The sequence below is a fragment of the Thiohalomonas denitrificans genome (assembly GCF_016841685.1).
GTDB lineage: Bacteria > Pseudomonadota > Gammaproteobacteria > Thiohalomonadales > Thiohalomonadaceae > Thiohalomonas > Thiohalomonas denitrificans_A.
Genome location: NZ_JAENYR010000022.1, coordinates 1 through 47675 on the forward strand (window position 1 = coordinate 1; position 47675 = coordinate 47675).

At 58.6% G+C, this 47675-nt stretch carries 42 protein-coding genes and 2 tRNA genes; 3 read left to right on the forward strand and 41 right to left on the reverse strand.

Translation table 11 applies throughout. From position 1 onward, the window contains the following. The coding region (locus Q7L05_RS06675) for a hypothetical protein (RefSeq protein WP_303903794.1) at positions 1 to 192 on the forward strand (192 nt) is incomplete at its 5' end. A 369-nt stretch (positions 193 to 561) separates the two neighbouring features. Here the strand turns inward: Q7L05_RS06675 and Q7L05_RS06680 are convergent. The 31 genes from Q7L05_RS06680 to rlmE all read right to left on the reverse strand — a co-directional run bounded on the left by Q7L05_RS06680 (position 562) and on the right by rlmE (position 32695). Further along, a complete protein-coding gene (locus Q7L05_RS06680) occupies positions 562 to 1125 on the reverse strand; it encodes a hypothetical protein (RefSeq protein WP_303903797.1) in 564 nt (187 codons plus the stop codon). Positions 1126 to 1259: 134 nt separating this feature from the next. Then, positions 1260 to 3353, reverse strand: a complete 2094-nt coding sequence (gene pnp / locus Q7L05_RS06685) for a polyribonucleotide nucleotidyltransferase (RefSeq protein ID WP_303903800.1) — start codon at positions 3351 to 3353, stop codon at positions 1260 to 1262. A gap of 34 nt (positions 3354 to 3387) precedes the next feature. Further along, positions 3388 to 3657, reverse strand: a complete 270-nt coding sequence (gene rpsO / locus Q7L05_RS06690) for a 30S ribosomal protein S15 (protein ID WP_092991605.1) — start codon at positions 3655 to 3657, stop codon at positions 3388 to 3390. A 248-nt stretch (positions 3658 to 3905) separates the two neighbouring features. Further along, a complete protein-coding gene (gene truB, locus Q7L05_RS06695; RefSeq protein WP_303903806.1) occupies positions 3906 to 4826 on the reverse strand; it encodes a tRNA pseudouridine(55) synthase TruB in 921 nt (306 codons plus the stop codon). A gap of 65 nt (positions 4827 to 4891) precedes the next feature. Continuing rightward, a complete protein-coding gene (gene rbfA / locus Q7L05_RS06700) occupies positions 4892 to 5269 on the reverse strand; it encodes a 30S ribosome-binding factor RbfA (RefSeq protein WP_303903808.1) in 378 nt (125 codons plus the stop codon). Positions 5270 to 5299: 30 nt separating this feature from the next. After that, a complete protein-coding gene (gene infB / locus Q7L05_RS06705; protein ID WP_303903811.1) occupies positions 5300 to 7849 on the reverse strand; it encodes a translation initiation factor IF-2 in 2550 nt (849 codons plus the stop codon). A 5-nt stretch (positions 7850 to 7854) separates the two neighbouring features. Beyond that, the gene (nusA, locus tag Q7L05_RS06710; protein WP_303903813.1) at positions 7855 to 9369 is read right to left on the reverse strand and encodes a transcription termination factor NusA; all 1515 of its coding nucleotides are present in this window, start codon (positions 9367 to 9369) and stop codon (positions 7855 to 7857) included. Positions 9370 to 9431: 62 nt separating this feature from the next. Beyond that, positions 9432 to 9887, reverse strand: coding sequence for a ribosome maturation factor RimP (gene rimP / locus Q7L05_RS06715; RefSeq protein ID WP_303903815.1), 456 nt, complete (start codon positions 9885 to 9887; stop codon positions 9432 to 9434). Between the two features lie 183 nt (positions 9888 to 10070). Then, positions 10071 to 10147, reverse strand: a tRNA-Met gene (locus Q7L05_RS06720). 66 nt (positions 10148 to 10213) lie between these two features. Next, on the reverse strand, positions 10214 to 10537 hold the full coding sequence (locus Q7L05_RS06725; RefSeq protein ID WP_303903818.1) for a DUF2818 family protein: 324 nt from the start codon (positions 10535 to 10537) through the stop codon (positions 10214 to 10216). 186 nt (positions 10538 to 10723) lie between these two features. After that, positions 10724 to 12160, reverse strand: a complete 1437-nt coding sequence (nuoN, locus tag Q7L05_RS06730; protein WP_303903821.1) for an NADH-quinone oxidoreductase subunit NuoN — start codon at positions 12158 to 12160, stop codon at positions 10724 to 10726. A 193-nt stretch (positions 12161 to 12353) separates the two neighbouring features. Continuing rightward, positions 12354 to 13874 (reverse strand): NADH-quinone oxidoreductase subunit M, encoded by a 1521-nt coding sequence (locus Q7L05_RS06735; protein ID WP_303903824.1) that lies wholly within the window; start codon positions 13872 to 13874, stop codon positions 12354 to 12356. Between the two features lie 142 nt (positions 13875 to 14016). Next, on the reverse strand, positions 14017 to 16011 hold the full coding sequence (gene nuoL / locus Q7L05_RS06740; RefSeq protein ID WP_303903827.1) for an NADH-quinone oxidoreductase subunit L: 1995 nt from the start codon (positions 16009 to 16011) through the stop codon (positions 14017 to 14019). A gap of 4 nt (positions 16012 to 16015) precedes the next feature. Next, positions 16016 to 16321, reverse strand: coding sequence for an NADH-quinone oxidoreductase subunit NuoK (nuoK, locus tag Q7L05_RS06745; RefSeq protein WP_303903830.1), 306 nt, complete (start codon positions 16319 to 16321; stop codon positions 16016 to 16018). 234 nt (positions 16322 to 16555) lie between these two features. Further along, positions 16556 to 17158 (reverse strand): NADH-quinone oxidoreductase subunit J, encoded by a 603-nt coding sequence (locus tag Q7L05_RS06750; protein ID WP_303903834.1) that lies wholly within the window; start codon positions 17156 to 17158, stop codon positions 16556 to 16558. A gap of 27 nt (positions 17159 to 17185) precedes the next feature. Continuing rightward, entirely contained in the window at positions 17186 to 17671 is a 486-nt protein-coding gene (gene nuoI / locus Q7L05_RS06755; protein WP_303903837.1) for an NADH-quinone oxidoreductase subunit NuoI, read from the reverse strand. Between the two features lie 18 nt (positions 17672 to 17689). Continuing rightward, positions 17690 to 18757, reverse strand: a complete 1068-nt coding sequence (nuoH, locus tag Q7L05_RS06760; protein ID WP_303903840.1) for an NADH-quinone oxidoreductase subunit NuoH — start codon at positions 18755 to 18757, stop codon at positions 17690 to 17692. Positions 18758 to 19000: 243 nt separating this feature from the next. Further along, a complete protein-coding gene (nuoG, locus tag Q7L05_RS06765) occupies positions 19001 to 21358 on the reverse strand; it encodes an NADH-quinone oxidoreductase subunit NuoG (protein WP_303903843.1) in 2358 nt (785 codons plus the stop codon). Between the two features lie 38 nt (positions 21359 to 21396). Further along, positions 21397 to 22659 carry an NADH-quinone oxidoreductase subunit NuoF gene (nuoF, locus tag Q7L05_RS06770; protein WP_303903845.1) on the reverse strand — a complete coding sequence of 421 codons (1263 nt, stop codon included), beginning with the start codon at positions 22657 to 22659 and terminating at the stop codon, positions 21397 to 21399. A gap of 116 nt (positions 22660 to 22775) precedes the next feature. Beyond that, positions 22776 to 23273, reverse strand: coding sequence for an NADH-quinone oxidoreductase subunit NuoE (gene nuoE / locus Q7L05_RS06775; RefSeq protein ID WP_303903848.1), 498 nt, complete (start codon positions 23271 to 23273; stop codon positions 22776 to 22778). Further along, complete coding sequence (locus Q7L05_RS06780; protein ID WP_303903851.1) at positions 23273 to 24526, reverse strand: NADH-quinone oxidoreductase subunit D; 1254 nt, start codon at positions 24524 to 24526, stop codon at positions 23273 to 23275. The genes nuoE and Q7L05_RS06780 overlap by 1 nt, the downstream gene beginning before the upstream one ends. Then, entirely contained in the window at positions 24519 to 25211 is a 693-nt protein-coding gene (locus Q7L05_RS06785) for an NADH-quinone oxidoreductase subunit C (RefSeq protein ID WP_303903854.1), read from the reverse strand. Before Q7L05_RS06785 ends, Q7L05_RS06780 begins: the two co-directional genes overlap by 8 nt. A 15-nt stretch (positions 25212 to 25226) precedes the next feature. After that, the gene (locus tag Q7L05_RS06790; RefSeq protein WP_303903857.1) at positions 25227 to 25703 is read right to left on the reverse strand and encodes a NuoB/complex I 20 kDa subunit family protein; all 477 of its coding nucleotides are present in this window, start codon (positions 25701 to 25703) and stop codon (positions 25227 to 25229) included. Next, positions 25694 to 26050 carry an NADH-quinone oxidoreductase subunit A gene (locus Q7L05_RS06795; protein ID WP_303903860.1) on the reverse strand — a complete coding sequence of 119 codons (357 nt, stop codon included), beginning with the start codon at positions 26048 to 26050 and terminating at the stop codon, positions 25694 to 25696. The genes Q7L05_RS06790 and Q7L05_RS06795 overlap by 10 nt, the downstream gene beginning before the upstream one ends. Before the next feature lie 350 nt (positions 26051 to 26400). Next, positions 26401 to 26485: transfer RNA gene (locus Q7L05_RS06800), tRNA-Leu, on the reverse strand. An 8-nt stretch (positions 26486 to 26493) separates the two neighbouring features. Next, complete coding sequence (secG, locus tag Q7L05_RS06805; protein WP_303903862.1) at positions 26494 to 26871, reverse strand: preprotein translocase subunit SecG; 378 nt, start codon at positions 26869 to 26871, stop codon at positions 26494 to 26496. A gap of 23 nt (positions 26872 to 26894) precedes the next feature. Then, on the reverse strand, positions 26895 to 27647 hold the full coding sequence (tpiA, locus tag Q7L05_RS06810) for a triose-phosphate isomerase (protein ID WP_303903866.1): 753 nt from the start codon (positions 27645 to 27647) through the stop codon (positions 26895 to 26897). Between the two features lie 35 nt (positions 27648 to 27682). Further along, the gene (gene glmM, locus Q7L05_RS06815) at positions 27683 to 29068 is read right to left on the reverse strand and encodes a phosphoglucosamine mutase (RefSeq protein WP_303903869.1); all 1386 of its coding nucleotides are present in this window, start codon (positions 29066 to 29068) and stop codon (positions 27683 to 27685) included. 78 nt (positions 29069 to 29146) lie between these two features. Next, positions 29147 to 30004 (reverse strand): dihydropteroate synthase, encoded by an 858-nt coding sequence (folP, locus tag Q7L05_RS06820; protein ID WP_303903872.1) that lies wholly within the window; start codon positions 30002 to 30004, stop codon positions 29147 to 29149. Positions 30005 to 30079: 75 nt separating this feature from the next. Continuing rightward, positions 30080 to 32002, reverse strand: coding sequence for an ATP-dependent zinc metalloprotease FtsH (gene ftsH / locus Q7L05_RS06825; protein ID WP_317623104.1), 1923 nt, complete (start codon positions 32000 to 32002; stop codon positions 30080 to 30082). A gap of 75 nt (positions 32003 to 32077) precedes the next feature. Beyond that, the gene (rlmE, locus tag Q7L05_RS06830) at positions 32078 to 32695 is read right to left on the reverse strand and encodes a 23S rRNA (uridine(2552)-2'-O)-methyltransferase RlmE (protein WP_303903875.1); all 618 of its coding nucleotides are present in this window, start codon (positions 32693 to 32695) and stop codon (positions 32078 to 32080) included. A gap of 466 nt (positions 32696 to 33161) precedes the next feature. Here rlmE and yhbY point away from each other — a divergent pair, with 466 nt between their 5' ends. After that, on the forward strand, positions 33162 to 33455 hold the full coding sequence (yhbY, locus tag Q7L05_RS06835) for a ribosome assembly RNA-binding protein YhbY (RefSeq protein ID WP_303903877.1): 294 nt from the start codon (positions 33162 to 33164) through the stop codon (positions 33453 to 33455). An 88-nt stretch (positions 33456 to 33543) separates the two neighbouring features. Here yhbY and Q7L05_RS06840 read toward each other — a convergent pair whose 3' ends face one another. From Q7L05_RS06840 to hrcA, 10 genes are all read right to left on the reverse strand, one after another. After that, positions 33544 to 34011, reverse strand: a complete 468-nt coding sequence (locus tag Q7L05_RS06840; protein ID WP_303903880.1) for a DUF4149 domain-containing protein — start codon at positions 34009 to 34011, stop codon at positions 33544 to 33546. Positions 34012 to 34038: 27 nt separating this feature from the next. Then, positions 34039 to 34515: a transcription elongation factor GreA gene (gene greA, locus Q7L05_RS06845; protein WP_303903883.1), complete on the reverse strand. Its 477-nt coding sequence runs from the start codon at positions 34513 to 34515 to the stop codon at positions 34039 to 34041. Next, positions 34515 to 37733 (reverse strand): carbamoyl-phosphate synthase large subunit, encoded by a 3219-nt coding sequence (carB, locus tag Q7L05_RS06850; protein WP_303903886.1) that lies wholly within the window; start codon positions 37731 to 37733, stop codon positions 34515 to 34517. Before carB ends, greA begins: the two co-directional genes overlap by 1 nt. A gap of 95 nt (positions 37734 to 37828) precedes the next feature. After that, positions 37829 to 38974, reverse strand: coding sequence for a glutamine-hydrolyzing carbamoyl-phosphate synthase small subunit (gene carA / locus Q7L05_RS06855; RefSeq protein WP_303903889.1), 1146 nt, complete (start codon positions 38972 to 38974; stop codon positions 37829 to 37831). A gap of 385 nt (positions 38975 to 39359) precedes the next feature. Then, positions 39360 to 40166 carry a 4-hydroxy-tetrahydrodipicolinate reductase gene (dapB, locus tag Q7L05_RS06860; RefSeq protein ID WP_303903891.1) on the reverse strand — a complete coding sequence of 269 codons (807 nt, stop codon included), beginning with the start codon at positions 40164 to 40166 and terminating at the stop codon, positions 39360 to 39362. Positions 40167 to 40452: 286 nt separating this feature from the next. After that, entirely contained in the window at positions 40453 to 40977 is a 525-nt protein-coding gene (locus Q7L05_RS06865; protein ID WP_303903894.1) for a DsrE family protein, read from the reverse strand. A gap of 580 nt (positions 40978 to 41557) precedes the next feature. After that, positions 41558 to 42700, reverse strand: coding sequence for a molecular chaperone DnaJ (gene dnaJ, locus Q7L05_RS06870; protein ID WP_303903897.1), 1143 nt, complete (start codon positions 42698 to 42700; stop codon positions 41558 to 41560). A 121-nt stretch (positions 42701 to 42821) separates the two neighbouring features. Further along, positions 42822 to 44756 (reverse strand): molecular chaperone DnaK, encoded by a 1935-nt coding sequence (gene dnaK / locus Q7L05_RS06875; RefSeq protein ID WP_303903900.1) that lies wholly within the window; start codon positions 44754 to 44756, stop codon positions 42822 to 42824. An 85-nt stretch (positions 44757 to 44841) separates the two neighbouring features. After that, entirely contained in the window at positions 44842 to 45408 is a 567-nt protein-coding gene (gene grpE / locus Q7L05_RS06880) for a nucleotide exchange factor GrpE (RefSeq protein WP_303903903.1), read from the reverse strand. Positions 45409 to 45490: 82 nt separating this feature from the next. After that, entirely contained in the window at positions 45491 to 46531 is a 1041-nt protein-coding gene (gene hrcA / locus Q7L05_RS06885) for a heat-inducible transcriptional repressor HrcA (RefSeq protein ID WP_303903912.1), read from the reverse strand. 215 nt (positions 46532 to 46746) lie between these two features. Between hrcA and Q7L05_RS06890 the strand changes: the two genes are divergently transcribed. Beyond that, positions 46747 to 47616: an NAD(+) kinase gene (locus Q7L05_RS06890; RefSeq protein WP_303903906.1), complete on the forward strand. Its 870-nt coding sequence runs from the start codon at positions 46747 to 46749 to the stop codon at positions 47614 to 47616. Positions 47617 to 47675: the final 59 nt, after the last annotated feature.

A 47675-nucleotide genomic window follows, 5' to 3' on the forward strand; every position in this document is an offset into this window, starting at 1 on the left:
AAATGGATCCCCGCCTGCGCGGGGATGACGGTTCGCCTGCGCGGGGATGACGAATATCCTATGCCGCGCACGATCAATCGGGGCGAACAGTTACGAATTATCACCGCAAAGCCGCTACGCCTGCAAAGACCATTGTTGGCCCAAAGCTGGTCCCCTCCATTCAAAGTAGAAAATGTCTCTTTGACCGGTTAAATGAAGGAACGGTGTGGACAGAGGGGATTTGTACGTTGAGTCATCGCCTGTGCCGCGGCGTTTTATGCGGGGGCTCCGCTAACCTGCAAATCCGATGGTAGACCCCCGGTTTCCCGGTTTTCGGGCGGATGCCAACAGGTACAACCGTTTCCTCACCAGCTTTCTAGCCGATTTCACCCGTCGCTTTGCGATCAATCCAAAGCACCCTCAAGACGCTCACCGGGCGGTGCACCAGAGCCCCGAGCAACTCAATCGGATCCTGTGCCTGCACCATGCCCGGGAAGCCCACAAAGACATTATGTCCAGGGATGGACAATATGCTGCGAGGACAAGGGAGGTCCAGGAGCCGCGATGTCCAGGGATGGATTGTCAGCGACCGGCGACAATCCGTCGGGACAGCTCACCAACAAGCCTGCTGATTTGCGGATGTGTCGAAAGCGCAGCGGCCATCTTTCCGTGTGTAGCAGCTTCATCCGGCTGACCATTTTGAAAAGCGGTCTCCGCCAGAAGGCACTGGACCAACGCCCTATCATTCTCTGTCTTGAGCGACCCGGCAGCCGCCACCAGCAAGTGCACCCGGGCGGCTGCATAGCGACCATCAGCAGCATCTACCGCGCCACGCAGCCAATGGTAATAGCTGCGACTCACCGGCGACAGTAAGTTGGACCAGCGAATCTGGTTCACCTCCTGCCGTACGACTTCGATTCGCCCCTCCCGAAATGCACGGAATGCACTCCAGACGCCTGCATTGCGAAAGAAATCCCACACCAAGTAGATCGCCCCCAAAGTGAGTGGCCATATCCAGACGATGCCTCGGGCCATCATGTAAATCGCCACCAACAGACCAGCGAGTCCCATGGTCAGCCGGAGATATGGATCCAGCAGGTCGGGAAGTCGCCGGAACGCATGAACAGGATGTCGGATTCCTGGCATTTCGTACCCTACCCGGCTATCACACCAGCGAAACTTGTGTCGCCGGATGCCGTGAATTCATGGAAATCGGGAGAATGCAATTCAAACACAAAAAAGGGACCGAAACGGTCCCTTTTTACTTGAAGCGCGGCACCTTAGTCTTCGGGACCAATGGCTTTCATACTGAGGCGGATTCGGCCCTGTTTATCGATCTCCAGGACCTTCACCTTGACCAGATCCCCCTCGTTGAGCTTGTCAGAGACTTTCTCCACCCGCTCATCGGAAATCTGGGAGATGTGCACCAGACCGTCCTTACCGGGAAGGATGGTCACGAAGGCGCCAAAGTCCATCAGTTTGGCCACCCGGCCCTCGTATACCGTTCCTACTTCGACATCAGCGGTTAGCTGATCAATACGGGAACGTGCCTCCTGTCCAGCAGCGTTGTCGATCGACGCGATCTTGATGGTGCCATCATCGCTTATGTCGATACTGGTACCGGTCTCTTCCGTGATCTGGCGAATCGTGGCGCCGCCTTTCCCGATCACATCACGAATCCGCTCCGGATTGATCTTGAAGGTGATGTAACGCGGTGCATATTCCGACATCTCTTCGCGCGGGGTGGCAATGGCGGCACTCATCTTCTCCAGGATATGGAGTCGGGCACCCTTGGCCTGCTCCAGGGCAATCTCCATGATCTCGCGAGTAATGCCCTCAATCTTGATATCCATCTGTAGCGCGGTGATGCCATCCGCGGAGCCGGCCACCTTGAAGTCCATGTCGCCGAGGTGATCCTCGTCACCCATGATATCGGTCAGAACCGCAAACTGGTCTTGCTCTTTGATGAGGCCCATGGCCACACCGGCCACCGGCGCTTTCATCGGCACGCCGGCATCCATCAGGGCGAGTGAAGAGCCGCAGACGCTGGCCATGGAGCTGGAGCCATTGGATTCGGTGATCTCCGAAACCACCCGTACGGAATACGGGAAGCCGTCAAAGTCGGGCATCATCGCCTGAACACCGCGTTTGGCAAGGCGACCGTGACCAATCTCACGCCGTTTAGGACTACCGACAAAGCCGGTCTCCCCCACGCAGTACGGCGGGAAGTTGTAATGGAACATGAACGGTTCTTTACGCTCACCTTCGATGGCATCGATTACCTGCGCATCGCGAGCGGTACCCAGCGTCGTGACAACCAGCGCCTGGGTTTCGCCGCGGGTAAACAGGGCAGAGCCGTGGGTACGTGGCAGCACGCCGACTTCAACATCGATAGCCCGAACTGTCTTGGTGTCCCGACCGTCGATACGCGGCTCACCGGTCAGAATACGGCTACGGACGACCTGCTTCTCCAGTTTGGAGACCGCCTTGGCGATATCGCCGGCTTCCCAGCTGTTCTCAGCTTCGGGACTGGCCAGCTTCTCGATGATGTCGCTGCGAATCGCACTCAGGCGATCGTAACGATCGAGCTTTTCCTTGATCTGATAAGCGTCATTGATAGCGGATTGGCCGGCTTCTTCGACTGCCATCTTGAGGGCGCTATCTTCCTTCTGTGCCTGCCAGTCCCATTTCGGGCTACCCGCTTCAGCGACCAATTCATTGATGGTCTTGATCACCGTCTGCATCTGTTCGTGGCCGTAAAGCACAGCACCCAACATCTGCTCTTCGGTCAAACCGTTGGCTTCGGACTCCACCATCAGCACGGCAGACCCGGTTCCGGCCACCACCAGGTTCAGGTCCAAATCAGGCAGACTGGACAGACTCGGATTGAGCAGGTATTCGCCATCCTTGAAGCCCACGCGGGCGCCGCCAATCGGGCCGTTGAACGGCGCAGGGGACAGGGCCAATGCGGCCGAGGCTCCGATCATGGCGGGGATATCGGGATCAATTTCCGGGTCAAGGGAAATGACGGTAGCGATAACCTGAACTTCGTTTTTAAACCCATCGGGGAACAGCGGGCGAAGGGGACGATCGATAAGGCGGGAGGTGAGCGTCTCTTTCTCGGTCGGCCGGCCTTCACGGCGGAAGAACCCACCGGGGATTTTACCCGCAGCGTAGGTTCTTTCCTGGTAATTGACCGTCAACGGAAAAAAGTCCCGACCTTCGATCGCTTCCTTGATGGCAACCGCGGTGACCAGCACCACGGTATCCCCCATACTGCACTTCACAGCCCCGGAAGCCTGGCGGGCAATGGCTCCGGTCTCAAGAGTTACCGTATGGTCGCCGTATTGAAACTGTTTCTTGATGGGCGTCACTGTTACTTCCTTTATGGGCCTTGAGCGGGTGTGCTTACTTGCGCAGTCCGAGACGGCTAAGGACCGTACGGTAGCGCTCGAGATCTTTTCGCTTGAGATAATCCAGCAGCTTGCGACGCTGACTCACCATCCGCAGCAGACCACGACGGGAGTGATGGTCGTGAATATGCTCTTTGAAGTGGCCCGACAGCTGCTCAATATTGGCAGACAGGAGGGCGATCTGCACCTCGGGCGAACCGGTGTCGCTGCCGGCCTTACCGTACTCACTGACGATCGCGGCTTTCTGCTCGTTGTTCAGGGACATCGCTGTAAACTGCTCCTAGCTGGTTGTCAAACGTACATTGTAACCGCCAATCCGCTCTTTGAACAAGGAATTCGGGTCCGTGCCGGCCGGGCACAATTTCAAGTGGCGCCACGGCGGGCAAGCACCTGAGAGGTCAAATGAACTAACATGCGCGCGGCGTTGAGCAGGTGAAGACAGGGTTGTCCTGCTTCGGCTGAGTGCTTTGGGCCTGCAAATAGCCGGAAATGCCACTCCAGGGAAAATTGCGGTCAACTGCCCCTGACAAGCCGTTTCGGGGCGATCCGACCATCATCCAGCACGCGGCCGACGCCCAGAAACTCCTGTTCCGGACCAAACAACCGCACCCATCCACCGGTTGGCGCCTGCGGCACGAGAACAGGCTGTCCCTGGCGCACATAAAAAGTGCTGGTATCGGTCAGCGCTACTGCCGGCCACCCGGAGAGCGCCTCCTCCATGGGCAGCAATACGTCATCCAGGCGCCCGAGCCCCTGCGCTGCCCTTTCCTCCAGTGCCTCCATGGTGACCATCCCCTCTTCGGTGAAGGGGCCGACAGCGGTGCGGCGCAGTTGAGATAGATGGGCGCCACAATTTAGCGCTTCGCCGATATCTTCAGCCAGCGTGCGGATGTAGGTGCCTTTGGAGCAATGGACATAAATCTCCAGCTCATCGCCTTCCAGCCGCAGCATCCGCAGTTCATAGATATGAACCGAACGGGGCTCCCGCTCCACCTCGATCCCCTGGTGTGCAAGCTTGTACAGCGGCTGTCCCTGGCGCTTGATGGCCGAATGCATGGGCGGAATCTGCTGAATGGCTCCACGAAGACTCTCCAGAACCTCCTCCACCCGCGCCATCGTCACGCCATCGGTGGGACGGCGCTCGAAGACCTCTGCCTCGGCATCACCACTGGCAGTACGTTCGCCGAGCTTACACACCCCTACATAAATCTTGTCGGAATCCAGCAGGAAAGCGGAGAGTTTGGTCGCTTCCCCGAAGCAGACGGGCAGCAGCCCACTGGCGAGCGGATCCAGATTGCCGGTATGGCCCGCTTTCTCGGCCTTGTACAGGCGCTTTACCTCCTGAAGCGCGGCATTGGATGTCAATCCGACCGGCTTGTCGAGGAGGAGGATACCGCTGATCTTGCGGCCCCTGCGTTTTTGTCGACGTGCCACTTTCTGCCCTATAAAAAACAATGGCGCTGCCGGACGAACCGGCAGCGCCATGCGTTGGATGGTAATTATTCGTCCCGGTCCCGCCTTTCCCGATCCCGGCGCACCGCTTCGTCAATCAACGAACTGAGTCGGCTCCCTTCCTGAATCGAGGTATCGAGCACGAATCGCAGGCGTGGCACCGTGCGGGTACTCATCCGCCGCCCGAGCTCGCGACGGAGAAAACCCGCCGCATGTGTCAGTGCCTGCAGGCTCTGCTCCGCATCGCCCTGTTGGTCCAGTAACGAAACAAACACCTTGGCGTGCTCCAGATCGCGCGATACCTCGACGCCCGAAATAGTAACAAAGCCGACCCGCGGATCGTTGAGCTCACGCTGGATCAGCTCTGCCAGGTCCCGCTGCATCTGCTCGCCGACCCGACGTGCACGACTGTATTCCTTCGCCACGCTGTTTACCTGTGCTCGGGAGCGGTACCGCTAGAGCTTACGCTCAACCTGGACCCGTTCGTAGACTTCGATCTGGTCGCCCGCCTTGACGTCATTGTAATTCTTTACGCCAATACCGCATTCCAGACCCGATTTGACTTCGTTCACGTCATCTTTATAACGCCGCAGCGATTCCAGCTCACCTTCGTAAACAACGACATTCTCACGCAGGACACGAATCGGACTATGGCGTTTGACTACCCCGTCCACGACCATGCAGCCGGCCACCTGCCCCAGCTTCGGCGAACGGAAAACCTCCCGAACCTCGGCCAGCCCGATGATCTGCTCCTTGAACTCCGGTGCCAGCATGCCCGTCATCGCCCGCTTCACTTCGTCGATGAGGTCATAAATGACGCTGTAGTAATGCAGATCGACGTCCTGCTCTTCGATAAGACGTTTGGCCGCCGTATCGGCACGCACATTGAAGCCGATGACAATGGCGTTAGAGGCAACCGCCAGGTTGACATCCGACTCGTTGATGCCCCCGACGCCGCTGGCGACGATCTTGACCCGGACTTCGTCCGTGGAAAGTTTCTCCAGTGCATCGCTGATCGCACCTACCGAACCTTGGACATCCGCCTTCAAGAGGATGTTGAGGGTACTGACCTTTCCCTCTTTCATGTCGGCGAACATATTGTCCAGCTTCGCCTGCTGCTGACGGGCGAGCTTGACGTCACGGTATCTCCCCTGACGGAAATTCGCCACTTCGCGGGCTTTGCGCTCGTCCGGTACCACCAGCGCTTCGTCACCGGCGACCGGCGTACCCGACAGGCCCAGGATCTCCACCGGGATGGAGGGTCCCGCTTCGGTGACCGGCGCTCCGGCCTCATTCAGCATTGCCCGAACTCGGCCATATTCGTGGCCGGCCAGAACGATATCGCCCTTGCGAAGGGTCCCGCTCTGGACCAGTATCGTAGCCACCGGACCGCGGCCCTTATCGAGACGGGACTCGACCACAATGCCCTTGGCCGGCCCATCGGCTACCGCTTTCAGTTCAAGCAGTTCCGCCTGCAGAAGAACGGCATCCAGCAGGTTATCAATACCCTGTCCGGTCTTGGCCGAGACCGGCACGAACATCACATCACCACCCCACTCTTCCGGAATGACCTCTAGCTGCACGAGTTCCTGTTTAACGCGCTCGGGGTCGGCCGCCTCTTTGTCAATCTTGTTGACCGCAACGACGATAGGCACTCCGGCTGCCCGTGCATGCTGCACCGCCTCCTTGGTCTGGGGCATGACGCCGTCGTCGGCTGCCACCACCAGAATCACGATATCGGTGACCTGGGCACCGCGTGCACGCATGGATGTGAATGCTGCGTGCCCCGGTGTATCGAGGAAGGAGACCATCCCGCGGTCGGTTTCCACGTGGTATGCCCCGATATGCTGGGTAATGCCCCCCGCCTCGCCGGCGGCGACACGAGTACGTCGAATGTGGTCAAGCAGCGATGTTTTACCGTGATCGACATGACCCATGATGGTAACCACCGGCGCACGGTCGACGGCCTCGCCCGACACTTCGGCCTGGGCAAGCACCTCTTCTTCGAGGGCATTTTCCTTGAGCATGACGGGCCTGTGGCCCATCTCCTCGACCACGATGGAGGCCGTATCCTGATCAATCACCTGATTAATGGTGACCATCGTACCCATCTTCATCATGGTCTTGATGACTTCGGCCGCTTTCACGGCCATTCGGTCTGCCAGTTCACCCACCGTGATCGTTTCGGGGAGATTGACCTCCCGAACTACCGGCGCTGTGGGCTTCTCGAAGCCATGCCGGGTGCTGGTGACGATCGGTTTCTTACCTTTTTTCTTGCGACGGCCGGACTTATCGGCAGAGACGTGCAGTTTTCCAACTTCTGCTTCATCCCGACGCGCAGGTCCTTTGCGTTTTTTGGGTTTTCCCCGTTCCGGCTTCGTCTCTTTCCCGGTCTCGCGACGCGGCGCCTGCGCGACCTGCTCTTCCGCCTTGCGGCGGGCCTCGGCGTCGGCCTTCTCTTTTTCGGCCGATTCACGCTGCTTTCGGAGGGCCTCTTCTTCGGCCTGTTTTTTCTCTTCTTCCTTGCGACGCACTTCCTCTTCGGCGTGTTTCTTCTCTTCCTCGGCCTTTCGGATCGCCTCCTCTTCGGCCCGGCGAACCGCATCCTCGGCAATCTCTTTCTCGAGCCGTTCGGCCACTTCCTGGTCGAGCTTCTTGTTCTCTTCGGCCGCTACCACGCTGCGCTTGACATAGGTGCGTTTCTTACGCACCTCCACGGTCACCGTCTTGCCTTTGGTGCCGGCGGATTTCTGTCGAAGTTCGCTGGTGGAACGCCGTTTGAGCGTCACCTTCCGTGGTGTCGCATCCTCTTCTTCATTTGCCTTCGCCGGTACGGTGGTCCCGTGCCTGCCGCGCAGGTAGTCCAGCAGCCGGACCTTGTCATCATCACCGATGAGCGCGTCGCCGCCATCGGCGGAAACCCCCGCATCAGCCAATTGACTCAGCAGGCGCTCGAACGGGATCCCGATCGTCTCGGCAAACTGTTTGACGGTAACCTCTGCCATGTACACTACTCTCCTGCTTCGTCTGACTGGTCACTTTCGAACCAGGGCTTACGCGCTTCCATAATGAGTTTGGCGGCACGCTCTTCATCCATTCCTTCGATATCCATCAAATCGTCAACGGCGAGTTCTGCCAGGTCGTCCATCGATTTGATATCGCGGCCAGCCAGGATTTCCAAAAGTTCCGCGTCCATGCCCTCCATGCTTGCCAAAGTCTGAACCGTGCCGGTGTCGCTGCGTTCCTCGTTGCTGATCTCTCGGGTCAGCAGGACATCCTTGGCGCGGGAGCGGAGTTCATTGACGATGTCTTCATCGAACTCTTCGATTTCAAGCATTTCGACCACCGGAACATAGGCGACCTCTTCGATGCTCGAAAAGCCTTCCTGAGCGAGGATGGTGCCGACTTCCTCGTCGACATTGAGTTCGTCGGTGAATAACCGGATAAGGGATTCGGCTTCGGCTTCGCTTTTTTCCTCGGCCTGCTCCTCGGTCATGACATTGAGTTCCCAGCCCGTCAGTTCCGATGCAAGCCGTACATTCTGCCCATTGCGGCCGATTGCCTGCGACAGCTGATCCTCGCTTACCGCAAGATCCATGCTGTGCGAGTCTTCATCCACTACAATGGAGATCACCTCGGCCGGTGACATTGCATTTATGACAAACTGTGCCGCATTTTCGTTCCATAAAACGATATCAACCCGCTCACCGTTAATCTCGTTAGTTACGGATTGTACACGCGACCCGCGCATTCCCACACAGGCTCCCACCGGGTCGATACGCGAGTCGTTGGAGTGGACAGCAATTTTTGCACGCAATCCGGGATCACGGGCTGCGGCCTTGATATCGATCAGCCCTTCGCCCACCTCTGGGACTTCAAGCTTGAACAGCTCAATGAGGAACTCGGGTATGGTACGGCTCACGAAAAGCTGAGGTCCCCGAGGCTCGGCGCGCACATCATAAAGATAACCACGGATCCGATCGCCGGGCCGAACCGGTTCCCGGGGGATGACGTGTTCGCGGGGCACCACCGCTTCGATATTGTTGCCGAGGTCGAGGATGATGCTGCCGCGTTCCAGTCGCTTGACGATACCGTTGATCAGTTCGCCCTTGCGATCGGTATACTGCTCAACGACACGGGCACGCTCTGCCTCCCGGACCTTCTGGACGATGACCTGCTTGGCGGTCTGCGCCGCGATGCGGCCAAAGGAGACGGACTCGATTTCCTCTTCGACGAAATCCCCCGGCTGAACACCCTCTTCGTACTCGCGCGCAGCCCCCAGCGTGATCTCCCGTCCGGGATGCTCAAGCTGCTGGACCTCACTGTCGTCCATCACTTCCCAGCGACGGAACGTTTCATAGTCACCGGTTTCACGGTCGATAGCGACACGGATGTCCACATCACCGCCATGGCGCTTTTTGGTCGCGGTGGCAAGTGCAGCCTCAATGGCTTCAAAAATGATTTCCTTATCGACGCCCTTTTCGTTGGAAACCGCGTCTACAACCAGAAGGATTTCTTTGTTCATATCCAGCCTTTACTTGCCTAAAACCGGATCCCGTGGGGCCGCATCGCGACGGCGCGATGCGCCTACCACTCGGGGACCAATTGCGCTTTTTCAATATCCTGCAGGGCAAATAGCCATTCCCTGTCTTCGCTTTCAAGGGTGACTTCGGTGCCGTTGATGCCGATCAGATGTCCCTTGAAGTTACGACGCCCCTCCAGCGGAACCTTGAGCTTTAACTTGACCCGGTTTCCGGCGAAGCGTTCGTAGTCTTTCGCCTTGAAGAGCGGCCGATCTGCGCCCGGAGAGGACACTTCCAGGGTGTACTGGCCCCGGATTGGATCTTCTACATCCAGAACCGCACTGATCTGGCGACTCACCCGTGCACAGTCGTCAACGGTTATCCCGTCTTCGCTGTCTATGTATACCCGCAAGAGCGAATGCAGGCCCTGCGCCAGATACTCGACGCCGACCAACTCATATCCTAATACTGCCACCGACGGCTCCAGGAGCTCGTCGAGGCGCTGACTCATCTGGTCCATTGCGACCCCGGAAACAAAAAATGGGCACTGGGCCGGACCTTTACCCATAAAGGACCTTCAGCCCCTTATGGGTAAAGGCCAAGCCTTGGCCCATAATCCAAGCGGCGGGGACTCCTCCCCCGACGACCGACCCCATGAGCCGGTTACGAAAAAGCCCCGTGAACGGGGCTTTTTCGCGAAAGATGGTAGCGGGGGTAGGATTTGAACCTACGACCTTCGGGTTATGAGCCCGACGAGCTACCGTACTGCTCCACCCCGCAACTGATTAAGGCATTCTACTCACCACCAATGCGTATTTCAAGGCCGGAAACCACGAATTCGTTGCTTCAGGCCTGGCGGCGGCGCAAATGTTGCTTCAAATCATGCCGGTAGATGAATCCGGGCAACGCAAAGACCAGGAACAGGCAAGCGGTCACCGCGAAGAACTCCCAATCCTGCGGGTAGAGCGTGCCGTTCAGCTTGTTCTCCACCCCCAGGGCCAGGGCACCGGCAACCAAATAGAGCGCCAGCCATTCGGCCCAACGCCACCATGCGCCTTTGCCTTTCTCCCCGGCCGAAAACAGAAAAAAAATCCGCTCACTCAGCCAAGGCAGGTTGGCGGCTACGAAGGCCAGCCCGATCACGATCCAAACGGCTGCAGTGGTATTCATTTCAGAGCCTTGATTCCGTGGGCGCGTCACCCTAAACCGGTCAGTAGTCACGCAAATTATTGGACGGGCAGCCCGGTTGAAAGTTCCGATAGGAGCGGCGGAAGCCGCGATGTCCGGGCCTTGTCACCGTGTCTTTCCCCGGCTGCCGCCGCTCCTACTGTTCGCTCCGCAGGGAGGAGAGTCCAGCTATCCAATCGCGCTGGCGCAAAGGGCCAGCAGGCTCCCGGGAAAGATCCCCAGGCCGAGGACCGCCAAGCCGTTAGCCGAGAGGAGAAACCGCAGATCCGAACCGGCGACCAGCGAATGTTCATCTTCCGGCTTGTCGAAATACATGTATTTCACGACTCGCAGATAATAGAAGGCGCCGATAACCGAAAATACCACCGCGACCACGGCTACCCATATCAGGTCGATTGAAACCACGGCCTCGAGTACGGCCAATTTGGCCCAGAAACCGAGAAACGGCGGCACACCCGCCATGGAGAACATCAGGATGAGCATCATCAGGGCGAACCACGGACTGCGTTCGTTAAGCCCCTTGTAGTCCTCCAGGCGATCGGCTTCGAAACCGGCCCGGCTCATCAAAATCACCATTCCGAAGCCGCCCAGGGTCATAATCACGTAGGCAATCGCGTAATACATGCCCGCTGCATAACCCTCCGGCGTTCCCGCCAGCACCCCCATCAACAAAAAACCGACATGGGAGATGCCCGAGTAGGCAAGCAGCCGCTTGATATTGGCCTGTGCGATGGCCAGCACGTTACCAAGCGCCACCGACAGCACTGCCAGGAGAATGAGCATGTCCTGCCAGTGTCCGTGCAACCCAGGCAACCCATCGACCAGGAGGCGCATCAGCATGGCAAAGGCCGCCAGCTTGGGCGCCGAACTGACGAACAGCGTCACCGCGGTGGGGGCACCATGGTACACATCGGGAACCCACATATGAAACGGCACCGCACCCAACTTGAAGGCGATACCCACGATCAGGAACACCAGGCCGAACACCAGCACCAGACTGGAGGGGCCTGCACCCTGCACACGAGCGCCCAACTCGCCCAAGTCAAGCGTCCCGGTCGCCCCGTAGAGCATCGACATGCCGTACAGAAGCATCGCAGAGGCCATCGCGCCCAGTATGAAATACTTCATGGCGGCCTCAGAGGCGGTAGCGGAATTCCGCTGCAGAGCCACCATCGCATAGAGGGAAAGCGACATCAGCTCCAACCCAAGATAGACGGTCAGCATGCTGTGAGCCGAGATCAACACCATCATGCCGAGCACCGCGAACAGGCCCAGCAGAAAGAACTCCCCTTTAAAGAGACTGCGGGCGCGCAGGTAGTCCTTCGCATAGAGAAAGGCGACAAAGGAGGCGATATAGACCACCGACTTGAGCAGCGTCGCCATGGGATCGAGCACGAACGTGCCGTTCATCGTCACCTGTGCAATCGGACTGGAAAGCCCCAAAGTCACCACCAGAGCTCCGACCAGGGTCGCCTGTGACATCAGGTACGTCACCACCCGGCTGCGGTCGCTGAGAAACAGGTCCACGACCAGAATAAGACAGGCCATCCCCAGCACAAACAGTTCGGGCACAACCGGCAAAAAGTCAGGCGTTTCGAAATTCATAGTCTTGAGTCACTGGTTAATGGTCGCTGGCCGGACGCAGTGCCCAACCACAATCTTCTTGCTGGCTTTAATCTTCTTGCTGGCTTTCGGTGCATTCGGTCCAGGTTTTTTAAAGACAGCCACAGCGGCCACCGAGTACACAGAAAAACAGCTAGGTTATATCCTCTGTGCCCTCTGTGGTTAAACCTCTCTGCTAAAGCTTGGAAACCGCTATATGCTCAACCAGGTTTGCCACTGTCGGCCCCATGACTTCCAGCAGCGGCGCTGGCCACAGGCCAAGGGCGAGGACGGCTACCGCCAAAACGCCGAGAAAGAGGAATTCCCGCGCGTTGATGTCTTTCAAAGTGGCCACTCCTTCATGCACCACCTTTCCGTAGATAACGCGCTTGACCATCCACAGGGTGTAGGCCGCCCCGAGAATCAGCGTGGTGGCCGCCAGGAAGGCATACCAGAAGTTGGCCTTGAAGGCGCTCAGAATCACCATGAACTCCCCGACAAACCCTGCGGTGCCGGGTAGGCCGGCATTGGCCATGGCGAACAGCACCATGAATCCGGCGAACAGCGGCATAGTGTTCACGACGCCGCCGTAGTCAGCGATTTGGCGGCTGTGCAGACGGTCATAGAGAACACCGACGCAAAGGAACATGGCCCCCGAGACGAAGCCGTGGGAGATCATCTGGACCATCCCCCCTTCAATCCCCATGGCAACACCGCGCCAACTGCCGGTGTTCTCGAAGATGCTGAAGGCGACAAAAAAGCCCAGCGTCACAAAGCCCATGTGAGAGATGGACGAGTAGGCAATGAGCTTTTTCATATCTTGCTGAATCAGTGCGACAAAGCCGATATAGACCACCGCCACCAGCGACAGCAGGATCATCAGCCAATCCAGAGAGTGGCTGGCATCCGGTGTTATCGGCAATGAAAAGCGCAGGAAGCCATAGGCGCCCAGCTTGAGCATGATGGCAGCCAGTATTACCGAACCGCCGGTGGGTGCCTCCACGTGGGCATCGGGCAGCCAGGTGTGCACCGGCCACATGGGTACCTTTACTGCGAAGGCAACCAGGAAGGCCAGGAACAGCCAAATCTGGGCGGTCAGCCCGATCTGGACTGCGTGGAAATCGCCGATCTCGAAGGTTCCGGTCTGAAAATAGAGATAAATGAGCGCGACCAGCATGAAGACCGAACCCAGAAAGGTATACAGAAAGAACTTGAGGGTCGCATAAACCCGGTTCGGGCCACCCCAGATGCCGATAATAATGAACATGGGAATCAGCAGGGCTTCCCAGAACACGTAAAAGAGCATGGCGTCCAACGACGCGAAGGCGCCGTTCATGAGTCCCTCGAGGATCAGGAAAGCCGCCATATACTGCGCCGGTTTGGTCTTGATGACTTCCCAGCCGGCAATCACCACCAGCGCGGTAGTGAACGTGGTAAGGACGATAAGCGGCATTGAAATGCCATCCACGCCCAGGTGGTAATAGACATTGAATGTCGCGATCCAGGGTTGTAGCTCGGTGAACTGCATCTCCGCGGTCGTGGTGTCGAAGCCGGTGAAAAGCAGCACGGAGAGTGCAAAAGTCAACAGCGAGACCAGCAGCGTCAGGACCTTTGCCTGCAGGCCGCCACGGCGGTGGCTGCCCGTGGCCAGGACCAGCAGGCCGCCCAAAATGGGGGTCCAGATCACCAGACTCAAAAGCGGCAGTTCGGAAAACATGCACTCAACCCTGTTTAATTTTTGATGATCCGCAAAACGGCTAAAAAGGCCCGGTTAAGCTTCTCAAGCTGAAATGACTTTGATGTGCTATTCAAATCGCTTGCTGTGTTGGCGCCCTTGCGCCTCTGCAGTAACGTTTTGTTTAAATGACGAACAGACCGAACAGCGCCAGCAGGCCCAGTATCATCGCGAAAGCGTAGTGATACAGATAGCCGGACTGCACATAGCGCATCACCGACGCAAACCAGCCCACCGCGAGAGCTGAACCGTTGATCATCAGCCCGTCAATCAGCTTCACATCGCCGAACCGCCACAACGCGTTGCCGATGCCCCGGCTGCCACCGGCAAAGAACCACTCATAAAAATCATCGAAGCCGTACTTGCGGTCCAGAATGGCGTAAAGCCAGCCAAACTTCTCCTTCAGCATCGTGGGCACGTGGGTGAATTTCATGTACAGCAGATAAGCGGTTGCCACGCCGGCTGCCGCCAGCCAGAACGGTGCGGTGACAAAACCGTGCAGCCCGAAGGTGAACCAGCCATGGAAGTCGCCCGCCAGCGCCCCGAGCGTGTCATGAGCGGGGGCCACGACAATGGCCTCCCGGAAGAAGTCGCCGAACGCCATGCTGTCCACAAACAGGGCGCCTGCAAAGACGGAGGGAATGGCGAGCAGGATCAGTGGCCACGTCACCACCCGGGGCGTCTCGTGCAGATGTTCGCGAGTGTGCTCATCCATACGCGCCTTGCCGTGAAAGACCAGAAAATACATACGGAAGGAATACAGCGCCGTCACGAATACACCGAGCAGGACCGCGATATACGCGATATCGGAACCCGGCAGTTGCGAATGACCCACTGCCTCGATAATGGAGTCTTTGGAGTAGAAGCCGGAAAAGAAGGGAGCACCAATCAAGGCCAGCGATCCGATCAGGGTCGTAATCCAGGTAATCGGCATGTACTTGCGCAGGCCGCCCATGTTGCGCATGTCCTGGTCGTGGTGCATGGCGATAATTACCGAGCCCGCTCCGAGGAACAGCAGTGCCTTGAAGAAGGCATGGGTCATCAGATGGAACATGCCCGCTGCGTAGGCCGACGCGCCCAGGGCGACGGTCATGTAACCGAGCTGGGAGAGCGTGGAGTAGGCGACCACCCGTTTGATGTCATTCTGCACCAGCCCGAGCAAGCCCATGAAAAAGGCCGTTATCGCACCAATGATGAGGATCATCGACAGCGCGGTTTCGGACAGTTCGTAAAGCGGTGACATCCTCGCCACCATGAAGATGCCGGCGGTGACCATGGTGGCGGCGTGAATGAGGGCCGAAATGGGGGTCGGGCCCTCCATGGAATCGGGTAGCCATACATGCAGCGGTACCTGGGCGGACTTGCCCATCGCACCGATGAACAGCAGGATGCAAATGACAGTAATCAGGCTCCACTCGGAATCACCCCAAATGGAGACGGTAACGTCCTGATGCATCTCCACCGTGTTGAATACCGCCTGGTAATCCAGAGTATTGAAATACATCAGGACCGCGCCGATACCCAGGATGAAGCCGAAGTCGCCAACGCGGTTGACCAGAAAGGCTTTCAGGTTGGCGTAAACGGCGCTCTCACGGGTGGCCCAGAACCCGATCAGCAGGTAAGAGACAAGCCCCACCGCTTCCCAGCCGAAAAACAGCTGTAGGAAGTTGTTGCTCATGACCAGCATCAGCATGGAGAAGGTGAACAGCGATATGTAACTGAAGAAGCGCTGATAGCTGTTTTTCCCGGCCAGACTGTCATCCGGCCAGTTGTGCTCGTCGTCCGCCATGTAGCCCACGGTATAGATATGCACCATCAGCGAGACGAAGGTCACCACCACCATCATCATGGTCGATAGACGGTCTATCAGGAAGCCGATTTCAAAGCGGATGCCATCAGAGATCATCCAGGTATAGATGCTCTGATTGATCGAGCCGATGTCGCCACTCAAGGCCTGCAGGAACAGTGTGAGTGACAGCACAAAGGCGATGCCGACGCCGAGAATGGTCACGCTATGGGCACCCGATCGGCCTATCTTGCCGCCGAACAGTCCGGCTATGACTGAGCCGAAAAGGGGTGCCAAGACGATGGCCAGGGTGATGGCTTCGAGATTCTCCATGGTTTTATCCCTTCAGCGTCCCGAGCTCGTCCACATTAATGGTGCCCCGGTTCCGGAACAGCACAACCAGAATCGCCAAGCCGATGGCCGCTTCCGCGGCCGCCACGGTCAAGATGAAAAAGACGAAAATCTGGCCGGCGGTATCACTCAGGTAATAGGAGAATGCAATAAAATTGATATTGACCGCCAGCAGCATCAACTCGATGCACATCAGCAGAATGATGACATTCTTCCGGTTAACAAAGATTCCGGCCATGCTCAGGCCAAACAGAATCGCGCCGACTGTCAGATAATCGGACAAGGCAACCATTCGCCTCTCCCTCTGTGATTTCCGTTGTGGCGGTCAACCCGCCTTCAAAACCTAATTCGAACCGCAAAGGCGCAAAGAACGCAAAGGAACGCTTTCTTTCTTGCCAAAGTCGGCGCCCTATTCTGTTCCGTGACACGCTATCAATACGCGCACCCCGCAATCTCCACCGCTTTCAAATCCAAGCCTCTTTTAAACCGCCTTTGCGCTCTTTGCGTCTTAGCGGTTCAAAAGCCGCTACCGCCGCTCCTCGGATTTCATGGAGACCAGCCGTACCCGGTCGCCGCGACGCACCTCCACCTGCCGGCCCGGTTCCTGATAGCGGCTATCGGGTCGCCGGCGTAGTGTCAGCGCGATGGCTGCAATGATGGCGACCAGCAGTATCACCGATGCAATCTCGAACGGATAGACATAATCGGTATAGAGCTGGAGGCCCAGAAGCCGTGTGTTGCTCACCTCGCCGATCGGCTCCGGCACCGGAGTGCGCTCGAGGCCGAAATAGTCGCCCCCGACGACCATTGCCATGACCGCGATCAGCAGTATTGCCACCACCCCTCCGACGGCCAGATAGCGGGCGAAACCCTGTCGAACCACCGCGATATTGATGTCCAGCATCATCACCACGAAAAGGAACAGCACCATCACCGCACCGACATAAACCAGCACCAGCGCGATGGCGAGGAATTCGGCCCGAAGCAGCAACCAGAGTCCGGCGGTGCTGAAGAAGCAGAGCACCAGAAAAAGTGCTGCGTGCACCGGATTGCGCACGGTAATCACCACACCGGCGGAAAACACCAGAACGGCGGAAAATGCGTAGAAGACGATCTGTTCAAAAGCCATATGGAGCCGTCATCCCGTTGGTTGTGATTAGCGGTATTGGGCCTGAGCCTCGCGATCAGCCTCGATCTGCGTCTCCAGTCGATCCCCCGCTGCCAGCAGCTGCTCTTTCGTCATCAGCAGGTCGCTGCGAACCTCTCCGTGATATTCGTACTCGCGGGTCTCCACGATGGCATCGACCGGGCAGGCCTCCTCGCAAAAACCGCAAAAAATGCATTTACTGAGATCGATATCGTATCGCGTGGTGCGCCGGGAGCCGTCGTCTCGCTGTTCCGATTCGATAGTAATCGCCAGCGCCGGGCATACCACCTCACACAGCTTGCAGGCAATGCAGCGCTCTTCACCATTGGGATAGCGACGCTGCGCGTGCCGTCCCCGAAACCGTGGAGAGAGTGGCGCACGCTCGTCCGGGTACTGTACCGTGAACTTTTTGCCGAAAAAGTAGCGGCCGGTAACCCCCAAGCCAGCAAACAGCTCCTTGAGAAACAGACTTTTTAAAATATTCGGTGCACTCATTCTTTTATCTCTCCCGCTTCAGGCGGCCGCGAACCATGGGCCTATCTCACCCATGACGAGACCACCAACTACCACGATCCAGACGATGGTAATGGGGATGAATACCTTCCAGCCCAGACGCATGATCTGGTCGTAGCGATAGCGCGGAAAGGTGGCGCGGAACCACAGGTACAAAAACAGAAAGAAGCTGGTTTTTATCAACATCCAGATAATGCTCGACTGGCCGAGCCAGGAATCGGTCCAGCCCTGGAAGGGTGACAGCCAGCCTCCCAGGAACAGCAGTGCGGCCAGTGCCGAAATCAGGATCATGTTGGCGTATTCGCCAAGGAAAAACACGGCGAACGCCATGCCGGAATACTCCACATGGAAGCCGGCGACAATCTCCGATTCCCCCTCGGCCACGTCGAACGGGGCCCGGTTGGTCTCAGCGACGCCGGAGACGAAATAGATGACGAAGAGTGGCAGCAATGGCAGCCAGAACCAACTGAACAGACCATATTCACCCTGTTGGCTCGCCACGATTTGGCCGAAATTGAGGCTGCCGGCAGCCATGAGTACCCCGACCAACGCGAATCCCATCGCAATCTCGTAGGAGACGATCTGGGCCGCCGAACGCATGGCTCCCAAAAATGCATATTTGGAATTGGAGGCCCAGCCGGCGACAATCACGCCATAGACCCCCATCGAGGTAATCGCCAGCACATACAACAGACCGGCGTTGATATCCGCCAGCACCCAGCCGTCGGCGACGGGAAGCACCGCCCAGGCTGCCAGTGAAGGCGCCATCGCCAGCACCGGTGCGATCAAAAAGAGTTTTTTATCCGCACCGGCCGGGATAATGATCTCTTTGAACATCAGCTTGAGTGCGTCGGCAATCGGCTGCAGCAGACCGCGCGGTCCGACCCGGTTGGGGCCGACACGCACCTGCATGTAACCGATCACCTTGCGCTCGGCGAGCGTCAGGTAGGCCACTGCAGCAAACAGCACACCGAGTATGAGCGCTATCTGAAGCAGAATGGTGAGGCCGATAGCCAGGCTCTCAGGCAGTCCCCACCCAATAAATATGGTTTGCAGAAATTCGGTCATCGGGGTATCCCGTCCGCTTCCTATTTTTTCGCTAACAGCCTGTCGGATTTAGGTCATCTAAACGAGCAAGTGGGAGAGCGAGGCAACGTTTTCTCGATTTTGAGGAACGTAGTGGCTCTACGTATACGAAAAATCGAGGAAATCCGGACCGCTCTCCCATCAGCACACGCCGCCATGGATTGCGGTGGTAGGCAATGCATGGAGCATATCGTCGAGTAGACTATCCTGAAGTCCAGCAGGCCGCTAGGCCTGCGTGAGTTCGATGCTCTCGAAGGCGCCGCCCAGGAGCTCACTACCCCGCTTTCCCGAGGCGATGTAGACGCTCCCCGGCGGAACCCTTTCATCCGCCACTATCGGCAGTTCGGTACGGCTGTCGCCACGGCTAACCCGGACGCGTCCGGCACTGCTCAGACCCGCATCGGCCAGGGTTTCGGCACATGCGTGTACCGCCGCCGCACCGGCAAGCGGCGTATCCTGCAGGGGTGCGGCCCGCCGCACCATCGGATCCACGGCATAGATCGGAAAGTCCGTCGTTCGCACAATGCCGGTGGGTGCCGGGCCGAGAGTCGGCGCCTGCCACGCGCGACCGTTATCCGGCCGGACATCACGGCATGCGCCCTGCACCTCGGCGAGCACTTCGTCGGAGCCCATGTAGCCGAAACCTTCGGTATCCAGCAGGTTGCCAAGCACACGCAGCAGCTTCCAGGCCGGCCGTGCTTCGCCCGGCGGATTCGCACAGCCGGCAAAGCTCTGCCAACGACCCTCGCCGTTGACATACGTACCGGAGGTTTCCAGGTAGAGCGCAATGGGCAGGATGGCATCGGCATATTCGCGCATGGCGGGGCTGTCGTAGGCGGACAACGCCACGACGAATTCGGCCGCATCCAGGGCGCGTGTGGCCAGTGCCGGATCGATACAGTCCCGTTCCGGCTCGAGCCCCAATAACAGGTAACCCCCCAGGCCGGACTCGAACATCGCTCTCCAGTCTTTCCCGCTATCGACCTCGGACCCGGCTGTCCCGCGATGTGGCAGCGCACCGGCCAGCCAGGCGCCGACACTGTTGCCGCCCTCGGCCAGGAAACCGATACGCACATCCGACAGGTCGGCCAATTGCACCCCCAGTTGCCGCAATGCACCGGCCGCGGGATGGTAGGCGCTGATGTTACCCAGCAATACCGTGCCGTTTTTGGCCTCGATCAGTGAGCGGGCAATGGCCCGATGTCGATCCTCTATATCGACAGTGACCAGGGCATCAAGACCCTCGACTGTAGCGCCTTTCTGTTCGGCTGCCGCACTCACCACAGCAGCCAACTGACCGAGCATGCCGGCCGGGGTATCGATCAGTTTCTCTCCCACGGGGAAGTGGAAGTCGTAATCCATCGGATTGATCAACGATACCTTGGCCCCCTTGAGGGCGGCCTGCCGCAAACGCTGGCCGAGCAGCGGCTGTTCGTGGCGCACATTGGAACCCACCAGCAGGGCTGCATCCAGGCTGCCGAGCGAAGCGATGGATTGCCCCAACCAGGGGAAACTCGGCATCGCGTCCTGATCCGAAAAATCCTGCTGCCGTACCCTGTGGTCAATATGCGATGAACCGAGCTTCCTCATGAGCTTCTGAAGCAGATAGAGCTCTTCGGTGGTGGACCAGTCGGCTGCCAGCGCTCCCAGATTCGCTGCTCCGTCGCGAGCGATGATCCGCTTTAGGCCATCGGCAGCGAACGTCAGTGCGGTATCCCAGTCTGTTTCCTGCCATTGGCCGTCTCTCTTGATCAATGGAGCCATGGCACGGTCTTTGTCATACAAGGCGGTGTAACTGAAGCGGTCACGGTCGGCCAGCCAGGTCTCGTTGACCTCTTCGTTCTCCCGGGGAACGACACGCATGACGCGGTGAGCCCGCGTATCCACCCGCAGGTTGGCGCCGACACAGTCGTGAGGAGACACACTGTGATGCGCGGTCAACTCCCAGGGGCGCGCCGTATAGCGATAAGGCTTTGAAGTCAGTGCACCCACCGGGCAGAGGTCAATGACATTCCCCGACAGCTCGGATTCGACGGCGTCCTCCAGATAAGTGGTGATTCGCATATGTTCACCACGACCGGGTGCCCCTAGCTCCATCATGCCTGCGATCTCCTGCCCAAAACGAACGCAGCGCGTGCAGTGGATGCATCGAGTCATATCGGTAGCGATGAGCGGCCCGATATTCCTGTCCCGGACGACACGCTTGCCCTCGTTGTAGCGAGAGACATCGTTGCCGAAACCCATAGCCATTTCCTGCAGGTCACACTCCCCGCCCTGATCGCAGATGGGACAGTCCAGAGGGTGATTGATGAGCAGAAACTCCATCACCGAGCGCTGCGCGGCGATGGCTTTGGGTGAGCGTGTATAGACCTTCATACCGCCGGTAACCGGCGTGGCGCAGGCGGGAACCGGTTTCCCCACCTTTTCCACTTCGACCAGGCACATACGGCAATTGGCGGCAATGGAAAGCTTCTTGTGGTAGCAGAAGCGTGGAATGGTGATGCCGGCGATATCGGCCGCTTCGATCACCATTGCACCCTCTTCGGCCTTAATCGTGACGCCGTTGATTTCAATGTCTACCATGTTCTTTCCAGCGTTCTCTCGCCAACGTGAACGGTATCTTACTTGCCGCGTTCGATATGGCTCTCGAACTCTTCACGGAAGTGTTTCAGAAAACTGCGCACCGGCATCGCGGCCGCATCCCCCAGGGCGCAAATCGTATGCCCCATGATGTTGCCGGCCACCCGGTCCAGCTTTTCAAGATCCTCAGGGCAGCCCTGGCCGTTCTCGATGCGGTGCACCATCCGGGAGAGCCAGCCAGTACCTTCACGGCACGGCGTGCACTGGCCGCAGGACTCTTCGTAATAGAAGTGCGACAGCCGTGCGAGGGCCCGAACCATGCAGGTGGTCTCGTCCATAATAATGACAGAGCCCGCCCCCAGCATCGAACCGGCCTTGGCAATGGAGTCATAATCCATGTCCATGCCCATGGCCACATCCGCCGGCAGCACGGGTGTGGAGCTGCCGCCCGGAATCACCGCCTTCAGTTTGCGCCCTTTCCAGACCCCTCCGGCCATTTCCAGCAGTTCGGCGAACGGAGTGCCCAGGGGAATCTCATAATTACCCGGCTTTTCCACATGCCCGGATACGGAAAAAAGCTTGTCACCGCCGTTATTCGGTTTACCGAGTTCCAGAAACCACCGGCCGCCTTTTTCCAGGATCACGGGTACGGAGGCGAGTGACTCGGTGTTGTTGATGGTGGTCGGACGACCATAGAGACCATAGCTGGCCGGGAATGGGGGTTTGAATCGCGGCTGCCCCTTTTTGCCCTCGAGGGATTCGAGCAGCGCCGTCTCCTCGCCGCAGATATACGCACCGGCGCCGAGATGGGCTTCGATATCGAAATCGAAACCACTGCCAAAAAGACCCTTGCCGAGCAGCCCCGCTGCCCGCGCCTCTTCGAGCGCGCCCTGGAAGCGTTCATACGGCTCCCAGAACTCGCCACGAATATAGTTGTACCCCATGCTGGCGCCGATCGTATACCCGGCGATGGCCATGCCTTCGATCAGCTGATGAGGGTTGTAACGAAGGATGTCGCGATCCTTGCAGGTACCCGGCTCGCCCTCATCCGAATTGCAGACGATGTACTTCTGTCCGGGGACACCTCGCGGCATAAAGCTCCACTTGAGCCCGGTCGGGAACCCCGCACCCCCGCGGCCACGCAGCGCCGACGTCTTCAGCTCGGCGATGATATCGTCAGCCGACGTCTGCTCCTTGAGGATGCGCTCCAGAACCTGATAGCCGCCGACGCTCTTGTAAGCCTCCAGCGTCCAGGCATTTTCGAGGTGCAGTGTGCGGAAGCATATCTGGTTAGTTTTCATCATCAACGGGCTACTGATTCCGATTACTGGTTAACGATCCGGCTTTACATCAGGCGTATCCGCCCACTTGGGGGCAGCGGACCACTCGCGACAGGCGACGGGTAACCAGCAAGTCACATTCATTCAAGGGTGTCCAACAGACGATCCAGCGTCTCAGGGGTCAGGTTTTCGATATACTCCCGGCCCAACTGTAGCATCGGTGCATTCACGCAGGCCCCAAGGCACTCCACCTCTTTGAGGGTGAATTTGCCATCGGCCGTGCTCTCGCCGAGCTTGATCCCCAAACGCTTTTCCAGATGTTCCACTACCTCATCCGAACCGCGCAGCATGCAGGAGATGTTGGTACAGATAGACAGCTTGTGACGACCGACCGGATTGAGCTCATACATCGAATAGAAGGTCGCCACTTCATAGACTGCAACTGTCGGCATATCCAGGTAAGCCGCTATGGCCCCGATAAGGGCGTCCGTCAGATAGCCTTCATTTTGCTCCTGCGCAATACGCAGGGCCGCCATGACCGCCGACTGTTGCTGATCGGACGGGTACTTCGCGATCCAGTCGTCGATCTCGGCTCGGGTATCCGGTGTCAGTAACTCGATGTTTCCCGGTTGCGCCATCAGCGATCGATCTCCCCGAAAACGATGTCTTGGGTTCCGATCACCGCCACCACGTCGGCAATCATGTGGCCGCGTGTCATTTCGTTGAATGCGGAGAGATGGGCAAAGCCCGGAGCGCGGATCTTGAGTCGGTAAGGGCGGTTGGCGCCATCGGAGACCAGATAGATCCCGAACTCACCCTTGGGGTGTTCCACCGCGGCATAGGCCTCCCCCTTCGGTAGGGTGATCCCTTCGGAGAAGAGTTTGAAGTGGTGAATCAACGCCTCCATATTGCCCTTCATCTCGGTGCGTGATGGCGGCGTGACCTTGTGGTCATCCGCCATCACCGGCCCTGGATTCCTACGCAGCCAGTCCACGCACTGCTTGATGATGCGGTTGCTCTGGCGGAACTCCTCCATGCGCACCAGATAGCGGTCGTAGCAGTCGCCATTGGTCCCGATGGGAATATCGAAGTCGAGCTGGTCGTAGACATCATAGGGCTGCTTCTTGCGAAGGTCCCACTCGATGCCCGAGCCTCGCAACATCGGACCACTAAAACCCAGCTGCAGGGCTCGTTCCGGCGAGACGATTCCGATGTCGACGGTACGCTGCTTCCATATCCGGTTCTCTGTCAGCAGAGTTTCATACTCGTCCACCAGTTTCGGAAAACGGTTGGTAAAGTCCTCGATGAAGTCGAGCAGCGATCCCTGCCGGGGATGATTGAGGGCTTCGATCTCCTTGTCGCCGTGCCACTTGGATACCTCGTACTGCGGCATCGAATCGGGCAGGTCGCGATAGACGCCTCCGGGCCTGTAGTAGGCCGCGTGCAGACGCGCACCCGAGACCGCTTCATAGCAGTCCATCAGGTCCTCGCGTTCGCGAAAACAGTAGAGGAACATGGTCATCGCCCCCACATCCAGCGCGTGGGAGCCGAGCCACAGCAGGTGATTCAAAATGCGGGTGATCTCATCGAACATCACCCGGATGTACTGTCCCCGAATCGGCACCTCGATCCCGGCAAGCTTCTCAATCGCCATGCAGTAGGCGTGCTCATTACACATCATAGAGACGTAATCGAGCCGATCCATATAGGGAAGCGACTGCAGGTAGTGCTTGTTTTCGGCCAGCTTTTCGGTTGCCCGGTGCAGTAGACCGATATGGGGATCCGCGCGCTCCACGACCTCCCCGTCCAGTTCGAGGACCAGACGCAACACCCCGTGTGCTGCGGGGTGCTGTGGCCCGAAATTCATCGTGTAGTTACGGATTTCAGGCACCGGAACTCTCCCCTTTGGTCTCGGGCTCGGGCTCGGCAAAACGATGGTCTTCCCGAATGATGTGCGGTACGAGATTTCTCGGCTCGATACTGACGGGCTCATAGACAACCCGCTTCCTTTCCGGGTCGTATCGCATTTCCACATTTCCCGACAGCGGGAAGTCCTTGCGGAATGGATGGCCGATAAAACCGTAATCGGTCAAAATCCGGCGCAGATCGAGGTGGCCGTCAAAAACGATACCAAACAGGTCGAACGCCTCACGTTCGTACCAGTCAGCCGAACTCCATAATTCAACAACCGAAGGTACTATCGGCATTGCATCATCGGAAGCAAACACCCGCAGGCGAAGCCGGTGGTTGTTGGTGATCGACAGCAGATGATAAACGACTGCGAAACGAGGCCCTTCCCAGCGACCCCGATTGCGCTGTTCGTCGGCCGGTGAGGCCAAATGATACTCCCGGGTATCGAGACTCCCGTGCCCATAGGTGGAATAGTCCACACCGCAGAGATCCATGAGCTGCTCGAATCCGAATTGCGGCTCACCGCGGAGCACTTCGCAAACATTCAAAAGATGTTCCGAAGAAACCTCGACCGTCAACTCGCTGCCGACGACGCGCGTCTTCACGCCTTCACTGCCGAAGCGCTCTTCGACACGTTTGGCTAGCTGCTGGTAGTAGTCGAACATGTAAACTCCGGGAGTTTAGCGGGCAATGGTATTGGTCCGCCGGATCTTGTTCTGTAGTTGCAAGATACCGTAAAGCAGGGCCTCGGCGGTAGGCGGGCAGCCCGGCACATAGATGTCCACCGGCACAATTCGATCACAGCCGCGAACCACAGAATAAGAGTAGTGATAGTAACCGCCGCCATTGGCGCAGGAGCCCATCGAAATCACCCAGCGCGGCTCGGCCATCTGGTCGTACACCTTACGCAGAGCCGGTGCCATTTTGTTGCACAATGTACCGGCCACAATCATCACATCCGACTGACGGGGGCTGGGCCGAAACAGGATCCCGAAGCGATCGAGATCGTACCGGGCCGCACCGGCATGCATCATTTCCACCGCGCAACACGCCAACCCGAAGGTCATGGGCCACATGGAGCCGGTCCTTGCCCAGTTGATCAGTTTGTCAGCCGAGGTGGTGACGAAGCCCCTGTCGAGAATGCCTTCTACTCCCACTGCAGGGCCCCCTTTTTCCATTCATAGATGAAGCCAATCACGAGAATGCCCAGGAACAGCATCATGGCCGAAAAGCCAAATAGGCCGATATCCTTCAGGACAATAGCCCAGGGAAAGAGAAAAGCGATTTCGAGATCGAAAATGATGAAGAGGATGGCGACCAGGTAGAAGCGCACATCGAATTTCATGCGCGAATCTTCAAAAGCCTCGAAGCCACATTCATAAGGTGAGAGTTTTGCCGTATCGGGCCGGTGGGGACCCAAAATAAACCCGAATGCCATCATTGCACCGCCGACGATGACACCCACGACGATGAAGATCAGGATGGGCAAATAATTTTCAAGCATGCGACAACCTCATCCCTGGCGGCCCGGACCCGCGCCCGCCAATCGACCGATAACGATTCGGAAAGGCTGTCAGTGTAGGCGGGCCGCCGAGGACGGTCAAGCCGGGCAACTACCAAAAACCTTAGCGATTCATGGGGTTGAATACACAGGACCGAGAGACTTGTGCCGCGCAACGGCTTTGACGGCCTGCACTACGAATTTCCCGTACCCTGCCATCGAATACGGTTCTGTCGTCCAGCGAGTTTTTGTGATTTTTTATACCAATGCCCCGGGTGAAGGACATTGCGGACCGGTGATCCGCCAATATCGTGACTTTAATTGTTATCGTCACTTGCTTCTCTGATCAAAATTGGTGCCGAAGGCCGGACTCGAACCGGCACGGGTTGCCCCACCACCCCCTCAAGATGGCGTGTCTACCAATTCCACCACTTCGGCGAAAAGTTTTATTCGGGCTTGGGAGTGTCCCGCGGCACTGTCGGTGCCTCGCTGCCCTTTGCGCCGCCTGGAGCCGCTGGGATGTCCGTGGGAGCTGGCGCCTCCTGCGTCTGTTCCACCGCCGCCGGCAGCTCGGTCACGCTTTTGCGCGATACATTTTGCCCGGAAAAATACGCCAGGGAAAGGCTGGTCAGGAAAAAAACGGTCGCCAGTGTGGCCGTGCCTCGAGTCAGGAATGAGGCCGAACCCTGGGAACCGAATACGGTCGCCGATGCGCCTGCCCCGAAGGCGGCGCCCATATCGGCCCCTTTCCCCTGCTGCAAAAGCACCAGTGCGATAAGGACCGCGGCGGCGACGAGATGAACGATGAGCAGTACGCTTTCCATTACAATCTATTTCGTTGACCGGTTCAGTTAGCGGCCTTGGCAATGGCCAGGAATTGATCGGCCTTCAGAGAGGCCCCACCAATCAGTCCACCGTCGATATCCGGCTTTGCCATCAATTCGGCGGCGTTTTCAGGCTTCATGCTTCCGCCGTAGAGGATCTGCAGACCTTCGGCTATTTTGGCGTCTTGAGCCGCCACTCGCTGCCGAATAAATGCGTGTACCGCTTGCGCCTGTTCCGGCGTGGCGGTTTTGCCCGTACCGATGGCCCAGACGGGCTCGTAAGCAATCACCGCATCCGCCAGTGCAGCCACGCCTTCAGCGGCAATCACGGCATCCAACTGGTGTCCGACGACATCTTCGGTAATGTTCTGCTCACGCTCTTCGAGGGTTTCGCCAACACAAACAATCGGCGCCAGACCCGCGGCGCGCGCTGCAACGAATTTCTTTGCTACATCCTCGTCGGTTTCGCCATAGAGGGTCCGACGTTCGGAGTGGCCGATAATCACGTAGGTACAACCGAATTCCTTTACCATTGCAGCGGCGATTTCGCCGGTGAAGGCGCCCGCAGATTCGTGGCTGATATTCTGCGCGCCCCACTTCACCAGGGTGCCGGCCAGCTGCTCGGCCACTTCGGGGATATAGACGAAAGGTGGACATACCGCTACGTCGCTTCCCGTGACCTCGCCAATGCCGGTTTTGATGCCGTCAAGCAGGTTTCGGTTCAATTCCCTGGAGCCGTTCATCTTCCAATTACCAGCTATCAGCGCTCGACGCATCGTTTCTCCCCTGCCTTCGAAAACAGGCGCGAAGCTTACCTGTTAGAACCGGATAAATCAATCGGGCGCGTATCCGGATTACGGGACAAGGCGATCACGGCCTCCACTGAATCGGCCAACCCGCGGGCGACACACTCCACCAGCTCAAGTTCTTCCCCCTCCACCATCACCCGCACCAGCGGTTCGGTCCCCGAAGGACGAAGGAGTACGCGACCGGTGCCATTCAGCTCCGCCTCAGCGGCACGAACAGAATCCTGTACTGCAGTGCAGTCATCCAGGTCAAAACCGGGTGTGGTGCGTACATTAATCATGACTTGCGGGTATTTTGTCATGCCCCCCTTGAGTTCATCAAGCGACCGCTCCGATTCCACCATGGCGGCCAGAACCTGTAGGGCGGAAATGATGCCGTCTCCGGTAGTGGAGTGGTTCAGACAAAGCAGATGCCCGGAGGATTCCCCGCCATACAGCCAGCCGTTTTGCCGGAGGCGTTCCAGGACATAACGGTCGCCCACCTGGACGCGCTGAAAATCGATATTGACGGCCTTGAGTGCGCGCTCCATGCCGAGATTGCTCATCAGGGTCCCGACCACACCAACGACCGGTTCCCGGCGATGCTGCTCGCGGGCGATGATGAACAGCAGTTCGTCACCATCGACCACATCGCCGTTGTGGTCGACCATAATGACCCGGTCACCGTCACCGTCAAGGGCAATGCCTGCGTCCGCCCCGCGCTCAATCACTGCCAGACTGAGCTGTTCAGGTTCGGTCGAACCGCACTCGACGTTGATATTGAGTCCGTCGGGATCGGCACCAATCGTCTCCACTGTGGCACCGAGTTCCCGAAATACGCTTGGCGCAACATGGTAGGTAGCTCCATTCGAGCAATCGACGATGAGATGCAGCCCCTTGAGACTGAGGTGGCGGGGAAAGGTGCTTTTGCAGAACTCGATATAACGGCCGGGGGCATCATCCACCCGGACCGCCTTGCCCAGCGCGGACGACCCCACCGTGGACATGGGCTGCTCCATTCGCTCCTCGATCGCCATTTCCACCTCGTCCGGCAATTTGGTGCCTTCGGTGGAAAAGAATTTGATCCCATTATCCTGAAACGGATTATGCGAAGCGCTGATGACGATGCCGGCACTGGCCCGCAGAGTCCGCGTCAGATACGCGACCGCCGGAGTAGGCATGGGTCCCAACAAAAGAATATCGAGACCGGCTGAGGATAGGCCCGCTTCCAGGGCCGACTCGAACATGTAGCCGGAAATGCGGGTGTCCTTGCCGATCAGGACCTTGCCCTTGTCGCCGTTCGACAACACCTGACCGGCGGCCCATCCCAGCTTGAGAACGAATTCCGGCGTAATCGGAAATTCCCCGACCCGCCCGCGAATACCATCGGTGCCAAAATACTTGCGCCCCACGTAACTCTCCCTTTAATCACTGTTATTGTTCGTGCCGAAAAGCCTAGCGGAAAGCACCTGTTTCCGGCGGTATCCAGTTCACACCCCGGCAGCTGCTGTCACCACGCGCAAGGCATCGACGGTCGGTTCCACATCGTGAACACGGAGCAACCGCGCCCCGAGCCATGCGGACAGGGAGGCAGCCGCGATGCTGCCATGCAGACGCCGTTCCACCGGGGCATTCTCGAGAACGGCACCAATCATGGATTTTCGTGACAGACCGACCATTACAGGCGTCCCCAATTCAAGCAGTCGAGGCAAATTCCGTAACAGCTCCAGGTTATGGGGCAGGGTCTTGCCAAAGCCGAATCCGGGGTCGACGACGATCCGCTCCCTCGAGATCCCTCCAGCTTCACAGTCAGCGATCCGATCGGCCAGAAAGCCGAACACATCCCCCACCACATCCCGATACTGGGGCGTGGCCTGCATGGTTCGCGGTTCACCTTGCATGTGCATGAGGCAAACCGGCACATTCAGTTCGGCGGCAGTCGCCAGTGCGTGCTCCCGCCGCAGGGCCAAAACATCGTTGATCATTCCGGCACCGGCCCTGACGGCTTCCCGCATGACCTCCGGCTTGCTGGTGTCGATGGAGATGGGTATCGGCAACTCGGCAGAGAGCCGTTCAATGACGGGAATCACCCGTTCCAGTTCCTCTTGCACCGACACCGGTTCGGAGCCGGGACGGGTGGACTCCCCACCCACATCGATAACGGCAGCTCCGGCTGCTGCCATACGCCGCCCCTGCGCCACGGCCGAGTCGGAGTCGCGCCATAGCCCGCCGTCGGAAAAGGAATCGGGAGTGACGTTGAGGATCCCCATTGCCCGGGGAAAGGAGAGGTCGAGCGGTTTTCCCGCACAATCCAGGTGCATCGTCGTAATCGGTTGGGTGTATTCCATGGCTTTCAGTATACCCAAAAAAAGAAAACGCCCCGCTGAATTGGGGGGCGTTTTTTTTCGACTGCGGGCAACGATTCAGTGCTGGCCGGCAGGATCCCCCACCTGGCTTCCACTGGCCTTGTCGTCCTTGTCGGCGGCAACGGGACTTCCCGGACCGGTGCCCGGCTCTTCACCATCCCAGTCCTCCGGAGGCCTCGGGGGACGGCCCTCCATGATGTCCTTGATCTGCTTCGAGTCGATGGTTTCATACTTGATCAGGGCATCGGCCATGATTTGCAGCTTGTCGGCATGATCAATAAGGATCGTCCGGGCCCGTTCGTAGTTTGTCCCGATGAGAGACCGAACTTCCTCATCAATGATATGAGCAGTCTCATCCGACACGTTCTTGTGCTGCGTGACCTGGTGCCCAAGGAACACCTCGCCCTCGTCTTCACCGTAGGTGAGCGGCCCCAGCTTGTCCGACAGTCCCCACTTGGTCACCATATTACGGGCCAACTCGGTGGCACGTTGAATGTCATTCGAGGCACCGGTGGTCACCCGCTCGGGACCGAAGACCAACTCCTCGGCCAGCCGTCCGCCAAACAGACTCGATATCTGGCTCTGCAGCCGCTGCTTGGAGTAACTGTAGCGATCCTCCTCCGGAAGGAAGAGCGTCACACCGAGCGCACGACCACGTGGGATGATGGTCACCTTGTGCACCGGATCGTGATCCGGCACGGAAAGACCGACGATGGCATGCCCCGCCTCGTGGTAGGCGGTAAGCTTCTTCTCATCCTCGTTCATCACCATGGACTTGCGCTCGGCGCCCATCATGATTTTGTCCTTGGCGCGTTCGAAGTCATCCATCTTCACGGTCGTGCTATTGCCACGAGCTGCAAACAGGGCCGCTTCATTGACCAGGTTGGCCAGGTCCGCCCCGGAGAACCCGGGCGTGCCGCGGCCGATGATGGAGGCATTGACGTCATCACCCAGCGGCACCTTGCGCATATGCACCTTGAGGATCTGTTCGCGACCGCGAAGGTCCGGCAGCGGCACTACCACCTGGCGGTCGAAGCGGCCGGGACGCAGCAGCGCCGGATCGAGTACATCGGGTCGGTTGGTGGCAGCGATGACGATAACGCCCTCGTTGCCCTCGAAACCGTCCATCTCCACCAGTAACTGGTTCAGCGTCTGCTCGCGCTCATCATGTCCGCCGCCCAGGCCGGCGCCGCGATGACGGCCCACCGCATCGATCTCGTCGATAAAGATGATGCAGGGCGCATGCTTTTTCGCCTGCTCGAACATATCGCGCACACGGGAAGCGCCCACACCCACGAACATCTCCACGAAATCGGAGCCGGAGATGGTAAAGAACGGTACCTTTGCCTCGCCGGCAATGGCCTTGGCGAGCAGTGTCTTACCGGTGCCGGGCGGGCCCACCATCAGCACGCCGCGGGGGATCTTGCCGCCGAGCTTCTGGAATTTACCCGGATCGCGCAGGAACTCCACCAGTTCGGAGACGTCATCCTTGGCCTCCTCGACACCGGCCACATCACTGAAGGTCACCTTGACCTGATCTTCACCGAGCAGCCGGGCCTTGCTCTTGCCGAACGACATGGCGCCACGGCCTCCGCCCCCGCCCTGCATCTGGCGCATGAAGAATATCCACACACCGATTAACAGCAGCATCGGGAACCAGGAGATGAAGATCTGGGTCAGCAGCGACTGACTCTCGGGCGGCTTGGCCTCGACCGCCACGCCATTATTGAGCAAATCGGCAATCAGCCCCGGGTCTTCCGGTGCATAGGTCTGGAAGCTCTCGCCCGACTGCGTAAGCCCACGGACGGTCTCACCCTCGATCTCGACGTGCTTTACCCGACCCGCTTTCACGTCGGAGAGAAACTGCGAGTATGAAAGCTCCTGGCTGGGTGCGCGTTGCGGTCCGAAGTTATTAAAGACCGACATCAGGATGATGGCAATAACCACCCAGAGGATGACGTTCTTGGCAATATCGTTCAAAGCTCGCCTCTTTGTATCCAAAATCTCACGAATCGGTGCGGTAAAAAACCCGCCCGACGAGGGTTAGGTACGTTACTACACATGATAGTTCCTCGCCACAATGTACACCTCCCGGGAACGGGGTCGCGATGCCTTCGGCTTGCGAATGGCAACGCGTTGAAACGAGTCACGCACCTCTTTGAGAAAGACATCGAAGCCTTCCCCCTGGAAAACCTTGACGACCATGCTTCCCCCTTTGGAAAGGGTTCGACGTGCCAGTTCCAGCGTCAACTCCGCGAGATACATGGCTTTCGGCTGATCAACCGTTTTCATACCACTAATGTTGGGCGACATATCGGACAAAACAAGGTCCGCGGGCCTATCGAGGACCGAGAGCAGATGATCGAGCACCTCCTGCTCCCGAAAATCGCCCTGCAGCACCTCGACTCCAGGCAAAGGGTCCATCGGCAGGACGTCAAGCGCGACGACCATCCCGCGGTGTCCGACCCGGTCGGCCGCCACTTGCGACCAGCCCCCGGGCGCCGCTCCGAGATCGACCACGGTCATGCCCGGTTTCAGGAGGTGATCCTTCTCATCGATCTCCGTCAGCTTGTAGACCGCCCGCGAACGATACCCTTCTGCCCGGGAACGTTTGACAAACTCATCCTCAAAATGTTCATTCAACCAATTTCTACTGCTTTTGCTTCTTGCCATAGCTTTTTGCTTTTCAAACCACAGAGCGCTGAGAATTCATTGGACGGCCGTATCGCGGCTACCGCCGCTCCCACGTTACACGGCCAGGGTAAACGCATACTCCCATTTTTGATGCCGGCGAGCGAGCCAAGTCCTTGATAGCAGGTACGCTGTGAATACCACCTACAGGGATGTAGGAAGTGAAGATGATGCAGGAGCAATCATCTTTCATCCGTGTACGCTCGACGGCAGCATCCCTCGACAAGTGTGCTCCTGCATTGTCTAACACCGCCATCCCTGGCGGCGTGCTGCCGACGACCTGCTATCAAGGACTGACACCGCTCGCTTCAAAGTAGGCGGTTGCCCTGGTTACACGGCCGGGAGACTGGAGTCGTCGGTATAACACGCGTAAACTGGCGCGGCCTCGGAATTGGTGGATTATACCTATACCAATCTCGGGTTCTCCGTCTTCCCAGTGGTGCCAAACATGTCCCTGAATGAAAAACAGAAAAAGTACCTGAGAACACTGGCCCACTCGAAAAAACCGGTGGTGCTGACCGGTGCGGCCGGGGTTAGTGAAGCATTGTTGGCGGAAGTCGATGTTGCTCTGACCCGTCACGAACTCATCAAGGTCCGAATCAATGCCGCTGACCACGAGGAGCGACAGGCGATGATCGATGCCATCACCGGTAATACCGGGGCGGAACTCGTGCAGCGTATCGGCCATGTGGCGGTTCTCTACCGCCAGGCCGAGAAACCGCAGATCACGCTACCGAAGTAATCAGACATGGAAAGCAAGGGGGCAAGCAAACCGGGTTCTCCACCTCATCCAGCCCCCGTGAGCCCCCTGGTTATGTGATTGGAGTTGATCACTGATTGGCGGCCTTATGGGGGCCTGCCGGCTCCAGCCCGGAGGCAACCAGCACCCCTCCACCGAGACTCTCAAGCAGATAAAGAATCGAGGCAATGCCGTGCAGGCGACCAAATTCCGCGGCCTGCCGACTGCCCTCGACCAGACCCGGGGCCTTGAGGTCCGCCATCATCGGCTGCACGATCATCTCACCGATGATGACCAACACGAGCATGACCACCAGAACTCCGAGCTTCCAGTCCGCCACTCTCGAGCCGTAGCCACTCCCCCGCAGGAGAATCAGCACCGCGCCGCATACAAGGCCGATATAGCTGACCAGCGTAAACAGTTTCCCTGCCAGCATACCGGCAGTCCCGGTGTCCAGATTGGCAAAGAAGACCGGCACTGCCAGGTAACCTACCGCCCAGAGAGAGCCGACCCAGACGGTCAGCAACAGGCGTTCCAGCGGTCTGCGCAGGCGTCTCATCAGGAAGTTTGGGCGGGAGCTGTCTGTTTATTCGTAACGGATATCGACGATTTCATATTCGCGTTCGCCACCGGGAGCCCTGACGACAGCCACGTCGTCAATCTCTCTGCCAATCAGCGCGCGCGCAATGGGTGAGCCGATCGATACACGTCCCGCTTTGATGTCGGCCTCGTCCTCACCGACAATCTGATAAGTGACTTCGTCGCCGGACTCGACCTCTACCAGGTCCACGGTTGCCCCGAATACCACCTTGCCATTGGCATTCAGTTTTTTAACATCGATGATCTGAGCGCTGCCCAGCTTGCCCTCGATTTCGGCGATACGCCCCTCGATAAATCCCTGCTGCTCGCGGGCGGCGTGGTACTCGGCATTCTCCTTCAGGTCTCCGTGTTCCCGGGCTTCCGCGATGGCCTGAATGACCCGTGGACGTTCCACGCTCTTCAGCTGATGCAATTCATCGCGCAGCTTTTCAGCGCCACGCAGCGTCATGGGTGTGCTTTCCATTACTTCAACTCCCTATGCAAATCCTGAAGCCGGGTCACTTCAGTGCTGTTTCGCTGTTTCATCGCAACGCAGGTTGCCGCGGCCCCTGCCAGAGTGGTCGTATAGGTCACCTTGTGTTGCAAAGCCTCACGCCGGATCAGGTAGGAATCTGCGATGGCCTGCTTGCCTTCTGTGGTGTTGACGATGAAGCTGATCTCGTCGTTTTTGATCATATCCACAATGTGCGGGCGATCCTCCGTCACCTTGTAGACCCGCTCGCACTCGATCCCGGCTTCCCGAAGGTATTGGGCGGTGCCACCGGTGGCGACCAGTTCGAAGCCGAGCCCGATCAGATCCCGGGCAATGGGTACCGTGCCACGTTTGTCAACATCACGCACACTGATGAAGACCCGGCCGGTGCGTGGCAGGACAATACCCGCGGCGCACTGGGATTTGGCGTAGGCCTCACCAAAGCTGCGGCCTACCCCCATCACCTCGCCCGTGGACTTCATCTCCGGGCCCAGGATCGGGTCGACGCCCGGGAACTTGATAAACGGAAACACCGCTTCCTTCACGGAGTAATAACCGGGGATGATCTCCTCGACGATACCCTGACTCGGAAGACTCTGTCCCACCATGCAGCGCGCGGCAATCTTGGCCAGGGGCCGACCGGAGGCTTTCGACACAAAGGGAACCGTGCGTGAAGCGCGCGGGTTCACCTCCAGAACGTAGACCTCATTATCCTTGATTGCGAACTGGGTATTCATCAACCCAATGACCTTCAACTCCCTGGCCATGGCTGCCGTCTGTACCCGCAGTTCATCCTGGACCTCGGCCGACAGGTTGTAAGGCGGCAGTGAACAGGCCGAATCACCCGAGTGAACCCCCGCCTGCTCAATATGTTCCATGATGCCGCCGATCACCACGTTTTCGCCATCACAGACGGCGTCCACGTCGACTTCGACGGCATCATCGAGGAAACGGTCCAGCAGCACGGGGGACTCGTTGGAGACCTTCACTGCGTCACGCATATAACTGCGCAACTCCGCCTCATTGTAGACGATCTCCATCGCCCGCCCCCCCAGCACGTACGAGGGCCGCACCACCAGCGGATAGCCGATCTCTTCGGCAAGCCGTACCGCGTCCTCGGCAGCGCGCGCCGTCCGGTTGGGCGGTTGGCGCAGATCGAGCTTGTCGATCATCTTCTGGAACCGCTCGCGATCCTCGGCCAAATCGATGGAATCCGGTGTGGTGCCGATGATCGGCGCCCCGGCGGCTTCCAGATCACGCGCCAGCTTCAACGGGGTCTGTCCACCATACTGGACGATGACGCCCTTGGGCTTTTCGAGGTCGATGACCTCAAGCACATCCTCCAGCGTCAGCGGCTCAAAATAGAGTCGGTCGGAGGTATCGTAGTCGGTGGAGACGGTCTCCGGATTGCAGTTGACCATGATGGTCTCGTAGCCGTCTTCCTTCATGGCAAAGGCAGCGTGGACACAGCAGTAATCGAACTCGATTCCCTGCCCGATACGGTTGGGGCCGCCGCCAAGCACCATAATCTTATTGCGCTCTGACGGCTGCGCCTCGCACTCCTCCTCGTAGGTGGAGTACATATAGGCAGTGGCAGTGCCGAACTCCGCAGCGCAGGTATCGACCCGCTTGTAGACGGGGCGCACATCGAATTCGCGGCGAATTTTGCGCATTTCGCCTTCACGAATACCGAGCAGATAGGCCAGACGCCGGTCAGAGAAGCCCTTACGCTTCAGACGGAAGAGGAAATCCCGATCCAGCCCGGAGGTTCCGCACTCATGGACACTTTTTTCCAGGGCGATCAGCTCCCGAATCTGGACGAGGAACCAGGGATCGATTCGCGAAAGCTCATGGACCTCTTCCAGCGCGAAACCGGCACGGAACGCGTCCCCGACATACCACAACCGCAAGGCAGTCGGCTTTCTCAGGGCCATGCGCAGGTCATCGGCCACATTCTCGTCAGAGGCGTCGAAGACGGCTTCGAATCCATCGGAACCGGTCTCCAGGCCACGCATCGCCTTTTGCAGCGACTCCTGGAAGGTACGTCCGATGGCCATCACCTCGCCCACCGACTTCATCTGGGTCGTAAGCGTGTTATCCGCCTTCGGAAATTTCTCGAAGGTGAAGCGCGGGATCTTGGTGACCACGTAATCGATGGCGGGCTCGAACGAGGCCGGAGTATCCCCCCCGGTAATCTCGTTCTGCAATTCATCCAGTGTGTAACCGACCGCCAGTTTCGCCGCCACCTTGGCGATCGGGAAGCCGGTGGCCTTGGAGGCCAGCGCCGAGGAGCGGGAGACACGCGGGTTCATCTCGATGATAATCAGCCGTCCGTCATCCGGGTTGACGGAGAACTGGACGTTGGAGCCGCCGGTATCGACGCCGATCTCCCGCAGGACCGCTAGAGAGGCGTCGCGCATGATCTGATACTCCTTGTCGGTCAGCGTCTGCGCCGGCGCCACGGTGATGGAATCACCGGTGTGTACGCCCATCGGATCGAAATTCTCGATGGAACAGATGATGATGCAGTTGTCCTTATGATCCCGCACCACCTCCATCTCGTACTCTTTCCAGCCGAGGATGGACTCCTCGATCAGGAGTTCCTTGGTGGGCGACAGGTCCAGACCGCGTTCGCAGATCTCGACGAACTCCTCCTTGTTATAGGCGATACCGCCCCCGGAGCCACCCATGGTAAACGAAGGCCGGATAATGGCCGGAAAGCCGATCTGCACCTGGACCTGGACCGCCTCTTCCATGGAGTGCGCCACGGCCGACTTGGGCATATCCAGCCCGATCCTGCGCATCGCCTGGCGGAACTGGTCACGATCCTCCGCCTTGTCGATAGCCTCGCGGGTCGCGCCAATCATCGCTACGCCGTACTGTTCCAGCACGCCTTCACGGGCGAGGTCGAGGGCACAGTTGAGCGCAGTCTGCCCACCCATGGTGGGGAGTAGCGCATCGGGACGCTCCTTCTTGATGATTTCCGCCACCGTCTGCCAGGTGATCGGCTCGATGTAGGTGGCATCGGCCATCTCCGGGTCGGTCATTATCGTGGCCGGATTGGAGTTGACCAGAATCACCCGGTAACCCTCCTCCCGCAGCGCCTTGCAGGCCTGGGCCCCGGAATAGTCGAACTCACACGCCTGTCCAATCACGATAGGACCGGCGCCGATGATCAGAATGCTGTTTAAGTCAGTGCGTTTGGGCATAGTTCTATCAATTCACCACGGGGATCACGGGGAACACGGGGATTTACGGGGAAGGGATTTTCCCCGTGGCCCCCGTGTTCTCCGTGGTTTAATCACTATTTTGCTCCCTTCATCAAATCGATGAAGTGATCGAAAAGGGGCGCCACATCACGCGGGCCGGGGCTCGCCTCCGGATGACCCTGAAAACTGAACGCCGGACAGTCGGTGCGGTGAATACCCTGGAGGGAACCGTCGAACAGCGAACGATGGGTAGCCTTCAGGTTGGCCGGAAGACTAGCTTCATCCACGGAGAAGCCGTGATTCTGACTGGTGATCATCACCTGTCTGGTCTCCAGGTCCTGCACCGGATGGTTGGCGCCGTGATGCCCAAACTTCATCTTTTCGGTCTTCGCCCCGCTGGCCAGGGCCAGCAATTGGTGGCCGAGACAGATGCCGTAGGTGGGAATCCCGGCATCCAGAACCTTCTGAATGGCCCGAATCGCGTAGTCGCACGGTTCCGGGTCGCCCGGTCCATTGGAGAGGAATACGCCATCAGGCTTTAGTTCCATCACCTTCTCAACCGGGGTCTCGGCCGGAACGACCGTAATACGGCAACCACGATCCACCAGCATGCGGAGGATGTTGCGCTTGATGCCATAATCCCAGGTGACCACGTGATAGGGCAGCGCCTCTTCAATCGGCGCATCGGGATGACCCGGCAATCCGCGTTCGAGACTCCAGCTCGCCTGTGCCCATTCGTAGGGCTGATGGGTGGACACCTCTTTGGCAAGGTCCATCCCCTTCAGCCCCGGAAAACCACGCGCCGCCGCCAGGGCAGTATTCGCATCGATATGTTCGCCGGCCATGATACAGCCGTTCTGGGCGCCTTTCTCACGCAGGATACGTGTCAGCCTGCGGGTATCGATGTCGGCGATACCCACCACCTTGTTCTTGCGCAGATACTGGTCAAGCGGTAGCTCGCTGCGCCAGTTGCTCATAAGCAGTGGCAGATCGCGAATGACCAGGCCACTGGTGAAGACATGGCCCGACTCCTCGTCTTCGGCATTGGTGCCAGTATTGCCAATGTGCGGATAGGTCAGGGTAACGATCTGTTTGTAGTAAGAAGGATCGGTGAGGATCTCCTGATACCCCGTCATCGCGGTATTGAAGACCACCTCACCGACGGTCTGCCCCTCAATACCGATGGACTCGCCCCAGAAGAGGGTGCCGTCTTCAAGAGCCAGCAGCGCCGGTTGCCGCAAGGTGATGACCTCCAATGTTTAGACATGCGAAGCGGGAGGGGCCGAGTCGACCCTTCCCGCTTAGAAAGCTCGGTGATTAGACAACGCTTTTAGCCGTTGTTCAGGTGGGACGCGATTGTACTGCATCGGCCGTAAATCTGTCCATGACCGCAGGAGGCCATCAGGGCAACCGCCTACTTTGAAACGAGTGATGCAAGTGCTTGATATCAGGTCGTGGCTCGCCAAGCACCAAGCTTGTGAGTATGCGTTTACCCCGGGAGGCCAGCCAGGGAATAAACAGACTGGATAATTGGTTAGGCCATAGAGCTCACAGAGCCCCACGGAATTCTTCGGCCCTGTGGCCTCTGTTAGCACTGTGGCTAATCGATACCGGGACCACTAGCTCCTATGCCTTCAGACCGAGCACATCCTGCATGTCGAATACGCCGTTATCCGCCTCCATAATCCACTTTGCGGCGCGTACAGCCCCCTTGGCGAAGGTCATGCGACTGGAGGCTTTGTGGGTGATCTCAATGCGCTCCCCCGGGCCCGCAAACATCACGGTGTGCTCACCGACGATATCCCCGGCACGAATGGTTTCAAAGCCGATGGTCTTGCGGTCGCGTTCCCCCGTACGTCCTTCACGGCCATAGACAGCGCACTCCTTCAGATCTCTCCCCAGCGTGTCGGCAATCACCTCACCCATGCGTAGCGCGGTGCCGGAGGGTGCATCCACCTTATGGCGGTGATGCGCCTCGATGACCTCGATATCGACATCATCCCCCAGGACCCGAGCAGCCATCTCCAGCAGCTTGAGGGAGAGGTTTACCCCCACGCTCATGTTGGGAGCGAAGACCACGCCAATATCCCTGCCGGCGTCGGCGACTGCCCGTTTATTCGAGTCATCGAGACCGGTAGTGCCGATCACGATGCGGATTCCCGCCTGCCTGCAGATCGCCAGATGCCTTTCGGTCGGTTCGGGAAGCGTAAAATCGATCACGACATCAATCTCGCCGACCACACTGGCAAGATCATCCACGACGGTAACGCCCAGCTTGCCGACCCCGGCCAGCTCGCCGGCATCCGTACCCACCAGGGAGCTACCCGCCCGTTCGATAGCGGCACTCAATTCAACGCCGTCGGTCTGCTGAACAGCTTCGACCAGCGTCTTGCCCATACGCCCGCCGGCGCCGGTTACCCCAATGCGAATCATCAACGATCTACCTTCTTGTTCTGACAGTTATGCACACAGAGAACAGGGCGAGCGTCCGCTCTCCACTCCGTGTTCTCAGTGGAGCCTGTTTGAGAATAGCGGGCGTCACGAGAGCAAGACTGATTGAGTCAGATTTTTCGGTCATTTGAGGTAAATCAAAAATGAGCGGGAAACCTGGCCAATCAGGCTTGGCCGCACGACTCCATGGATGGAGGAGTTAGAGCGAAGCAGGATGCCAGAGCCGAGTAGGTCAGTCTATTCTCGGACAGACTTCTGGAACTGGGATTCACCAACTGATGTAGGAATACCCCTGCTCCTGAAGTTCCATCATATCAGCGGCGCCAACCTCCACCACCTGCGCAAAGTCCACCACGTCGCTTTCATCCCAGTTGAGGGACTTGAGCGTATTGCCACAGGCGTGGAATTCGACGCCATACTGGGCAAGGCTGGAGACTCGCGACTGGATCTCCTCACTCACCGGCCGTAGGGGTTCCCTGGCGAGAACGTGGATCCCCTCAGCAAAGGCCACCACGACGATTTTCACGTTGTCCCCATACTTGCGAAGAACGGCCCCCACCGAAAACAACACGTGTTCCTGATAGCCGGGATCGGCCTTGTTCAGCTGAAAAAGCAGCTTGTGCTCAGGCTCGTCGCCCGGAAAGTGCAGGTCATCGATGCTATCCGTCTCCTGAGCACTCGCCTGCCGGCCAAAGAGCCCGAGGCCGGCCCCCGCTGCCACAGCTGCCGTAAGCAGGCGCCGTCTTGCACGATCGAGTTTCCGTCCCGGACGAATACTCTCTTTCTGACTCATCCCATTCTCCTTCACACCTGGACTCTTCATCCGGTTTGCCGTTTCGGCCAAAGAGTCTACAACATACCTACTCTGACCGCGTCGTTTTGCGAATCAACTTCGCTACGGAACGATGCGGGTTCAAGACAAATCCCCCCTGAGAATTTCCGTTTATTATATAGGCGGGCCCTATCCATTACATCCGCCACCTCGCCGCCGCCCCTGCCGCTCCCTAACGTGTAAGTAATTCCCTACAAGACTTTCAGGTTTGTCCGACAGACTTTTCAAGGAGTCAGGAAGACAATGCTCACCCACAAGGAAGAGGAAGTTCCAGGGAGGAGACGGGACAGGAGGGCCCCGAGACAAGGTACAAGGCGGTACGGTGGACGTTGAATCCTGCCAGGAACCGGCACAAGGACGAAAGAACGCGAGGGATTGCGACGCAGGGAGGGGCAGTGCCACGGATGTGATCCCAGGGAAGGAAGAAGCGAGCCCAACAGGAGAACGAAAAAGGCCCACGGAAGGAGCCAGGGAGTGGTGAAAGGCCCGGGCATTGCCCGGGCCTTTTTATTGACCAGCCGCCACCTGTCGGACCAGACCGCTAAAACTTCATTTCCTCAAAGAATTTTCGGACCCCGTCCAGCCAGGAATGGTGCTTCGGGCTATGCTTGCTGTCACCTTCACGCATGCTCTCGTCGAACGCGTAGAGAAGCTCCTTCTGCTCCTCGGTGAGATTCACGGGAGTTTCCACCACCACCCGGCACAGCAGGTCACCGACATGGCCGCCACGAACTGATTTGACGCCCTTGCCCCGCAAACGGAACTGCTTGCCGGTCTGGGTCTCCGGCGGCACCTTCAGCTTGACCCGTCCGTTCAGGGTCGGGACATCCAGTTCACCACCCAGAGCCGCAGTCGTAAACGCTATCGGAACCTCGCAAGAGAGATCTGCACCATCGCGCCGGAAGATCGAGTGCGGTTTAACGCTGATCTGAACGTAGAGATCGCCCGGAGGACCCCCGTTTTCACCCGGTTCACCCTCGCCGCCCAAACGGATCCGATCGCCCGTATCCACTCCCGGCGGCACCTTGACGGAAAGGGTTTTCTGCTGCTCTACCCGGCCCTGGCCGTGGCAGGAGGGACAAGGGTCGGTGATAATCTGGCCGCTGCCGTGACAGCGTGGGCAAGCCTGCTGGATAGAGAAAAAGCCCTGCTGCATGCGCACCTGGCCATGCCCCTGGCAGGTGGGACAGGTGGTCGGGCTGCTTCCCTTGCGGGCCCCGGAGCCTTCGCACACTTCGCATTCCACCAGGGTGGGGATACGGATCTTGACGGACGTGCCCTGAACCGCATCCTCCAGAGAGAGTTCCAGGTTGTAACGCAGATCGGCACCCCGGAAGGCGCGGCTACCGCCGCGGGCTCCGCCCCCGAAGATGTCGCCAAAGACATCCCCGAAGATATCGGAGAAGTTGGCCCCGCCACCAAAACCACCCGCTCCGCCGGGACCACCACCCATGCCGCCCTCGAGACCGGCATGGCCAAACTGATCGTAGGCGGCGCGCTTCTGTGCGTCGGCCAGAACGTCGTAGGCCTCTCTGGACTCCTTGAACTTGTTTTCCGCCTCGGCATCATCCGGATTCCGGTCCGGATGGAACTTCATCGCCATGCGTTTGAAGGCCTTTTTGATTTCGGCCTCCGTGGCATTGCGCTGAATGCCGAGCACTTCGTAATAGTCGCGTTTTGCCATAATCCTGAATCGTTCAAAACCACGGGGAGCACGGAGAGCACGGGGTTAAAATTCCCCATGCTCCCCGTGCCCCCCGTGGTATGAGTTGGAGGGGTCGGCTAGCAGCCTTTGGGGCTGCAGTCTACTTCTTATTGTCGTCGACTTCCTCGAATTCGGCGTCGACCACATCATCACCGCCCTTCGGTTCGCCACCGGCCGCTTGCTCGCCACCTTCACCCGCGGCGCCGGCCTCACCCTTTTCGGCATAGAGACGCTCAGCCATTTTACCGGAGGCCTCGGCCAGGGCCTGGGTCTTGGACTCGATGGCATCCTTGTCATCCCCCTTCATGGCCTCCTCAAGCTCGGTAATGGCGGCCTCGATCTTCTCCTTTTCGTCCGCCTCCAGCTTGTCGCCCAGCTCGTGCATGGACTTGCGGGTGGCGTTAATCATGCTGTCCGCCTGATTACGCGCCGTCACCAAATCATGGAATTTCTGGTCGTCGGCCTTATGAGCTTCGGCGTCCTTGACCATCTTGTCGACCTCTTCATCGGACAGGCCGGACGAGGCCTTGATAACGATCTTCTGCTCCTTGCCGGTGCCCTTGTCCTTGGCGGAGACGTGCAGAATGCCATTGGCGTCGATATCGAAGGTGACCTCGACCTGCGGCACCCCGCGTGGCGCGGGCGGGATATCGGTCAGGTCGAAACGGCCCAGGGACTTGTTGTCCACCGCACGTTCGCGCTCCCCCTGCAGGACATGCACGGTAACCGCCGTCTGGTTGTCCTCGGCCGTGGAGAAGACCTGGGTGGCCTTGGTCGGAATCGTGGTGTTGCGGTCGATGAGCTTGGTCATGATGCCGCCCAGAGTCTCGATACCGAGAGACAGCGGCGTCACGTCCAGCAGCAGCACGTCCTTGACGTCGCCAGCCAGCACACCACCCTGAATCGCCGCACCCACGGCAACGGCCTCGTCCGGGTTGACATCCTTGCGCGGCTCCTTGCCGAAAAAGTTCTTGACCGCTTCCTGCACCTTGGGCATGCGGGTCTGACCGCCAACCAGGATGACATCGTCGATCTCCGATGCGGAGAGTCCGGCATCGGACAGGGCGACCTTGCACGGCTCGATGGTGCGAGCCACCAGGTCGTCTACCAGCCCTTCCAGCTTCGCCCGCGTCACCTTGACGTTCAGATGCTTCGGACCGCTGGCATCCGCCGTTATATAGGGCAGGTTGACATCGGTTTGCTGTGTGGAGGAGAGCTCGATCTTGGCCTTCTCCGCGGCCTCTTTCAGCCGCTGCATGGCCAGGGGATCGCTACGCAGATCGATGCCCTGGTCCTTCTTGAACTCGTCTGCCAGATAATCGAGCAGCCGCTTGTCGAAATCCTCACCACCCAGGAAGGTGTCACCATTGGTGGAGAGAACCTCGAACTGGTGCTCGCCTTCGATCTCCGCAATCTCGATGATGGAGATGTCAAAGGTGCCGCCGCCCAGGTCATAGACGGCAATCTTGCGGTCACCATGCTTCTTGTCCATGCCGTAGGCCAACGCTGCTGCCGTGGGCTCGTTGATGATGCGCTTGACCTCCAGCCCCGCAATTCGGCCTGCGTCCTTGGTCGCCTGGCGCTGGGAATCATTGAAGTAGGCCGGGACGGTAATTACCGCCTCGGTCACTTCCTCGCCGAGATAGTCCTCGGCGGTTTTCTTCATCTTCTGCAGGACCTTGGCCGAAACCTCCGGGGCCGCCATCTTCTGGCCCTTGGCCTCCACCCAGGCGTCACCGTTATCCGCCTTGACGATCTTGTAGGCCACCAGATCAATGTCTTTCTGGACCGTATCCTCCTCGAAACGGCGGCCAATCAGTCGCTTGATGGCAAACAGGGTATTCTCCGGGTTGGTGACGGCCTGACGCTTGGCCGACTGACCCACCAGTACCTCGTCGTCATCCTTGCTGAACGCGACAATAGAGGGTGTAGTGCGATCGCCTTCGCTGTTTTCGATAACCCGGGCCTTGCCGCCCTCCATCACCGCCACACAGGAATTGGTGGTGCCGAGATCGATACCGATAATTTTTCCCATAATCTCCTACTCCGATTCTGTTTGGGCCCGCCTGCTGCGGACTCGGAAATTTCTACCGCATTACATAAGGTCAATAGCCGCGGTTTCAACCCTTGGAGACGATCACCATGGCAGGTCGCAGCAGCCGTTCGTTGAGTGTGTAGCCCTTCTGCATCACCGCCACGACGGTGTTTTCCGGATGTTCCGCACTCTCCTGCATGGTCATGGCCTGGTGGTATTCCGGGTTAAACGGCTCGCCGACCGGATTGATTTCCCGGATACCGAACTTCTGCAGTGCATCGCTGAACATCTTCAGCGTCAGTTCGGTACCCTCGCGCAGCCTGGCCACCGTCTCGTCATCGCCAGTGGCGGCGGACAGACCCATCTCCAGGCTGTCCTTGACCGGCAGCAGCTCGGCGGCGAACTTCTCCAGCGCGAACTTGTGGGCGCCTTCCACATCGCGCTCCGCACGACGGCGGGTATTTTCCAGCTCGGCCTGCAGGCGCAAGCACTGGCTCCAATGCTCATCCGCCTTGTTACGGGCATCCTCCAGCTGAAGCTGGAGATCCTCATGGCCCGCTTCCTGCCCCGCTTCGGTCCCGGTGGCTTCGGCCGACTCCGGGGCCTGTGGCTCTTCGCTTTCGTTGTCCGGAGACTTGGTCTCTTCGTTCATGTACAGACTCCGCTTCCTCTCACAAAATAAAAAGGAATCCCCGACGCCGCTACGGCGCCTGAATTCCCTGAGATATAGGGGGCTACTTGTCGGGATTCAAGGCCGCGCCGAGCAATCGGGCAGTAATGTCGACGATCGGGATAACACGGCCATAGGCCATACGGGTGGGGCCGATCACCCCTAACACGCCTACTACCCGGTCTTCCACCTTGTAGGGGGAAGTAACGATACTGCAGACGTCCAGCGCCTCATGGCCCGCTTCATTGCCGATGAAGATTTGCAGGCCATCGGCGGCAAGGGACTGGTCCAGGAGATGGAGGATGTCCCGTTTGGTGCCGAACGCCTCGAACAACCGGCGCAGACGCTTCATATCGGACATCTCCGCATACGACATGAGATTGGTCTCGCCAGCCATGAGGTAATCATCCTCATCGTCATCTTCGGAAAAGGCCTGTTGAGCCATCTCCAGCGCAGAACGCATCAGCCGGTCCATATCCTCGCGATCGGCCTGCATCTGCTGGATGAGCCGATTGCGCACCTCGCGTAAAGTGCGGCCGGCGAAATGCTCGTTGATGAAATTCGCCGCCCGGGTCAGTTCCGAGCCGGAATAACGCCGCGTGGTATGAATGATGCGGTTCTGCACCTCCCGCTCATTGACCACCAGAATAACCAGCACACGGGAAGCGGAGAGCGGCAAAAACTCGATCTGCCGCAATGCCACCTGTTCGCGGCGGGGAAGCATGACCACACCCGCCAGCGAAGTGACGTCCGAAAGCAGGGATGAGGCCGAGGAGAGCAGCCGGCCGGGGTCCTCTCCACTCTCGAACTGCGCCTCCAGGCCACGAAGCTCCTCCTCATCCAGTGGTTTTATCGTCAGCAGAGTGTCGACAAAAAACCGGTAGCCCTGCGCCGTTGGTACCCGACCTGCCGACGTGTGCGGCGACCGGATCAATCGCGCCTCCTCAAGGTCGGCCATGACGTTACGGATCGTCGCCGGACTCAGGTTCAGCTTGCTGTCCCGCGCCAGGGTGCGTGAGCCAACCGGCTGGCCATCACGGATATGGCGCTCCACCAAGGCCTTGAAGAGATATTGGGCACGTTCGGTCAATTCGTAACCGGCCATGTTGCTCACTCGTCTCTCAGTTACGTCCGATCCACACGTCGGAGCAGCGATTTTAGCACTCCCGGGGGTCGGCTGCTAACGCTGTCGCTAGTGGGCCATGCGGAAAAGGGAGAAGGGACAAACACCTTTTCAACAGCCTGCAAAGCGTGAAACAGTACCCTGGTTGGCGGACTCCCGGTAACGTGTTAAGTTTCCGGCAGTTTTTGGAGGGAGCAATGGCGGAAGAGTTCACAAGTATCGGGCTGATTGGAAAATACGCGGACGCTTCGGTCGGTGCGACACTCCGGGGCTTACGGGATTATCTGCAGGGCCACGATGTCGACGTGCTGCTGGATGAGGCCACCGCCGAAGTGTGGCCGGACCATGACATGAGCACCGCCAGCCGGCCGCACATCGGCGAGCACTGCGACCTGGCGATCGTGGTCGGCGGTGACGGAACCCTTCTGAATGCCGCCCGTTCGCTCGCCAGTTACCGGATCGCCCTGCTGGGTATCAATCTGGGTCGTCTGGGGTTCCTGGCCGACATTTCTCCGGATCAAATGCAGGATAAACTGGATTCCATCCTCAAGGGCGAGTACCAGGAGGACAGACGCTTCCTGCTCCACACCTCCATCATCCGTGACGGTGAAGAGCTCTCCGAAAGCGAGGCGCTCAACGACGTCGTGGTGCACAAATGGGACGTGGCGCGGATGATCGAGGTGGAGACCTACGTGGACGGGCGTTTTCTCAACACCGTACGTTCCGACGGCCTTATCGTGTCCACCCCGACCGGCTCCACCGCCTATGCGCTATCAGGGGGTGGCCCCATCCTGCAGCCCAGCCTTGATGCCGTCATCCTGGTCCCGATCTGCCCTCACACCCTGAGTCATCGACCGATCGTTGTTCACGGCGAAAGCGAGATCGAGATCGTGGTAGGCGGGGCCGGTCAGTCCCATGCACAGGTAACCTGCGATGGACAGATCAATCTGGGCCTGGTCTCCGGGGACCGGGTGCGAATCAAGAAAAAGTCACACGAAGCACGGCTGATCCACCCCCTGGATCATGACTACTTCCATATCCTCCGCGCCAAGCTGGGTTGGGGATGAGCTGCAGTGGCTAGTGGCTAGTGGCTAGTGGCTAGTGGCTAGTGGCTAGTGGCTAGTGG

What these genes read in the sequence shown, in the direction of transcription:
- Q7L05_RS06680 (WP_303903797.1), bottom strand. Translation starts at nt 1,125, where the DNA reads ATGCCAGGAATCCGACATCCTGTTCATGCGTTCCGGCGACTTCCCGAC.
- rpsO (WP_092991605.1), bottom strand. Translation starts at nt 3,657, where the DNA reads ATGTCCCTGAACAACGAGCAGAAAGCCGCGATCGTCAGTGAGTACGGT.
- infB (WP_303903811.1), bottom strand. Translation starts at nt 7,849, where the DNA reads ATGGCAGAGGTTACCGTCAAACAGTTTGCCGAGACGATCGGGATCCCG.
- nusA (WP_303903813.1), bottom strand. Translation starts at nt 9,369, where the DNA reads ATGAACAAAGAAATCCTTCTGGTTGTAGACGCGGTTTCCAACGAAAAG.
- rimP (WP_303903815.1), bottom strand. Translation starts at nt 9,887, where the DNA reads ATGGACCAGATGAGTCAGCGCCTCGACGAGCTCCTGGAGCCGTCGGTG.
- Q7L05_RS06725 (WP_303903818.1), bottom strand. Translation starts at nt 10,537, where the DNA reads ATGAATACCACTGCAGCCGTTTGGATCGTGATCGGGCTGGCCTTCGTA.
- nuoN (WP_303903821.1), bottom strand. Translation starts at nt 12,160, where the DNA reads ATGAATTTCGAAACGCCTGACTTTTTGCCGGTTGTGCCCGAACTGTTT.
- Q7L05_RS06735 (WP_303903824.1), bottom strand. Translation starts at nt 13,874, where the DNA reads ATGTTTTCCGAACTGCCGCTTTTGAGTCTGGTGATCTGGACCCCCATT.
- nuoL (WP_303903827.1), bottom strand. Translation starts at nt 16,011, where the DNA reads ATGGAGAATCTCGAAGCCATCACCCTGGCCATCGTCTTGGCACCCCTT.
- nuoK (WP_303903830.1), bottom strand. Translation starts at nt 16,321, where the DNA reads ATGGTTGCCTTGTCCGATTATCTGACAGTCGGCGCGATTCTGTTTGGC.
- Q7L05_RS06750 (WP_303903834.1), bottom strand. Translation starts at nt 17,158, where the DNA reads ATGGCTTTTGAACAGATCGTCTTCTACGCATTTTCCGCCGTTCTGGTG.
- nuoI (WP_303903837.1), bottom strand. Translation starts at nt 17,671, where the DNA reads ATGAGTGCACCGAATATTTTAAAAAGTCTGTTTCTCAAGGAGCTGTTT.
- nuoH (WP_303903840.1), bottom strand. Translation starts at nt 18,757, where the DNA reads ATGACCGAATTTCTGCAAACCATATTTATTGGGTGGGGACTGCCTGAG.
- nuoG (WP_303903843.1), bottom strand. Translation starts at nt 21,358, where the DNA reads ATGGTAGACATTGAAATCAACGGCGTCACGATTAAGGCCGAAGAGGGT.
- nuoF (WP_303903845.1), bottom strand. Translation starts at nt 22,659, where the DNA reads ATGATGAAAACTAACCAGATATGCTTCCGCACACTGCACCTCGAAAAT.
- nuoE (WP_303903848.1), bottom strand. Translation starts at nt 23,273, where the DNA reads ATGGCGCAACCGGGAAACATCGAGTTACTGACACCGGATACCCGAGCC.
- Q7L05_RS06785 (WP_303903854.1), bottom strand. Translation starts at nt 25,211, where the DNA reads ATGTTCGACTACTACCAGCAGCTAGCCAAACGTGTCGAAGAGCGCTTC.
- Q7L05_RS06795 (WP_303903860.1), bottom strand. Translation starts at nt 26,050, where the DNA reads ATGCTTGAAAATTATTTGCCCATCCTGATCTTCATCGTCGTGGGTGTC.
- secG (WP_303903862.1), bottom strand. Translation starts at nt 26,871, where the DNA reads ATGGAAAGCGTACTGCTCATCGTTCATCTCGTCGCCGCCGCGGTCCTT.
- tpiA (WP_303903866.1), bottom strand. Translation starts at nt 27,647, where the DNA reads ATGCGTCGAGCGCTGATAGCTGGTAATTGGAAGATGAACGGCTCCAGG.
- folP (WP_303903872.1), bottom strand. Translation starts at nt 30,004, where the DNA reads ATGGAATACACCCAACCGATTACGACGATGCACCTGGATTGTGCGGGA.
- rlmE (WP_303903875.1), bottom strand. Translation starts at nt 32,695, where the DNA reads ATGGCAAGAAGCAAAAGCAGTAGAAATTGGTTGAATGAACATTTTGAG.
- yhbY (WP_303903877.1), top strand. Translation starts at nt 33,162, where the DNA reads ATGTCCCTGAATGAAAAACAGAAAAAGTACCTGAGAACACTGGCCCAC.
- Q7L05_RS06840 (WP_303903880.1), bottom strand. Translation starts at nt 34,011, where the DNA reads ATGAGACGCCTGCGCAGACCGCTGGAACGCCTGTTGCTGACCGTCTGG.
- greA (WP_303903883.1), bottom strand. Translation starts at nt 34,515, where the DNA reads ATGGAAAGCACACCCATGACGCTGCGTGGCGCTGAAAAGCTGCGCGAT.
- carB (WP_303903886.1), bottom strand. Translation starts at nt 37,733, where the DNA reads ATGCCCAAACGCACTGACTTAAACAGCATTCTGATCATCGGCGCCGGT.
- dapB (WP_303903891.1), bottom strand. Translation starts at nt 40,166, where the DNA reads ATGATTCGCATTGGGGTAACCGGCGCCGGCGGGCGTATGGGCAAGACG.
- Q7L05_RS06865 (WP_303903894.1), bottom strand. Translation starts at nt 40,977, where the DNA reads ATGAGTCAGAAAGAGAGTATTCGTCCGGGACGGAAACTCGATCGTGCA.
- dnaJ (WP_303903897.1), bottom strand. Translation starts at nt 42,700, where the DNA reads ATGGCAAAACGCGACTATTACGAAGTGCTCGGCATTCAGCGCAATGCC.
- dnaK (WP_303903900.1), bottom strand. Translation starts at nt 44,756, where the DNA reads ATGGGAAAAATTATCGGTATCGATCTCGGCACCACCAATTCCTGTGTG.
- grpE (WP_303903903.1), bottom strand. Translation starts at nt 45,408, where the DNA reads ATGAACGAAGAGACCAAGTCTCCGGACAACGAAAGCGAAGAGCCACAG.
- hrcA (WP_303903912.1), bottom strand. Translation starts at nt 46,531, where the DNA reads ATGGCCGGTTACGAATTGACCGAACGTGCCCAATATCTCTTCAAGGCC.
- Q7L05_RS06890 (WP_303903906.1), top strand. Translation starts at nt 46,747, where the DNA reads ATGGCGGAAGAGTTCACAAGTATCGGGCTGATTGGAAAATACGCGGAC.